The 57,671-nt window shown below is 56.6% G+C and carries 54 protein-coding genes and 2 pseudogenes (1 of these 56 cut by a window edge); 47 read left to right on the forward strand and 9 right to left on the reverse strand.

All coding sequences use genetic code 11. The features are described from left to right. Positions 1-479: 479 nt before the first annotated feature. From DQX05_RS06095 to DQX05_RS06135, 9 genes are all read left to right on the forward strand, one after another. Positions 480-1,241 carry an IclR family transcriptional regulator gene (locus tag DQX05_RS06095; protein ID WP_119791796.1) on the forward strand — a complete coding sequence of 254 codons (762 nt, stop codon included), beginning with the start codon at positions 480-482 and terminating at the stop codon, positions 1,239-1,241. Between the two features lie 74 nt (positions 1,242-1,315). After that, the gene (locus DQX05_RS06100; RefSeq protein ID WP_119791798.1) at positions 1,316-2,326 is read left to right on the forward strand and encodes an ABC transporter permease; all 1,011 of its coding nucleotides are present in this window, start codon (positions 1,316-1,318) and stop codon (positions 2,324-2,326) included. Positions 2,327-2,367: 41 nt separating this feature from the next. Continuing rightward, a complete protein-coding gene (locus DQX05_RS06105) occupies positions 2,368-3,288 on the forward strand; it encodes an ABC transporter permease (RefSeq protein ID WP_119791800.1) in 921 nt (306 codons plus the stop codon). Between the two features lie 40 nt (positions 3,289-3,328). Then, positions 3,329-4,924, forward strand: a complete 1,596-nt coding sequence (locus DQX05_RS06110) for an ABC transporter substrate-binding protein (RefSeq protein ID WP_119791912.1) — start codon at positions 3,329-3,331, stop codon at positions 4,922-4,924. A 48-nt stretch (positions 4,925-4,972) separates the two neighbouring features. Beyond that, positions 4,973-6,232: a M20 family metallopeptidase gene (locus DQX05_RS06115; RefSeq protein ID WP_119791802.1), complete on the forward strand. Its 1,260-nt coding sequence runs from the start codon at positions 4,973-4,975 to the stop codon at positions 6,230-6,232. Between the two features lies 1 nt (position 6,233). Continuing rightward, positions 6,234-7,214 (forward strand): ABC transporter ATP-binding protein, encoded by a 981-nt coding sequence (locus DQX05_RS06120; protein ID WP_119791804.1) that lies wholly within the window; start codon positions 6,234-6,236, stop codon positions 7,212-7,214. After that, positions 7,211-8,173, forward strand: a complete 963-nt coding sequence (locus DQX05_RS06125; RefSeq protein ID WP_119791806.1) for an ABC transporter ATP-binding protein — start codon at positions 7,211-7,213, stop codon at positions 8,171-8,173. Before DQX05_RS06120 ends, DQX05_RS06125 begins: the two co-directional genes overlap by 4 nt. A gap of 90 nt (positions 8,174-8,263) precedes the next feature. Further along, positions 8,264-9,202 (forward strand): DUF1177 domain-containing protein, encoded by a 939-nt coding sequence (locus DQX05_RS06130; RefSeq protein ID WP_119791808.1) that lies wholly within the window; start codon positions 8,264-8,266, stop codon positions 9,200-9,202. A 73-nt stretch (positions 9,203-9,275) separates the two neighbouring features. Beyond that, positions 9,276-9,977, forward strand: coding sequence for an AroM family protein (locus tag DQX05_RS06135; RefSeq protein ID WP_119791810.1), 702 nt, complete (start codon positions 9,276-9,278; stop codon positions 9,975-9,977). A gap of 922 nt (positions 9,978-10,899) precedes the next feature. Here the strand turns inward: DQX05_RS06135 and DQX05_RS06140 are convergent. Further along, positions 10,900-11,091: a hypothetical protein gene (locus DQX05_RS06140; RefSeq protein WP_182914636.1), complete on the reverse strand. Its 192-nt coding sequence runs from the start codon at positions 11,089-11,091 to the stop codon at positions 10,900-10,902. Between the two features lie 898 nt (positions 11,092-11,989). On the opposite strand from DQX05_RS06140, the gene DQX05_RS06145 reads away from it, so the two are divergent. The 4 genes from DQX05_RS06145 (at position 11,990) to DQX05_RS06160 (ending at position 16,330) form a co-directional block, all read left to right on the forward strand. Next, positions 11,990-12,994: a glycosyltransferase family 2 protein gene (locus DQX05_RS06145; RefSeq protein ID WP_119791812.1), complete on the forward strand. Its 1,005-nt coding sequence runs from the start codon at positions 11,990-11,992 to the stop codon at positions 12,992-12,994. Then, positions 12,991-13,467: a GtrA family protein gene (locus DQX05_RS06150; protein ID WP_119791814.1), complete on the forward strand. Its 477-nt coding sequence runs from the start codon at positions 12,991-12,993 to the stop codon at positions 13,465-13,467. The genes DQX05_RS06145 and DQX05_RS06150 overlap by 4 nt, the downstream gene beginning before the upstream one ends. A gap of 42 nt (positions 13,468-13,509) precedes the next feature. After that, positions 13,510-14,931 (forward strand): glycan biosynthesis hexose transferase WsfD, encoded by a 1,422-nt coding sequence (gene wsfD / locus DQX05_RS06155; RefSeq protein WP_119791816.1) that lies wholly within the window; start codon positions 13,510-13,512, stop codon positions 14,929-14,931. A 145-nt stretch (positions 14,932-15,076) separates the two neighbouring features. Further along, positions 15,077-16,330, forward strand: coding sequence for an anaerobic sulfatase maturase (locus tag DQX05_RS06160; RefSeq protein WP_119791818.1), 1,254 nt, complete (start codon positions 15,077-15,079; stop codon positions 16,328-16,330). Positions 16,331-16,387: 57 nt separating this feature from the next. Here DQX05_RS06160 and DQX05_RS06165 read toward each other — a convergent pair whose 3' ends face one another. After that, on the reverse strand, positions 16,388-17,047 hold the full coding sequence (locus DQX05_RS06165) for a hypothetical protein (RefSeq protein WP_259391814.1): 660 nt from the start codon (positions 17,045-17,047) through the stop codon (positions 16,388-16,390). A gap of 162 nt (positions 17,048-17,209) precedes the next feature. Between DQX05_RS06165 and DQX05_RS06170 the strand changes: the two genes are divergently transcribed. From DQX05_RS06170 to DQX05_RS06215, 10 genes and pseudogenes are all read left to right on the forward strand, one after another. Beyond that, on the forward strand, positions 17,210-17,788 hold the full coding sequence (locus DQX05_RS06170) for a hypothetical protein (RefSeq protein ID WP_119791822.1): 579 nt from the start codon (positions 17,210-17,212) through the stop codon (positions 17,786-17,788). A gap of 153 nt (positions 17,789-17,941) precedes the next feature. Beyond that, positions 17,942-19,336 (forward strand): L-cystine transporter, encoded by a 1,395-nt coding sequence (locus DQX05_RS06175; RefSeq protein WP_119791824.1) that lies wholly within the window; start codon positions 17,942-17,944, stop codon positions 19,334-19,336. Between the two features lie 261 nt (positions 19,337-19,597). After that, positions 19,598-20,206: a DUF948 domain-containing protein gene (locus tag DQX05_RS06180; RefSeq protein WP_119791826.1), complete on the forward strand. Its 609-nt coding sequence runs from the start codon at positions 19,598-19,600 to the stop codon at positions 20,204-20,206. Between the two features lie 177 nt (positions 20,207-20,383). Further along, positions 20,384-21,523, forward strand: a complete 1,140-nt coding sequence (locus tag DQX05_RS06185; protein ID WP_119791914.1) for a SpoIIE family protein phosphatase — start codon at positions 20,384-20,386, stop codon at positions 21,521-21,523. An 18-nt stretch (positions 21,524-21,541) separates the two neighbouring features. Continuing rightward, positions 21,542-24,967 carry a response regulator gene (locus DQX05_RS06190; protein ID WP_119791828.1) on the forward strand — a complete coding sequence of 1,142 codons (3,426 nt, stop codon included), beginning with the start codon at positions 21,542-21,544 and terminating at the stop codon, positions 24,965-24,967. Between the two features lie 51 nt (positions 24,968-25,018). Continuing rightward, complete coding sequence (locus DQX05_RS06195) at positions 25,019-25,885, forward strand: CheR family methyltransferase (protein WP_119791916.1); 867 nt, start codon at positions 25,019-25,021, stop codon at positions 25,883-25,885. 12 nt (positions 25,886-25,897) lie between these two features. Further along, positions 25,898-27,106, forward strand: a pseudogene (locus DQX05_RS06200) (response regulator); the annotation flags it as partial. Positions 27,107-27,210: 104 nt separating this feature from the next. After that, entirely contained in the window at positions 27,211-27,531 is a 321-nt protein-coding gene (locus tag DQX05_RS06205; RefSeq protein ID WP_119791831.1) for an STAS domain-containing protein, read from the forward strand. A 29-nt stretch (positions 27,532-27,560) separates the two neighbouring features. After that, positions 27,561-28,019, forward strand: a complete 459-nt coding sequence (rsbW, locus tag DQX05_RS06210) for an anti-sigma B factor RsbW (RefSeq protein ID WP_119791833.1) — start codon at positions 27,561-27,563, stop codon at positions 28,017-28,019. After that, the gene (locus DQX05_RS06215; protein ID WP_119791835.1) at positions 28,016-28,786 is read left to right on the forward strand and encodes a sigma-70 family RNA polymerase sigma factor; all 771 of its coding nucleotides are present in this window, start codon (positions 28,016-28,018) and stop codon (positions 28,784-28,786) included. Before rsbW ends, DQX05_RS06215 begins: the two co-directional genes overlap by 4 nt. Before the next feature lie 107 nt (positions 28,787-28,893). On the opposite strand, the gene DQX05_RS06220 is transcribed toward DQX05_RS06215, so the two are convergent. The 3 genes from DQX05_RS06220 to DQX05_RS06230 form a co-directional block, all read right to left on the reverse strand. After that, positions 28,894-29,301, reverse strand: coding sequence for a hypothetical protein (locus DQX05_RS06220; RefSeq protein WP_119791837.1), 408 nt, complete (start codon positions 29,299-29,301; stop codon positions 28,894-28,896). Between the two features lie 14 nt (positions 29,302-29,315). Further along, on the reverse strand, positions 29,316-29,690 hold the full coding sequence (locus tag DQX05_RS06225; RefSeq protein WP_259391821.1) for a YtxH domain-containing protein: 375 nt from the start codon (positions 29,688-29,690) through the stop codon (positions 29,316-29,318). Positions 29,691-29,779: 89 nt separating this feature from the next. Next, positions 29,780-30,475: a phosphatase PAP2 family protein gene (locus tag DQX05_RS06230; RefSeq protein WP_119791841.1), complete on the reverse strand. Its 696-nt coding sequence runs from the start codon at positions 30,473-30,475 to the stop codon at positions 29,780-29,782. Between the two features lie 205 nt (positions 30,476-30,680). Here DQX05_RS06230 and DQX05_RS06235 point away from each other — a divergent pair, with 205 nt between their 5' ends. Together DQX05_RS06235 and DQX05_RS06240 are read left to right on the forward strand one after the other, a co-directional pair. Continuing rightward, a complete protein-coding gene (locus DQX05_RS06235; RefSeq protein ID WP_119791843.1) occupies positions 30,681-31,691 on the forward strand; it encodes an asparaginase in 1,011 nt (336 codons plus the stop codon). An 83-nt stretch (positions 31,692-31,774) separates the two neighbouring features. Continuing rightward, positions 31,775-32,497 (forward strand): copper homeostasis protein CutC, encoded by a 723-nt coding sequence (locus DQX05_RS06240; RefSeq protein ID WP_259391815.1) that lies wholly within the window; start codon positions 31,775-31,777, stop codon positions 32,495-32,497. A gap of 59 nt (positions 32,498-32,556) precedes the next feature. Here DQX05_RS06240 and DQX05_RS06245 read toward each other — a convergent pair whose 3' ends face one another. Further along, positions 32,557-32,781 (reverse strand): DUF1128 domain-containing protein, encoded by a 225-nt coding sequence (locus tag DQX05_RS06245; RefSeq protein WP_087440702.1) that lies wholly within the window; start codon positions 32,779-32,781, stop codon positions 32,557-32,559. 177 nt (positions 32,782-32,958) lie between these two features. On the opposite strand from DQX05_RS06245, the gene yyaC reads away from it, so the two are divergent. The 6 genes and pseudogenes from yyaC (at position 32,959) to DQX05_RS06275 (ending at position 40,265) form a co-directional block, all read left to right on the forward strand. After that, positions 32,959-33,510: a spore protease YyaC gene (gene yyaC / locus DQX05_RS06250; protein WP_119791847.1), complete on the forward strand. Its 552-nt coding sequence runs from the start codon at positions 32,959-32,961 to the stop codon at positions 33,508-33,510. A 488-nt stretch (positions 33,511-33,998) separates the two neighbouring features. Continuing rightward, positions 33,999-34,772, forward strand: a pseudogene (locus DQX05_RS06255) (alpha/beta fold hydrolase); the annotation flags it as partial. A 219-nt stretch (positions 34,773-34,991) separates the two neighbouring features. Then, the gene (locus DQX05_RS06260) at positions 34,992-35,723 is read left to right on the forward strand and encodes a DUF6483 family protein (RefSeq protein ID WP_119791849.1); all 732 of its coding nucleotides are present in this window, start codon (positions 34,992-34,994) and stop codon (positions 35,721-35,723) included. 368 nt (positions 35,724-36,091) lie between these two features. Next, positions 36,092-36,757, forward strand: coding sequence for a PilZ domain-containing protein (locus DQX05_RS06265; protein ID WP_119791851.1), 666 nt, complete (start codon positions 36,092-36,094; stop codon positions 36,755-36,757). Between the two features lie 46 nt (positions 36,758-36,803). Further along, a complete protein-coding gene (locus DQX05_RS06270) occupies positions 36,804-38,195 on the forward strand; it encodes a glycerol-3-phosphate responsive antiterminator (protein WP_259391816.1) in 1,392 nt (463 codons plus the stop codon). Between the two features lie 105 nt (positions 38,196-38,300). Beyond that, positions 38,301-40,265, forward strand: a complete 1,965-nt coding sequence (locus DQX05_RS06275) for an O-antigen ligase family protein (RefSeq protein WP_119791853.1) — start codon at positions 38,301-38,303, stop codon at positions 40,263-40,265. Between the two features lie 433 nt (positions 40,266-40,698). Here DQX05_RS06275 and DQX05_RS06280 read toward each other — a convergent pair whose 3' ends face one another. After that, positions 40,699-41,643 carry a D-2-hydroxyacid dehydrogenase gene (locus tag DQX05_RS06280; protein ID WP_119791854.1) on the reverse strand — a complete coding sequence of 315 codons (945 nt, stop codon included), beginning with the start codon at positions 41,641-41,643 and terminating at the stop codon, positions 40,699-40,701. Between the two features lie 171 nt (positions 41,644-41,814). On the opposite strand from DQX05_RS06280, the gene DQX05_RS06285 reads away from it, so the two are divergent. Beyond that, the gene (locus DQX05_RS06285; RefSeq protein WP_119791855.1) at positions 41,815-42,831 is read left to right on the forward strand and encodes an LLM class flavin-dependent oxidoreductase; all 1,017 of its coding nucleotides are present in this window, start codon (positions 41,815-41,817) and stop codon (positions 42,829-42,831) included. A 36-nt stretch (positions 42,832-42,867) separates the two neighbouring features. Here the strand turns inward: DQX05_RS06285 and DQX05_RS06290 are convergent, their stop codons facing one another. Both DQX05_RS06290 and DQX05_RS06295 read right to left on the reverse strand, forming a co-directional pair. Continuing rightward, positions 42,868-43,179 carry a dehydrogenase gene (locus DQX05_RS06290; RefSeq protein WP_119791920.1) on the reverse strand — a complete coding sequence of 104 codons (312 nt, stop codon included), beginning with the start codon at positions 43,177-43,179 and terminating at the stop codon, positions 42,868-42,870. Between the two features lie 78 nt (positions 43,180-43,257). After that, positions 43,258-43,710 (reverse strand): cupredoxin domain-containing protein, encoded by a 453-nt coding sequence (locus DQX05_RS06295; protein ID WP_119791856.1) that lies wholly within the window; start codon positions 43,708-43,710, stop codon positions 43,258-43,260. A 200-nt stretch (positions 43,711-43,910) separates the two neighbouring features. On the opposite strand from DQX05_RS06295, the gene uptA reads away from it, so the two are divergent. The 15 genes from uptA to DQX05_RS06370 all read left to right on the forward strand — a co-directional run. Then, positions 43,911-44,522 carry an undecaprenyl phosphate transporter UptA gene (uptA, locus tag DQX05_RS06300; protein WP_119791857.1) on the forward strand — a complete coding sequence of 204 codons (612 nt, stop codon included), beginning with the start codon at positions 43,911-43,913 and terminating at the stop codon, positions 44,520-44,522. Positions 44,523-44,524: 2 nt separating this feature from the next. Beyond that, positions 44,525-45,091, forward strand: coding sequence for a thioredoxin family protein (locus DQX05_RS06305; RefSeq protein WP_119791922.1), 567 nt, complete (start codon positions 44,525-44,527; stop codon positions 45,089-45,091). A gap of 96 nt (positions 45,092-45,187) precedes the next feature. Then, complete coding sequence (locus tag DQX05_RS06310) at positions 45,188-45,811, forward strand: MBL fold metallo-hydrolase (protein ID WP_119791858.1); 624 nt, start codon at positions 45,188-45,190, stop codon at positions 45,809-45,811. 357 nt (positions 45,812-46,168) lie between these two features. Next, complete coding sequence (locus DQX05_RS06315; protein WP_119791859.1) at positions 46,169-47,374, forward strand: M24 family metallopeptidase; 1,206 nt, start codon at positions 46,169-46,171, stop codon at positions 47,372-47,374. A gap of 207 nt (positions 47,375-47,581) precedes the next feature. Continuing rightward, on the forward strand, positions 47,582-47,965 hold the full coding sequence (locus DQX05_RS06320; protein ID WP_006677119.1) for a hypothetical protein: 384 nt from the start codon (positions 47,582-47,584) through the stop codon (positions 47,963-47,965). 225 nt (positions 47,966-48,190) lie between these two features. Continuing rightward, complete coding sequence (gene gatC / locus DQX05_RS06325) at positions 48,191-48,478, forward strand: Asp-tRNA(Asn)/Glu-tRNA(Gln) amidotransferase subunit GatC (RefSeq protein WP_006677117.1); 288 nt, start codon at positions 48,191-48,193, stop codon at positions 48,476-48,478. Positions 48,479-48,513: 35 nt separating this feature from the next. Continuing rightward, positions 48,514-49,959, forward strand: coding sequence for an Asp-tRNA(Asn)/Glu-tRNA(Gln) amidotransferase subunit GatA (gatA, locus tag DQX05_RS06330; RefSeq protein ID WP_397334999.1), 1,446 nt, complete (start codon positions 48,514-48,516; stop codon positions 49,957-49,959). Between the two features lie 14 nt (positions 49,960-49,973). After that, positions 49,974-51,416 carry an Asp-tRNA(Asn)/Glu-tRNA(Gln) amidotransferase subunit GatB gene (gene gatB, locus DQX05_RS06335; protein WP_119791861.1) on the forward strand — a complete coding sequence of 481 codons (1,443 nt, stop codon included), beginning with the start codon at positions 49,974-49,976 and terminating at the stop codon, positions 51,414-51,416. A 141-nt stretch (positions 51,417-51,557) separates the two neighbouring features. Beyond that, the gene (locus DQX05_RS06340; RefSeq protein WP_119791862.1) at positions 51,558-52,043 is read left to right on the forward strand and encodes a GNAT family N-acetyltransferase; all 486 of its coding nucleotides are present in this window, start codon (positions 51,558-51,560) and stop codon (positions 52,041-52,043) included. Then, entirely contained in the window at positions 52,031-52,756 is a 726-nt protein-coding gene (locus tag DQX05_RS06345; RefSeq protein ID WP_119791864.1) for an MgtC/SapB family protein, read from the forward strand. Before DQX05_RS06340 ends, DQX05_RS06345 begins: the two co-directional genes overlap by 13 nt. Positions 52,757-52,925: 169 nt before the next feature. After that, the gene (locus tag DQX05_RS06350) at positions 52,926-53,504 is read left to right on the forward strand and encodes an RNA polymerase sigma factor (protein ID WP_006677112.1); all 579 of its coding nucleotides are present in this window, start codon (positions 52,926-52,928) and stop codon (positions 53,502-53,504) included. Positions 53,505-53,526: 22 nt separating this feature from the next. Then, a complete protein-coding gene (locus tag DQX05_RS06355; RefSeq protein WP_119791865.1) occupies positions 53,527-54,216 on the forward strand; it encodes a hypothetical protein in 690 nt (229 codons plus the stop codon). A gap of 25 nt (positions 54,217-54,241) precedes the next feature. Beyond that, on the forward strand, positions 54,242-55,435 hold the full coding sequence (locus DQX05_RS06360; RefSeq protein WP_119791867.1) for a DUF4097 family beta strand repeat-containing protein: 1,194 nt from the start codon (positions 54,242-54,244) through the stop codon (positions 55,433-55,435). Between the two features lie 154 nt (positions 55,436-55,589). Further along, positions 55,590-56,027, forward strand: a complete 438-nt coding sequence (gene perR / locus DQX05_RS06365) for a peroxide-responsive transcriptional repressor PerR (protein ID WP_119791869.1) — start codon at positions 55,590-55,592, stop codon at positions 56,025-56,027. A gap of 311 nt (positions 56,028-56,338) precedes the next feature. Next, positions 56,339-57,671 carry the 5' portion of a glycosyl hydrolase family 18 protein gene (locus DQX05_RS06370; protein WP_259391817.1) on the forward strand. It continues 242 nt past the right edge of the window, so 1,333 of the gene's 1,575 nt are visible here — the first part of the coding sequence; its start codon is at positions 56,339-56,341; its stop codon lies beyond the right edge, outside the window.

Here is a 57,671-nt window from a genome sequence, read left to right on the forward strand (position 1 = left end):
TTACTGATTCGACGGGATAGCGCCCTGAGAGGAAAGGGGCACCCATTCCGTCGCGCTCCTGAGCCGATGGGAGACTGGCTATAAGGAACAGCAGGCTGACAAGCCCGGGCCGGCTTCTGAATCTACGGGATAGTGACGTTAAGGAAGAAAACACCACATGTATCGGGCAAGTTACTGATTCGACGGGATAGCGCCCCTGAGCGAAAAGAGGCAACCTCCCCCTCGACTGGCTCCTGAGCCAAGGGCTTGGGCACCCTCGCAGGCATTACATCAAGTGTAAGGTATGTGCTTCCATAATATACATATGTCCACTACAAGGGGACATGAAAACCGCGATGTCCTCATGTTAAAAACAAGAAAAAATAGTTGTTGATCTTTCGTTCGCATCGTTTATAATGATGAAAAATTATTTATAGAAACAGTGGTTCGATTATCGGTACAGAGGCCTTGCTGGATTAAAAAGGGGAAGAGGTGAGGAAGTGTCGCTCAAGACGCTGGCCAAATCGCTTGAGTTGCTCGATTGCTTTACATCGGATCATCCGATATGGGGGGTACGTGATTTAGCGAAGAAGCTGGGAATGCACCACTCGGTCGTGCATCGCATCGTAAGTACGTTTGAACAGCACGGGTTTCTCATTCAGAACAGAGACACGCAGAAATATCATCTCGGCTTAAAGCTGCTGGAGTACGGCAAGGTTGTCACCGATCAGCTTAACATTCAGCAATATTTCCAGCCGATATTGAAGGAGATTGCGAATTCGACCGGGGAATCGGTGTACCTGAATATGCTGGAAGGGAAGGAAGGCGTCTGCGTATCTATCGTCCTCAGTTCGAAGGATATTCAATATTTAATTCCGGTCGGCGACCGTTCGCCGCTGTATGCCGGAGCTTCGCAGAAGGTCATGATGGCTTATGTATCCGAGGAGCTTCAGGAGGAGATTATTCAGGAAGGCTTGACAGCCGTCACTTCCCGAACGATAACGGACTCGCTCCGCTTGCGGGCCCAATTGGCGCAAATCAAGGAGGAGGGCTGGTGCATTTCTGTCGGTGAGTATACGGAAGATGTCGTCGGTATTTCCGTTCCGATGCTGGACAGTCATCGCCGCATTCTTGGCTCCATTTCGATTGCCGGACCAAGATACCGGATTGACGATGAGAGATGCGAGTCATACTTGCGCATTTTGCTGGACCAAGTCCCTTTAATACGTCAAAGCTGCAATATTATATCGCATATGTGGTAACCAATGCTCACATTTTTACACAGCCGCACTTTATTTAGATAATGAGATACCGCTTTAAAGGGGGAGGGGTTGCCTTGCTACAATTCATTACTCGACGTCTGTTATACCTCATTCCAAGCTTGCTCGGCATCGTGCTCATCACGTTCATTCTGTCCAGAGTGCTGCCGGGCGACCCTGCTCTGATGATTGCCGGAGAGCAAGCGCCGCAGCATGTGGTAGAGAACATTCGCGCTCAGCTCGGGCTGAACGAGCCACTGTACGTTCAGTTCGGCGCTTATATCAAGCAGCTGGCGCAAGGGGATCTGGGGATCGCGTGGCACACGGGACATACGGTGATAGAGGATTTCGCCGTTCGCCTACCGGCCACGATTGAGCTTGGATTCGCCAGTCTGTTGATTGCGTTATTGGTGGCTATTCCGGTAGGCATCGTGGCCGCTACGAAAAAAGAATCGATTGTGGATCACATCTCCCGCGTTTTTTCGCTTATCGGCGCCTGCATGCCGGTCTTCTGGCTGGGACTGCTGCTCATCCTGTTTTTCTATTCCAAGCTTGGCATTGCGCCTGCTCCTATGGGCCGAATCGGCGGAGATATCCTCCCGCCCACCAATATTACCGGACTATATCTGGTAGACAGCTTGCTTACGGCTGATTGGGTGGCCTTCAAGCAATCCTTATCGCATCTCATTCTTCCGGCCATTTGCCTGAGCGCTGGCACGATGGCCATCATCGCCCGCATGATGCGTTCCAGCATGCTGGAGGTCATCGGCCAGGATTATATCCGGACGGCCCGCGCCAAAGGGCTCAACGAACGTTCCGTCGTGTACAAGCATGCTCTGGCCAATGCTTCGATCCCGACGATTACGATGGTCGGTCTCCAGATCGGGTACCTGCTCGGGGGCGCGGTCATCACGGAGACAATCTTCGCCTGGCCTGGCGTCGGAAGCTATGTCACGGAGTCGATTCTCGCGACGGACTACGCTCCGATTCAGGCATTCACGCTGCTTAGCGCCGTCGTATACAGCTGCATCAATTTGCTGGTCGATCTGATATATGGCTTCATCGATCCGCGCATCCGCTATGAATAATCAATCTCTCATGTCATGACATCTTAGGAGGTGCAACCGTGATGAAAGCATCAACCTCATCGTCCGCTGCAATCGCGGCGGCGAGCGATACGTCCATGCTGCAGGAGTTCTGGCATGGGCTGCGGCAGTGGAGCAAGCTATTCCTTCGCAACAAGCTTGCCACGCTCGGTCTCTTCCTGATCGTGCTGTGGACGCTCCTGGCCATCGCCGCGCCTCTGGTCTCGCCCTATGCGCCGGATGCCACGCAACTGGATGCGAAGCTGCAAGGCCCGAGCGGGGAGCATTGGTTCGGGACCGACCAGTTCGGCCGGGATATTTTCAGCCGTGTCGTCTACGCTGCGCGCATTTCGATCTGGACCGGGCTTATCGCCGTCGGAATTTCCTTCTTCATCGGCGTTCCTCTCGGCGGCATCGCCGCTTATTACGGCGGCTGGATCGGGAATGTGATCATGCGCGTCATGGATATTTTTCTGGCGTTCCCTTCGCTCATTCTGGCGATGGCGATCGCGGCAGCCATGGGCCCTGGCCTCGTCAGCGCGATGATGGCCGTCGGCATCGTCGGTATTCCGGAGTTCGCCCGTCTCATGTACAGTCAGACCATCTATTTGAAGGAACGCGAATTCGTGGAGGCGAGTCGTTCCATTGGTGTCAAGGATGGCACCATTCTTGTCCGCCATATCTTCCCGAATGCGCTGGCGCCACTGCTCGTCCGCATCACACTCGGGATGGGCTTCGCTATCTTGACGGCGGCGAGCTTGAGCTTCCTCGGTCTCGGCGTGCGTCCGCCGCTGGCGGAATGGGGGGCCATGATATCCGAAGGCCGCGAGTACATTATTACCGGCGAATGGTGGCTGGTCACGTTCCCGGGACTTGCCATCGCAACAACCATTCTTGGCTTCAATCTGCTTGGCGACGGACTGCGCGACGTACTTGATCCGCGGCTGCGCACAAGCCGGAAATAAGCGATATTTTCAGACGAATATTTAGGGGGAGGAAACAATGATGAAACGAAGCAACTTGACGATGGCCCTTGTATTGACACTCATTTTGGCTCTGGTTGCGGGCTGCGCGCCGAAGGCGAACCAGTCCGGAGGAGACAGTGCCGCCGGTACAGGCGAGCAAACGAACGCGACCGGAAGCAAAACGCTGACCGTCGCCTATTCTGAAGGCGGGCAGACGCTCGATCCGGCGGAAGCGAACGATCTGACGTCGGATACGCTGGTGCTGTCCACATATGATCAGCTCGTCACGTACGGCGTCAAAAACGTAGATGGCGCGGATATCGCCGCCACGGAAGAAATCAAGCCGATGCTGGCCGAGTCTTGGGACGTGTCCGATGACCAGAAGACGTATACGTTCAAGCTGCGCCAGGACGTGAAATTCCATAGCGGCAATCCGCTCAATGCGGATGCGGTCGTGTTCTCGCTCGATCATATCAAAAACTCGAACTCGGGCGGATTCCTGTATCAGCAAGCCTCCATCGAGTCCTACCGCAAGGTGGACGACCATACGGTGGAAGTGAAGCTGGAGCGCCCGAACCATATGTTCCTGCAAATCTTGGCGATGTACTCCTTCTCCGTCATCGACCCGGAAGCGATCGAAGGGGATGCGAGTGAATTTTTGAAGACGAAGACGGCAGGATCCGGGCCATTCAAGCTGGAGAAATGGGATCCTTCCTCCGAGGCGGTATTCGTGGCGAACGACGATTACTGGCAGGAGCGCGCCAAGCTGGACAAAGTCGTCATGAAGTTCATGAAGGAAGCTTCCTCCCGTACGATGATGCTGGACAAAGGCGATATCGACCTGGCCATGGAGATTCCGCCGAAGGATGTCGATACGCTGAAGCAGAACACCGCACTCACCGTGCGCTCTGATGCGAGCAACCGCATTTTGTACATGGGTCTGAACAATAACATGAAGCCGTTCGACAATCCGAAGGTGCGCCAGGCGATCGCCTACGCGATTCCGTATGATGCGCTTCTGAAGGATGTCATGTACGGACAAGCCAAGCAAATGAAGAGTATCGTGGCAAGCAATACGCCGGGCTTTTCCGATAATGGCTACGAGTATGAATATAACCTGGACAAAGCGAAGGAACTGCTGAAGGAAGCGGGCTACGAGAATGGCTTCTCCTTCGACTTCACGCTCGGATCCGGCTTCAAAGACTGGGAAGACGCCGCTACGGTCATTCAAGCGGAGCTGAAAAAGATCGGCGTCACGATGAACATCAACAAGTTGGCGCGCGCGCAGTTCCTGGAACAGCTTCGCACCGGCAACGTGCAGTCCTTCATGTCGAAATGGACCTCGTTCGTCAACGATCCGGAATATCATCTCGGATTCCTGGTAGATAGCGAGAGCTCGTCCAACTACGTTCATTACGATAATGCGAAGGTCAATGAACTGCTGAAGCAAGCGGCAGTTGAGACGGACATGACGAAGCGCAATGCCATGTATGAAGAAATTCAGGGCTTGATCAATGCGGACATGCCTTATGTGTACATGTACGAGTACAACCGTCTCGTAGCGTTCAACAACGACGTGAAGGGGTATATTTTCTTCCCGGATGAATGCTTGCGTTTCTACCCGCTTTCTAAATAAGAGAAGAGATAACGATCGCAACGGATATGGATACAGGAGGGGATTACGGTGAACGAATGGAAGCAACGCTGGATAGATGAAGTGGAACAGCGCCAGGACGAATTGCTGGGCTTATGCTCGAAGCTGATTCAATTCCCAACGGAGAATCCGCCTGGAGACTCGCGGGAAATCAGCCAATTCATTATCGACTACTTGGCCGAGGTCGGCATCGAGACGAAGGTGTATGACGCCGGCGACAACATGCTCAATCTGATTGCGACGATCGGCGATGAATCGGCATCGGAACGCCATTTGATCTATTGCGGCCATACCGATGTCGTGCCGGCAGGCGACCGCTCCCGCTGGGATTTCGATCCATTCTCCGGCGAAGTGCGGGACGGCTATGTGCTCGGACGCGGGGCCAGCGACATGAAGTGCGGCTTGGCCGGGCTTATCTTCAGCGTGAAGCTGCTGAAGGAGCTGCAGGTTCCGCTCAAAGGCAGAGTGTCGCTGCTCATCGTGCCGGATGAGGAGACCGGCGGGCATCTCGGCGTGCCGTGGGTGTTCGAGCGGAAGCTGATCCATGGCACGGCGGCGGTTATCGCCGAGCCGTCGCATCCGCTGCATCCGACGATCGGGCAGAAGGGAAGCTGCTGGTTCAACTTCACGGTGACAGGCACGCCGGGCCACGGCAGCCTGTCTCCCCTCCTCGGCGACAATGCGATTATGAAGGCGGCCGCAGCCGTTCAGGCGCTGCAGCAACTGCATCATTATCCGGTCGAGCTGCCAGAGGAAGTGAAGGATATTATCGAAGTGACGAAGCGTTATATCGCGGAAAAAGAAAATGCCGATTTCTCCGCCATCATCGATCGTGTGTCGGTCAATGTCGGCCTGATCGAAGGCGGAACGAAGACGAACGTCGTGCCTGACCGCTGCACGGTCAGCGTCGATACCCGCCTGCCGTTCGGCGTCGAGCCGGCTCAGGTGCTGGACGAGGCGAAGCGGCTGCTGTCCGACATCGGGATCGAGACGGAGCTTCATCCGGAAGGCTTCCAGGGGCTAGCGAACTGGACGCCGCCGACGGATCCGATCGTGGAGGAGCTCGTGCAGCATATTTGCGACGTGAAGCAGGAAGAAGGCTACGGCGTCCTGCAATGGGCTTCCAGCGATGCGCGGCATTTCCGCAGCGCCGGCATTCCGGTGCTGCAATACGGTCCGGCCGAGCTGTCGACCATTCATGGCTTCAATGAGAAGGCGCCGGTGCAGGACGTGGTGGACGCAGCCAAGGTGTACACGCTGACGGCGCTCAGCTACCTGGGTGGTGAGTAATATGGAACCGGTGCTGGCAGTCGAAAAGCTGGAAACGGAATTTGTAACGAACGGGGGCGTCTTCAAGGCGGTGGATGGCGTAAGCTTCCACGTGCACCAAGGCGAGACGCTCGGCGTTGTCGGCGAATCGGGCTGCGGCAAAAGCGTCACCTCCTTGTCCATCATGGGACTTCTCCCGAAGAAAATCGGCCGGGTGAAGGGCGGACGCATTCAGTTCCACGGGAACGACCTGTTGCAAGTCCCGGAGAAGCATATGAGGTCCATTCGCGGCAACCGGATCGCGATGATCTTCCAGGAGCCGATGACATCGCTCAATCCGGTGTTCCGAATCGGCGATCAATTGGCCGAGGCCATTCAGCTTCATAAGAAGGTGAAGCGCAAGGAAGCGATGCGGCATGCCGTCGACATGCTGCACAAGGTCGGCATCCCGCATCCCGAGTCGGTGGCGCAGGAATATCCGCACCAACTCTCGGGCGGGATGCGCCAGCGGGTCATGATCGCGATGGCGATGTCCTGCAATCCGGAGGTGCTGATCGCGGATGAGCCGACGACGGCGCTTGACGTGACCATACAAGCGCAAATTTTGGATTTGATGCGGCAGCTGCAGGAGGAAGAGAAGACGTCCATCCTGCTCATTACCCACGACCTCGGCGTCGTCGCTGAGATGTGCCATCGCGTCGTCGTCATGTACGCGGGACAGGTTGTGGAGGAGGCGGATGTGGATACGCTCTTCGAATCGCCGCAGCATCCGTATACGCAGGGGCTGCTGGCCTCGCTGCCGCAGCTCGCCGGGGAACAGGAGCGGCTGGAGTCGATACCCGGAGCGGTGCCGAGTCCGCTGCAGATGCCGCCGGGCTGCCGCTTCGCCCCGCGCTGCAAATACCGGACGGAAGCGTGCGATCAGGCGCAGCCCGCGCTGACAGACTTGGGCGGCGGCCATCGCTGCCGCTGTCTGCTCGTCGAGAAGGGGGTGGCGCGATGACGGCATTGCTGCAAGTGCGCAATCTGAAGAAGCATTATCCGATTCGCAAAGGGCTGCTGAATAAGCAGGTCGGATCCGTGAAATCGGTGGATGGCTTGAACTTCGATATTTATGAAGGAGAGACATTCGGCATCGTCGGCGAATCCGGCTGCGGCAAGTCGACGACAGGCCGCTCCGTCTTGCGCTTGATTGAACCGACGGAAGGTGAAGTCTTGTTCCAAGGCCGCAATCTTATGGCGCTCTCTCCGAAGGAACTGCGCCAGCTTCGCCCCGAGATGAGCATGATCTTCCAGGATCCGTACGCGTCGCTGGACCCGCGCTGGACCGTTCAGCGCATCCTGGAGGAGCCGCTGCAGACGCATCTGTCGATGCGGTCCCCGGAGCGGAAGCAGCGGGTGCAGGAACTGATGGAGCGGGTAGGACTGTCCGCATTTCAAGCGAACCGTTTTCCGCATGAATTTTCGGGCGGCCAGCGGCAGCGTGTCGGCATTGCCCGCGCCCTGGCGCTCAACCCGAAGTTCATCGTCTGCGACGAGCCGGTCTCGGCGCTGGACGTATCGATTCAGTCGCAGGTGCTCAACCTGATGCAGGATTTGCAGGAGCAAGAGAAGCTGACCTATATGTTCATTTCTCATGATTTATCGGTCGTGAAGTTCCTGTGCACACGGGTCGGCGTCATGTATCTTGGCAAAATGGTCGAGCTGGCGCCGAAGCGGAAGCTGTATGCGAATCCGCTCCATCCTTATACGAAGGCGCTCATGTCGGCGGTGCCTGTGCCGAACCCGAAGGCCAAGAAGGAGCGCATCGTCTTGTCCGGCGAAGTGCCGAGCGCCAAAAATCCACCGCAAGGCTGCGCCTTCCATCTTCGCTGCCCGATTGCGTCGGAGCGCTGCCGCACCATCCAGCCGGAATGGCAGGAGGCGGATGAAGGGCATTGGGTGGCTTGCCATCATATCTAAGGCAGGCCCGGCAGAGATGCTGCCCGATTTCGTTGCAATGTAACTATGATATCGACAACTATGAGATCGAGCGGAAAGGGAGAGAGAATCATGGCTTTACTGCAAACGTTGCGAATCTATGAAGCGGTAGACAATGCATTTACATCCGGCGAGGCGGTGAAGGAGCTGTTCCAGCCTTATCCGCTGGCTGACGTAAGCGTCCAACGGGTTCATGGCGAGAAGGGATTTACGGATTTCATCCGCATCCTTATCCCGGGGACGGAAGGCAAGCACGGGGGCGGACAAGCGCCGAGCTTCGGCATCGTCGGCCGGCTGGGCGGCCTGGGCGCCCGGCCGCAGCGCATCGGGCTCGTCTCCGATGGCGACGGCGCGATTGCGGCGCTGTCGGCCGCATTGAAGCTGGCCGACATGAGCGAGAAGGGCGACCGGTTAAAAGGGGATGTATACATTACGACCCACATCTGCCCGGACGCGCCTACCTTGCCGCATGAGCCGGTCGATTTCATGGATTCGCCCGTTGATATTGCGACGATGAACGAATACGAGGTGCTGGACGAGATGGAAGCGGTCTTGTCCATCGACACGACGAAGGGCAACCGTGTCATCAATCACAAAGGAATCGCCATTTCCCCGACGGTGAAGGAAGGCTACATCCTGCGCGTTAGCGACGATCTGCTTCGCGTCATGGAGATGACGACCGGACAGCTTCCGGTCACATTCCCTGTGACGACGCAGGACATTACGCCGTACGGCAACGGGCTGTATCATATTAACAGCATCCTGCAGCCTTGCGTGACGACCGCCGCGCCGGTCGTCGGCGTCGCGATTACCGCGCAATCGACAGTGCCCGGCTGCGGGACGGGAGCAAGCCATGAAGTCGATATCGCGCTCGCCGCACGCTTCGCGGTGGAAGTCGCCAAGGAATTCACGAATGAAGTCTGTTCCTTCTATAATAAGGAGGAGTTCGACCATATGCTCAACCTGTATGGGCCGATGAATGCCCTGCAGACGTTGGGGAAAACAGTATAATCTCAGACCCTGCGTGGAGTTCATCGTTTTGCTTTAGGCTCCGCCCGCCGCAAGAGAGAAAGGAGGCAGCCGCATGGAACGAAGCGATACCCGGCAACGCGTCAAAATAGGTCTCATTACGATAGGACAAGCGCCGCGAACGGATGTGCAGCCATTGATTGAGCGCTGGCTGGCGCCTTGTGCGGATGTCATTCAGCTTGGCGTGCTCGACGGCATGACGGTGGCGGAGATCGAGCGCGAGCTTGGCCCGCAGCAGGACGAATTCGTCCTGACGACACGGTTGGCTGATGGTCAATCCGTTGTCTTGTCCGCGGCCAAAACGGAAACAGCAATGCAGCGCTTGATTGACGAGTGCGAACGGTTGGGCTGCCAAGTTATCATTCTGCTCTGCACCGGCGCCTTCCGCCATCTTGCCGCTGAACGGGCGTTGTTGATTGAACCGGAGCGGATACTGACGCCCGCGATTGCGAAGCTGGCCGGCGGGACGCAGATTGGCCTAATCATTCCGCTGGCGGAGCAAGCGGAGGAGATGCGCCAGAAATGGGGCGCGTTCGGCGCCGCGATTACGACGGCAGCCGCTTCTCCCTACACGGCGACGCGCGAGCAGCTTGCGGCCGCCGCACAGGAGCTGAGAGCTGCGGGCGCCGGAATCATCGTGCTCGATTGTATGGGATACACGTTAGAGCATCAGCAGATCGCCAGAGAGGCGAGCGGATGCTTCGCGCTACTGTCGAGCAGCTTGCTGTTCAAGCTGATAACAGAGCTGTGTGAGTAAAGGTTAGAACGACAAGAATCAACGGATGATAACCGCCTGTTGCTTGCGGATGCAAGCAGCGGGCGGTTTTTAAGTTTGGGCCTGCTTCAACCTGCACAAAGGCTGCTTTATTTTGAAGAAAATGCACCTTCTCCTGCCCTTAGCTTCACTATCCCATCGGTTCAGCAAGAGGAGTTCGCCGCGGACTAACCATACTTCGAAGTAAGCTGCAAGGCGTCCTATCCGGCTGCCATGATGGGAGCGTTGCTGCACGCGCCGCTGGGAGATCGGAGGGCCATTTATATAGTAAGAAAAAGAATCAGGATTCGCCTCGGCCGCTTCTGAACGATTGGGAGAGTGGATATAAGGAAGAACACAGCGCCTGTACCCGGTGCTGAGTCGATGGGATAGTGTGCCTAAGGCCTAAGAAGAGAAGGACTGAAGCATGAAATTGAACCCTTGGCACTGCCCGAACATTTGACTTTGCCCCCGTAGAACAACAAGTGGTCCTATAATCATGTCGCAGGGTAAGACGGTCAACAGGAACGATTGGGACGTAAAAAATCGGCGGCGTCAAAGCGGCGGGAAAAGGATGGGGCAGCGAAATCCTGCGTTTATACAGGAATTTACACTAGTTCAGCCGCTATCTGATGAAAGTCCTGCAAAAGCGCATCCTTTTTGAAGATTTTTCCTTAAAATCGAATGGGATGGGTGAAATTCATGCAGTTTTGCAGGAATCGCTGTAATGGAGTAAACGTCACAAAGGAATAACTGTAATTTCGCAGTTTTTTCAGCACGTCGAGCTGTGAGAAGAAGGGGCTGTCTCCCTGTAGCTACAAACTACTTCTGCTATGCTCCCCTTACACAGGTTTTATGATTTCACCTGTCAACTGTAAGAGGAGCATATCACTTCATGGGACAGCCCCTAGACGATGCGTTCAAGTTACGGGGTCCACCAGTTGCCGGAGACGACGATAAGGCTGAGCAGGCGGATGCTGTTGCCGAAGTATGTGCCGCCGTTAGTCGACTTCGAGGTCGTGTTGCTCCATAAGGAATTGAGCCATGCCTGATTGCTGGAATCGATCATGGCGCTGACGGCGAATGGTGTGGAGAACGGAAGATCATAGTAGGACACGAGCGGTATGGGCCTTCCATTCGTTATACAGCCGCTTCACTTCATTGTCCAGCTGGCTCTGTTTCGTGATTTGGCTTAATGACACCTGACGTGTACGATTGATGCTGCGGGAACGGACGATTGACGGCCGCCGTAGACACCGTCTTCTCAGACATGACAAATAGGGTCTGAACTGAGCCGAAAAGCAGGGTAAGGCAGAGAAGCCATTTTACTGACTTTCAGAAGCGAGACGACTCCTTTCAATTTATAAAGTTGAAGCGATTCAATTTTTATACAAGAAAATTAAATCGGTTTAACTTCAAGCTATGCCGATGGCGGTGCGTTCATGATTGGAGGATTATGCAGGGGGAAAGTAAACCTGGCGAGATCAAATGGGCAGTTCAACTCTGGTAGCTCAGATAGCTCAGATAGCCCAGATAGCCCAGATAGTATCAGATAGCTCAGGTAATCAGGTAACTCAAGCAGCTCAGATAACTCACAAAATTCAGGCAACCTAGAAGATCTGACAATCAGACAAATCATACAAATCTGACAAATCAGGTAATCAAGCAAGTCTAGAAATCAGGCGGATCAGCATATCACGGGAAGAAGGGTAGGGAATATCGGTTATGGATAAAATGTAAGCGATTTAACTTTTGGGGCCGAGAAGAAGCTCATGCATACATCGGGAAGTATTTTTTTCATTATAATAGGTGTCCAACCAAAAGAAAAAAGAAATTTAAAGCGCTTTCAGATCCTTAGTATGACTCGCGTTGTTTCCCGAAATTGCTGTCGAAAAGGGCCAGAATTAACGACATAAATCCCTAAATTTTGAAAAAACGATTTCATGTTATAGAATATAATGGAAAATGTTTGTATACTAAGGAGGAAATGAATTCCTTCCCCGAAGGAAGCTGTTATGACTACAACACCAATTTTGTATATGGTTGTTCCTTGCTATAACGAAGAGGCGGTGCTTCCCCTCACGATGCAGACGTTGACCGGCGTCCTGTCCCGCTTGGTTCAGGACCGCGTCGTCTCCGCGGAGAGCCGGATATTGCTGGTCGATGACGGCAGCAGAGATGCGACCTGGCTGACCATCGTCCAGGAGCGGGAACGGAACCGTTGGATTGCCGGATTGAAGCTGTCCCGCAATGCCGGACATCAGAAGGCGCTGCTCGCCGGGCTGATGTATGCCAAAAATTTTGCCGATTGCGTCGTCTCCCTTGACGCCGATCTGCAGGACGATGTCGCCGTCGTGAGGCAATTCGTCGAGCAGTTCCGCGACGGCTGCGATATTGTGTACGGCGTAAGGGACAACCGGGATAACGATACGTATTTCAAGCGGTGGAGCGCCGAATTTTTCTATAAGCTGATGCGGAGGATGGGCATTCCGCTTGTCTACAATCATGCCGATTACCGGCTGATGAGCCGCCGTGCCCTCGACTACCTGAGCCAGTTCCCCGAGTCCAATCTGTTCCTGCGCGGCATCGTGCCGCTCATCGGCTTCCCGTCTTCCGTCGTGTCCTACCGGAGATTGGAGCGGGCCGCGGGCGTGACCAAGTATCCGCTTCGCAAAATGCTGTCGTTTGCCTGGGACGGCATTACGTCATTCAGCATGAAGCCGATGCGGCTCGTCACTGCGCTTGGCTTCGTCAGCCTGGGCGCAAGCGCGCTGGCGGGTCTCTACGCCCTCCTGTCCAAGCTGCTGGGACAGACCGTATCCGGATGGACCTCCTTGATGCTGTCCGTCTGGTTCGTCGGAAGCGTTCAATTGCTCGGCCTGGGGGTGGTCGGGGAATACATCGGCAAGATCTATTCCGAGGTCAAGCGGCGTCCGCCGTACATTATTGAGCAGGTGCTGGCGGACAAGCCGGTGATCGAGCAGCCGCTCCGGGCCTATGGAACGGGGTGGGCGGAGTGAGCGGCGCGAAGCTCGCCGTGCGGGGCGGCGCCCGCTTGTTCGGCCGCTATGCCGCCGTCGGAGCCGTGAACACGCTGGTCGGGCTCGGCACGGCGTATGTGCTGCTGTATGCCGGTTGGAGCCATTTTCATGCGACATTCGCGGGCAACTCGGTCGGCGTAGGAATGAGCTATATTCTGAACCGACGCTACACGTTCCGCTATCGGGGGCAATGGCTGCCAAGCTTGCTCCGGTTCATCGCCATCGCGCTGTTCTGTTACGGGTTGGCGTATCAGGCGCTGCATCCGGCGATGTCTGCCCTGGCGGCCCTCCTGCTGCCCGCTTGGGCTTCGCCTTGGGAGCCGTATGCGGCCATATTGGGGGAAGCGGCGATCTATACCGCCGCCTCGTTCCGGCTTCACCGGGGCATCACCTTCGCCCGGACAAGCGACGGGGAGGACGACACCCCGCCTATCGAAGCCGGCGTCAAATAGCAAGCAACAATAGCGATTTCCACACGGGAGAGTGATTCAGTCATGAAGCAGAAAGATTGGGTAACGTGGGGAGCCATGGGAATAGGCGCGCTTATTCTCATCGTAATTCTGTTCAGTCCCCCGTTTATCGGAGTCGCGAACAACGGCGACTTCGAACGGATTGTGGGCAGCGGCGGCATTGCCCCGCTGAGCGACAAGTTCACCTATGAACAAAAATATTTCGGATACAGCCACTCGCGCTATGACTACGGCCCCTTCTCCTTGAACTATTGGTCATCCCAAGCGCTGTTCGTCTTCCTGGCCGGGTTGCTCGGGCGGGTATGGAGTTCCGCTTCGTTTCCACTGGAAGCGATGGGAGCGATCTATGCCGCCCTGCTGCTGGCGGCGCTGTTCCTTATTCTCCGATACGCCTGTTCCGGACAGCGCTGGCTGCAATTGACCGTCGCGCTCTGCCTGCTGTTTATCTTCTTCGATATTGGCTATGTGGCGTATTTCCAATCATTTTTCGGCGAGCCGGTTTCCCTTATCTTCTTGCTTCTTGCATCCGGAACGTCCTTCGTGCTAGCATCGCGCCGCAAGCCTTCCATCGGCTGGGTCGTTCTGTTCTTCGTCTCCGTCCTGATTCTATCCGCATCCAAGCTGCAGAATGCGCCGATCGGCCTCGTCTTCATCCTCTTCGCCTTCCGGTTATACCGGACGCGTCCGGAGCGGAGCTGGAGGAGCACGGTCATTGCCGGCTCGGTGTCGATACTGGCCGTGTCCGTATTGATGTATGCCTATGCGCCGCAGGAGCTGAAGCAGATTAACCTGTATCAGACGATTTTTTACGGAATATTGAAAGACTCGCCTCATGTGGAGAAAGATCTGAAGGAGTTGGGCATTCCGGACAAATTCGCCCCGCTCGCCGGCACGAATTACTTCCAGAAGGATGTGCCGATCCCACAGGACGATCCGGAATTGACGGAGCATGTCTATTCTCGGCTCGGGCATGTCGATGTGGCTGCATACTATATGCGCCACCCCGGGCGGATGATCGATAAGCTGGAGGCCGCCTCTTCTCAGGCCGCGATGATTCGGCCGTACTACCTGGGCAATTACGAGCCAGAGGCCGGCAAGCCTCGGGGCGCACTGTCGTATACATACAGCGTCTGGAGCGAGACGAAGAAGGGCCTGCTCCCGCAGCGCTTCGCTTTTTATCTTGTTTTTTTCCTTCTATATATAGGTGTCGCGCTCAGGGAGTATACCCGCAGACGATATGCGAAGCATGTAGTCGACGCAGCGCTGGTCATCGGTTTCGTGGCCATTATCGCGGTGGCGGTGCCGCTTGTGGGGGACGGCGAGGCGGATTTGGGCAAGCATTTGTTCCTGTTCAACGTCAGCTTCGACATGATGATGGTTGTAACGGTCGTCTGGGTGATAGCCCAGATCCGCAGAATCTTCGACCGATCCCCCGAACTGCATTGATGAAGCGCAGACGACATGGCGATAAAGGGCGTATGCACCCGCCGGCATATGACCTTGTTCCTAGCGAATCGTTCAAAAATAAGGATATTGTAGATGGGACAGCTGGTGAAGCCGGCCACATCTACAGATTAAGGGGGCACAGCCTATGAACGTTGACGTGAGAGACATCGCCCGCCATCCATTCACTGGTGTCATGTGGAAGACCGTGTCCGAGGATTGCAATCTAGCCTGCGACTACTGTTACTACAGTTCCTGCCAGGGACGGCCTGGCCACACGCTTCAGCGGATTGATGACGATATGCTGGATACGTTCATCCGCCAATGGATGGAGCAATCGCAGGGGGTCGCCTCATTTGCCTGGCAAGGAGGAGAACCGCTGCTCGCCGGCAAGCCCTTCTTCGAGCAGGTCGTCAGGCTGCAGGCGGCCTATGCGCCGCCGCGCACGGTGATCAGCAATGCGCTGCAGACGAACGGCACGCTGCTCGATGCGGAGTGGGCGGCCTTTTTCAAGCAATACGCCTTCCTGATCGGCGTCAGTCTGGATGGTCCGCAGCCGATTCACGACAAGCACCGCGTCACCGGATCGGGAGCGGGCTCCTATCAGGCCGTCATGCGCGGAATCGATCATTTGCGCCAGGCAGGCGTGGACTATAATATATTGACCGTCATCCACGAGGACAATGTGGGCGAGGCGGCCGCACTGATGGATTTCTTCGCGGCGGAGCGGTTTACGCATGTCCAGTTCATACCGTGCATGGATTTCCGCTCCCAGAATGTTGACGCGCCCGGCATTTATACGATTACACCGGAGCAGTACGGACATTTTTTGTGCGAAGCCTTCGATAAATGGTACAACGGCGGGGAGCCGCTCTTCTCCGTCCGCATGTTCGACAACGTCCTCCAGGCCGAATTGGGCCTAGAGCCGGAAATGTGCACTCATCGCGAATCCTGCCCCTCGGCGCTCGTGCTGGAGCCGAACGGGGATGCCTATCCGTGCGACTTCTTCCTGCATAACCGCTACCGGCTCGGCAACGTCGGCACCGGCCGGCTGGCCTCCTTGTCCCGCCATCCGAGCTGGCAGCAATTCCATCAGATGAAGAAGGAGGTGCCGGACGCTTGCCGCGCATGCGAATATTGGAGCTACTGCCATGGCGGCTGCCCGCGCAACCGGATCGATCGCGATGGCGTGTGGGAAGGACATACCGACTATTTCTGCGAGAGCTACCGGATGCTGTATGCGCATGCGGGAGAGCGCATCGCCACGCTGGGCCGGAAGATCCGCCTGCAGGAGCTGCTGCGGCTCCGCGGGACCGGCCGTCCGCTCCCTGGGCGCAATGAACCTTGCGTGTGCGGCAGCGGACGCAAGTTCAAGCAATGCTGCGGGCCGCTGCTGCCGTAGCCTGCCAATATCCAATGACAAGAGGCGATGTCCAGACGGCATCGCCTTCTATGTATACTACCACTTGATCCACAAGTCGCCTTTCCAGGTGAACACCTTGCCCCAGCGCTGATTATTTCCGTCGTAGCGGACTTCTGACACGTTCACGGTCTGCGGGGAGAGCGCGCCTGCCTTGCGGCCATTGACTTGGTCATACAACGCAGTCTCCTTCGTCAGCTTGGCCTTCTGCTTCTCCTGGCTTGGGGATATGACCCAGGCCTTGCCCTTATAAGTATGAAGCTGATACCAGACGAACCCGGAGTCGTCGACCTGTTCATTGATCACGTTTACGGTCTGGCGGCCGAGAAGTCCGAGCCGCTCGCCGTTTACTTTATCGTAGAAGGCCGTCTTGTCAGGCAGCACGATCGTCTTGTAGGAAGCGCTCGGATCCTTGAAGTAGCCGTATCCGATCCAGGTCAATGCTCTATGCCAGGTCCGGTTGTCCTGATCCACGACCGATTCTTCAATCTTGACGACCTGGGGCCCCAGCGCCCCCATCCGCTTCCCGCCCGGAAACGTATAGAACGGGACGGACTCGTCGAGATCGATTTGCTTCGTCGTCTTGCCGACCGCGCCGGGAACCACTTGTTCCTCAGATTCCGCGGCCCACGCCGCCGTAGCCGAGAAGGCGCTTAAGGCTGCAGTCAGTGCCAACACTGCCGATATTTTCTTCATCATTGAAGTCTCCTCTCTCATGGTTATACAATGGTATGGTTTACAGGGGTGACATAGACGGGACGCCGTCTATTCATAGTTGCTTGTACACTATGTAACCGTGGGCAATTCGGATTGAAACAGGGCCTTCCCGCTGGTTAAATAGAAGGAGAGGGAGGAGATTGCATGAAAAAAGGTTGGAAATGGCTGGGGAGAACGATTGCCTTCCTGATCTTATTCGTGATTATCGCAAGCGTTGCTTTTATATTCTATATTCGGCCGGCGGATAAGATTGGGTGGCCGGGCCATGTCGAGGTATCGATCCTCGGCAAGCTGGAGCAGATGGTGAAGAACCGTTCCTTGTCCTTGCAGCTGAATGAGGACGAGATCAATGCGCTCGCGATTCAAGGGATGCAGAAGACGGAGCCGTACCGATCTTATATGAAATTGTGGAAGCTGGACGGCATGCGGATCCATCTGCAGCCGGGCGGCCTGGAGGCGCAGGTGCAGATGGAGCCGTTCCCGGGCATCCGGGCTGAAGCGAACATTCTCTATGATATGGAATGGAACTCGGAGCAGCAGAGCGTGCGCGCGGTTCCGCAGTCGGTGCGCATGAAGGGCTGGGAGATTCCAGAGTCTTGGCTGAATCTGAAGCCGATGGAATTCCCGATCGCGGCGGAGCTGCCGGATTGGGTGAAGGTCAAGGAGTTCGACTTCAATGCTGACGGCTGGGTGATGAAGCTGGGGCTGTCTTTGACCCGGTAAAAATGCACGGGCGCCATCCAATAACAGGCCTTACATTGCATGCATCACTTGCCTGCGCTGGATAACTGTTCCCGAATTGGGCAGTAATAAAAACGCAGGGGACCGGCAAACGGCTGCTCCAGCGATTTGAACCAGGACAGGGGAGTGATGTGGATGACAGTCGGATGGTGGGTAGCGCTTCACGCCATCATTATGCTGGGCCTGGTGGTGCTGTTGTACCGCATGCAGCGCAAGCATGTCTCTTTTACGAAGCGGGTCTTCACGGGTCTTGGTCTTGGAATTGTATACGGGGCGGTGCTGCAATGGCTCCATGGCCCGGACAGCGCCATTGTGGAGCAGGCGGCCGACTGGTTCGAGATCATCGGCGTCGGCTATGTGCGGCTGCTGCAAATGGTCGTCATGCCGCTCATTATCGTATCCATCATATCCGCCATCATTCATGTGAAGGCCAAGGCGGGGGTAGGCAAGATGAGCGCCTCCATCATCGGCATCTTGATCGGGACGACCGCCGTAGCCGCCGTGGTCGGTATCGTCACGGCTCTCGTTTTTCAGCTGTCCTCGTTCGAGATTGAAGCGGGCACGCAGGAGATTGAGCGCGGCAACTATTTGGACAGCAAGCTGGGGGAAGTCAGTGAGATAACGCTGCCGCAGCAAATTATTGAATTCATTCCGGCCAATCCGTTCCTCGACATGACAGGGGAGCGGCGGACCTCGACGATCGCCGTCGTCATCTTCGCGGCCTTCGTCGGCGTCGCCGCGCTTGGCGTGATGCGCAAGAAGCCGGACACAGGGGCGGCCTTCATGTCCATCATCGACGCGCTGCATGCCGTCGTCATGCGGATGGTGACGCTGGTGCTGAGGCTGACCCCTTATGGCGTGATGTCGCTGATGGCCGTCGTGGTGGCCACGACGGCGCCGTCAGAAATATGGAAGCTCGGGAAATTCGTCATCGCTTCGTATGTGGCGCTCGTCATCATGTTCTGCCTGCACCTGCTGTTCTTGGCGCTGTCCGGCATTTCGCCGCTCCGGTATGTGACCGGGGCGCTGCCGGCGCTCGTCTTCGCGTTCACCTCCCGCACCAGCGCAGGCTCGATTCCGATCAACATCGAGATGCAGGTCAATCGGCTCGGCGTGCCGGAGAGCTTCGCCAACTTCAGCGCCTCGTTCGGCGCCTCGATGGGGCAGAACGGCTGCGCCGGTATCTACCCGGCGATGTTGGCCGTCATGATCGCCCCGAGCGCGGGCATCGATCCGTACAACCTTGGATTTTTGCTGCAGCTGGTCGCGGTTGTTGCCATTAGCTCGTTCGGCGTCGCCGGGGTTGGTGGTGGAGCGACCTTCGCCGCGCTGATTGTGCTGTCCTCGATGAACTTGCCGGTCGCGCTGGCGGGGCTGCTGATTAGCGTCGAGCCGCTGATTGACATGGGACGGACGGCCTTGAATGTGAACGGCTCGATGACTGCGGGCGTCCTATCCTCCCGCTGGCTCGGCCAATGGAACCGGAAGCGGTTCTATGAGGAGCGCCAGGCGCATCGCGAGGATATATAGCGAGTGATCCCCATGAAAAATATGAACAAGCTTTCACACTTTTTTGCCCGTAAATGCGGTACAATACAAAGGACGCCTTCTTCGTCGGAAGGCGTCCTTTGCTGCATTGCGGGGCAGACACGGCTGCACAAATAAAGAAAACTGTTTCACAAGCGGCCCATACGGGTACTAAATGGATGATTTCATGGACAACATGCACATCCGTTTTGCAAATAGATGATGAGGTTCACATGTTTACAGAGAGAGAAAGGCGGAGATGTTATGCTAGTTGAAATCAGCGCGCTGATTGCGGCGCTGGCCTTTGCCGTGTTGGTCGTCTTCCTGATCCAGACGCTGCGGTCGGCCAAGCAGTCGCTCGACGAGGTGTCTAGGACGATGGAGGATGTGCAGCAGACCGTGCAGATGCTGAGCGGGGATCTGCAGGCGATCGCGCGGAATGCCAACCATATGACCGAGGAATTACAGGGACAATTGAAGAAGATCGAGCCTGTGGCGGATTCGGTGCAGAATGCCGGAGAAGCCTTGAATGAATTGACGCTGGCCGCGAAGCAAATCTCGGTCGGCTTCGTCAGCGGCGTTCGCAAAGCGGCGAGGCGCTTCGAGAAGAAACGCGGGGACGGGCCGGCACCGGGCAGCCAGCCGGCGGACCCGGGAGGCTCTTATGCGGGCAGCCCGGCACCTGGCGGACAGGCCGCTTCTCCGGTGCAGGACGGAGTGCCCGGAGCAAGCGCGGCTTCCGCACTGCCGCTCACGGCCGCAGCCGCAGAGCACCCGCAACCGGGAGCGACGGCGAAGCAGGGCGGGGACGATTGGAAGGCCTGGGTCGATCTTGGGATTCGCGCATGGCAGCTGTGGAGACAACGAAGCTAGTTATCCAGCCGGCCTAACGGTTACGTTAGCCGGCTTTTCCGATCTGAACGGGAATACGACTGGATCCTATGGCATAAAAAGGGGTGCGAAAGCGGCCGCGTTTCCGTTATATTGGAAGGTAGAGATTGTAAGTGTTCGGGCAGTGGAATGCTGTCGATTGAGGGGAGGAGTAGTATGTTGAACGTACTTGTTGTCGACGATAATCCGACCAATGTGATGCTGATTCGGGAGATCCTTCGGAAGGCAGGCTATACGAGGGTGCAATCCGCCTCTTCAGCGCGGGAAATGTACGAGGTGTTAGGGCTGGAAGGGCCGGTAGGTCCGCTTTATGTGCCGGATGTTGATCTCATTTTGCTGGATATGATGATGCCTGAGATTGACGGGCTGGAGGCATGCCGGACCATTCAGCAGTATTCCGAGCTGCGGGATATTCCGATCATTATCGTGACGGCGATCGGCGATTCGCATATGCTGGCCGAAGCGCTGGACGCAGGAGCGGCCGACTACGTGACGAAGCCGATCAACCGCATCGAGCTGCTCGCCCGCATCCGGCTTGCCCTTCGCTTGAAGCAGGAGAAGGACTGGCATAAGGAACGCGATCGCCATATCCGGGAGGAGCTGCGCCTCGCCGCCCGGGTCCAGAGCTCGGTGCTGACGGAGCCGCTCTCCGATGAGCGGATTACGATAGACGCCCTCTATCAGCCGTCCGAGGAGCTGGCTGGAGATCTGTATGCCTGGTTCAAGCTGGGGGAAGGCCGGTACGGCATCATGATTATCGATATGATGGGGCATGGCGTCTCCTCCGCGCTGCTGTGCATGTTCATCGCCTCGGTCCTGAGAGACGCGGTGGTGCAGACCGAGCAGCCGGACATGGTGTTGAAGCGGTTGAACACGAAGTTCCACCAGCTTCATATGAACGGGAATCTGATGCTGTACTACATGACGGCGCTCTATGTCGTCGTCGATACGAACGATCGCACGATCCAATATGCCAATGCGGGCCACCCGCCGGGAATCGTCATGATGGAGGACGGCCGGATGGTGACGCTCGAGTCGACAGGCTATCCTGTCGGCATGTTCGCCGAGCTGGAAGTGGATACCCATGTGCTGAAATTCGATTCGCGGGCGAGAATCGCACTGTATACCGACGGGCTGCTGGAATCGGCCGGCGCAACCGTGGAGAGTGTGATGGAGCGGATAGGAGCGCTGTTGAAGCAAGAACCATCCTTGAAAAGCCAAGCCTGGGACGAACTGCTCCACCCGCCCGGAGAAGAGAGCGAGGACGACAAATGCCTCGTATGGGTCGACATTCATTAAGCAGAGGGGGAGCAAGCGTTGAAGCTGCGTACGAAGCTCATCATCGGCTATGTCATGTTCATGATCATCATTCTCGCATTGGGCGGGTATTCGTTTGCCCAGATGGGCGGCCTGAAGCAAGACCTCGATCATTTCTACCGGGACAGCTTCCGGAAGGTTGAGCTGGCGCTGGCGGCGCGGGACGATGCCAATGCGATTGCCCGTGACCTGGTGACCGAGCTGCTCAATCCGGACAAGGCGGATCAGACCGGCAGAGAAGTGCTGGATAAGGTCGACGGCTACAAGGAGCGGATCAATCGCTGGCTGGAAGAGCTGACCCGGCAAGCGGCCAAGGCCGAGGAGAAGCAGATGGTGGAGGCGGCGCTTCACGAATGGGGCCGGTACGACCAATTCGTGATCGATGCAATTCGGCTGAGCATGGATAACGAGTATGAGCAAGCGAACCAGCTCCGCAATGAGTACGGGCTTGATTATCAGAACTATTTGTTGAACAGCCTGGGCGATCTGGCCCGCTACCATGAAGCGATAATGGAAGATCAGGTGACGGCCGCGACCGATACGTATGAAGCCGCCCTGACTTGGACGGCAGCAATTATGCTGTTCGGAATTGTCGTGACCGCCGTAGTGACGCTGTGGGTCATTCCGAGCGTCACGCGCAATCTGAACACGATGTCGGTCATGATGCGGAGCCTGGCCCGCGGACGGATGCGCGTCATTCAGAAGCTGGAGCCGCATACGAATGACGAGATCGGGGAAGTCATCCATGTCTTCAAGCAGATGGCCGCGGACATCGAGAGACGGAAGCGGAGCGAGGAGCAGTTCCGGTTGGTCCAGGAGGAACAAGCCTGGATGGATGCCAATATCGCCCGCGTGACGGAGCTGTTGCACGGTGCGACGACCTTGGACCAGGTCGGGGAGACGTTCGTAAGCGAGTTCGTGCCGACGCTCGGCGCGCAATACGGGGCGCTGTATATCCGGGATGACCTGAAGAACCCGGACTGGCTTCATCTGTACGGCGCCTATGCGGCCAACGGCCGCCTCCAGGCTGAGACGGGCTTCCGCGTCGGCGAAGGCTTGGTCGGACAGTGCGCGCATGACGAGAAGCCGATCTATATTCATGATTTGAAAAACAGTTCGCTGCGCATCCAGAGCGGGATTTGCGATACAGTCCCGGTCGAGCTCGTGGTCTACCCGATCATCTTCGAAGCTACGGTCATCGCCGTGCTGGAGCTGGCGTCCGTATCGCCACTGTCGAACAAGGAGCAGCAGCTGCTTGAGCAGCTGGCGGACAAGCTGGGCGTCATTATCCACTCCATATCCGGACGGCTGCGCGTCGAGGAATTGCTGCGCGAGTCGCAGACGCTGACGGAGGAACTGCAGTGCCAGTCCGAGGAACTGCTGACGCAGCAAGAAGAAATGCGGCGCTCGAATGAGCATCTGGAATCCCAGACCGAGGCGTTGAAGCGGTCGGAGGAGGTGCTGCAGCGCCAGCAGGAGGAACTGGAGCACTACAATACGGAACTCATCGCCAAGACGCGCGCGCTGGAAGAGCAGATGCTGGCCACGCAGGAGAAGAACGAGGAGCTGGAGGGCGCCCGCAAGGAGATGGAGCGCCAGGCGCTCCGGCTTGCGCTCGCCTCCAAGTACAAATCGGAATTCCTGGCGAACATGTCGCATGAATTGCGGACGCCGCTGAACAGTCTGCTCGTCCTGTCCCAGCTGCTCTCCGAGAACAAGGAGGGCAATCTGCAGCCGAAGCAGATCGAGTATGCGCGTACGATTCATATGTCCGGATCGGATCTGTTGAAAATGATTGACGAGATTTTGGACTTGTCCAAAATTGACGCGGGCAAAATGCAGCTGAACTATGAAAAGGTGCATTTGTCGGAGCTGATAGCCTATATCCGTGACAGCTTCTCCGAGATCGCTTCGCAAAAAGGCCTCCGGCTTGAAGTCCATATGGATGAGAACGTGCCGGACAGCCTGGTGACAGATGGGCACCGGGTCATGCAGATTATCCGCAACCTGATGTCCAATGCGGTCAAATTCACGAACTACGGAAGCGTCGCATTCCATATCGGAATGGCGGCGGAGGAAGAGATTCCGTCCCATATCCGCAAGGAGGGAATGCCATTCTTCGCGCTGCGGGTGACGGATACCGGAATCGGAATTCCGGAGGAGAAGCAGGATCTGATCTTCGAAGCGTTCCAGCAGTTGGACGGCACGACCAGCCGGAAGTACGGCGGAGCCGGGCTAGGGTTGTCCATCAGCCGGGAACTGGCTCGTCTGCTGGGCGGAACGCTTACGGTGGAGAGCAAGGAGGAGGAGGGCAGCACCTTCACCTTCTATTTGCCGGTTCAAGCGACCAAGCAGCGTGAACCATTGGGGGGCAGCGTTCGCCTCATTGAGCAATGGAATGAGAAGGCGATGGCGTCTGCGGCGGCCGAACCAACCGCAGCGGCAGAATCATCTCCAGCGGAAGGACCATCCTTAGCGTGTCCGGGAGAGGAACAACGGGACGATAAGCCGGCGGCTTCGCCTGATCGCACGTGGAAGAAGTCGCATCGGGAGTGGGACAACGTGGTGATGCATGAGGCCGCTGCAGCCGAGGAGCAGAAGCGGGAGCGGGTCTGGCCGCTGGAACGGAAGAAGCTGCTCATTGTGGAAGACGACGGTCCGCAGCGGCAGTCGCTGATCGCGCTCATCGAGGGCGCCGATGTGGAAGTGCATGCCGTCTCGAACGGAACGGAGGCGCTGAAATCACTGGCAGACACGAAGTACGACGGTCTGGTGCTGGATCTGCTGCTGCCTGACATGAGCGGATTCGAGCTGCTGGACAGTATGGGGGCTCATGCGGAGCTGAGCAAGGTTCCGGTCATTGTATACACGGGCAAGCTCCTGGACAAGAAGGAAGAGCTGGAGCTGAAGAAGCGCGCGCGGAGCATTATTATCAAGGATGTGAAGTCGCCGGAGCGGCTGCTTCAAGAGACAATGCTGCTCCTGAACCGGTCCGGAGAAGAGGAAGCGGGGACGCGCGCCAGCGGGCACGCATCGAATGATCAGCTGCTGGCAGGCAAGCGCATCCTGCTCGTCGATGACGATGTGCGCAACGTATTCGCTCTGTCCAGCGTGCTGGAGCAGTACGATATGGACATCGTCTATGCGGAGAACGGCCAAGAAGCCATCGAGGCCCTGACCGGGGATCCGGAGCATTTCGATCTGGTTCTGATGGATATGATGATGCCGGAAATGGACGGCTATGAGGCGATGCGCCTCATTCGGGAGATGCCTTCGTTCGAGAAGCTCCCGATCATTGCCCTGACCGCCAAGGCGATGAAGGAAGACCGCAACAAATGCATTGAAGCCGGGGCTTCCGACTACGTAAGCAAGCCGTTCCAGACGGATCAGCTGCTGTCGCTGATGCGGGTCTGGCTGTACAGGTAGACGGGAATCCCTTGTCAAGAAGACACAGACATGAAGGAGTATGGGATGGAGATGACAGGCAGAGAAACCGGAAGGAACCGCGAGGAGCATCGTCCGCATGATTCGGATCGGGAGAGAGTAGAAATCGAACTGCTCCTGGAAGGAATTTATCGGGTCTATGGTTACGATTTTCGTGACTATGCCTTTCCTTCTCTCCAACGGCGAATCTGGCATCAAGTTTACACCGAGCAGGTGGAGACGATCTCCGAATTGCAAAGCTGCGTGCTTCATAACCGGGACTGCCTGCAGCGGCTCGTGCACAGCCTGTCCATTCCGGTGACGGAGATGTTCCGCGATCCCCAGATGTTCGGCGCATTTCGCCGTACCGTCGTCCCTTTACTCCGAACCTACCCGTATATCCGCATCTGGCACGCCGGCTGCTCGACCGGGGAGGAGGTCTACTCGATGGCCATCCTTCTTCACGAGGAAGGGCTGTACGAGAAGACGAGACTGTATGCGACCGACATGAATTCGCGTTCGCTGCGCATCGCCAAGGAAGGAATCTGCCCCCTGGACAAAATGAAATTGTACACTAAAAACTATATGGAAGCGGGTGGCACCCGGTCCTTCTCCGAATATTACACGGCCTCCGGAGAAGGGGTCGTCATCCATCCCTATTTGCGCAAAAACATTATTTTTGCCGAGCATAATCTGGCGACGGACCGTTCCTTCAACGAGTTCAATGTCATTCTCTGCCGCAATGTCATGATCTATTTCAACGATCCGCTGCGCAACCGGGTGCATGAGCTGTTCTACGAGAGTCTCGCCCCGCTGGGCGTGCTCATTGTCGGCGCCAAGGAATCGCTGCATTTCACGGTGCATGAAGCGCGCTATGAGGAGATGGACCGGAACGAGAAGATTTATCGCAAAATACGGTAGGAGGTACTACGGATGACTACCTTAGAACCGATAAATATACTGCTGGTCGATGACAGACCTGAAAATCTGCTGGCGCTGGAGGCAGTCCTGTCCGAAGAAAGCTACCGCCTGGTCAAGGCGACGTCGGGCGAGGAGGCGCTGCGCCATCTGATGAAGAGCGAATTCGCGGTCATCGTCCTCGACGTTCAAATGCCCGGCATGGACGGCATCGAGACCGCCAAGTGGATTAAAGCGCGGGAAAAGACGAAAAACATCCCGATCATCTTCGTATCCGCCAACTACAAAGAGACCGAGCATCTCTTCGCCGGATATTCGGCCGGCGGGGTCGATTACATGATCAAGCCGTTCGTTCCCCATATTCTCAAATCCAAAATTCACAGCTTCGTCGGCATGTTCCTGGCGCAGAAGCGGCTCCAAGCGCAGAAGATGCTCCTTCACCAGAAGACGCAGGAGTTGGAGCGGATGAACCACGAGCTGGCTGCGGCGAAGGAAGCCGCCGAACGCGCCGCTCTCGCCCGCACGCAGTTCCTGGCCATGATGAGCCATGAGATCCGCACCCCGATGAACGGAGTGCTCGGCATGGTCGATCTGCTGATGGATACCGAGCTCACTCCCGAGCAGGGGAATTATGCCGAGATGATCCGGAAGAGCGCGGATGCGCTCATTCGGACGATCAACAACATTCTCGATTTCACGAAGATGGAATCGGGCAAGCTGGAGCTGGACGAATTCCCGTTCGACTGCACAGCGCTCGTCTCGGAAGTATATGAGCTGTTCACGCCCGAATCGAGCAAGCGCGATCTGAATTTGACGTACACGATTGCGCCCGACGTGCCGAATTGTCTCTACGGCGACATGTTCCGGCTGCGGCAGATTCTCGTCAACCTGGTCGGTAACGCCGTCAAATTTACGGACAGCGGCGAGGTTGAGATCCGTATCTCCCTTCTGCCGGAGCGGCAGCGAGAGGAGGAACCGGGACGGGTGAAGGTCCAATTTGAAGTGAAGGATTCGGGCGTCGGCATTCCCGAGAATAAAATGGACGGGCTGTTCCAGCCGTTCTCCCAGCTGGATTCATCGATGAACCGCAAGTATGGCGGAAGCGGGCTCGGACTCGCGATTTGCAAATCGCTCGTCCATATGATGCAGGGGGATATCCGCACCGTACCGGTAGAGGAAGGCGCGCTGTTCGTCTTCCATGTATGTCTGGGGATATGCGAGGAGCAGTAGAATTCGGTTCGATGTTTCGGGCCCTCGTATTTCGGTTATTTACGTTACAGTGAGGGGATTAGATTAAACCTAGAAGTCGTGAGTTAGGAGAGGAAGCTATGAACGGCAATAAATTCAACGTAACGATGCAGCAAGACGAACATCAAGTAACAGTGCATTTGCAAGGGGACCTGGACTTGGCGGCCGCAGGGGAGTTCCGCAGCCTGCTGGAGCCGATTGTCAATGACCCGGCACTGGATTTGACGCTGGATCTGCAGAAGCTTACCTATATCGACAGCACCGGGATCGGGATTCTCATCTCCGTGCTGAAGCTTCGGAAGGAGCAGCAAGCGCAGTTCCGCATCGTTCATGTGCCGCAGCAGATTCAGAAGCTGTTCGATATGACGGGGATTTCGAAGTTTTTGACACCGAACGCATAAATTTAAGGGATTATGAAAGGGAATGACTTATGGAAAATGACAGAGAGCGGAAGCAAATCAAATTAATTCTGCCTGCGCAGGCGGCATATGTCGATCTGGCCCGTCTGACGCTGTACGGCATTGCAAGCCGCATCGGGTTCTCTTACGAGGATATCGAAGATATGAAGGTCGCTATCTCCGAGGCCTGCAATAACGCGGTATTATATGCTTATCGAACGACGCAGGGGATGGTAGAGATTATTTTCGAGGAGGGGCCGGATGAGATTGGCATCATGGTCAAGGACGAGGGCGGCAGCTTCGATGCGGACAGCAAGACGAGCGGCTTGTGCGGATGGCATGAGAAGAGCCTGGACGAGGTGGAGGCCGGGGGGCTCGGGTTCTACCTGATGCAGGCGCTGATGGATGATGTGGAAGTGATGAGCACGGAGGGGCGAGGTACTGTTGTCAAAATGCGCAAGCGACTTTTGAAAAGTGGAGAACTGCTATGAGCGAGCCCTCCCGGCATGGAACAGCGGAAGAGGCGAATCAACTCATCAGTGCTTATCAAGAGACGCAGGACAACGATATCGCCACGCTCCTCATCCACAAGTATGAGCCCATGGTCAAGATGGCCGCCGGCAAAATTTCGCGCAACCGTCCCGATTTATACGAAGACCTGATGCAGGTCGGCAATATGGCATTGATTCGTCTGCTGCAGCAATTCGACAGCTCCTTGGGCGTGCCCTTCGAAGCTTATGCGATGAAGAGCATGATCGGTCATATGAAAAATTTCCTCCGGGACAAGTCGTGGTATATTCAAGTGCCGCGCCGAATCAAGGAGAAGGGGGCCCTCATTCAGCAGACGATCGACGAATTGACCGTTCAGTTGGAACGGTCGCCGAACGTGGAGGAGATTGCGGAGCGGCTGGAATTATCCGTTGAGGAGACCGTCGAAGTACTAGCCGGCCGGGAATGCTATCACTATGTGTCGCTGGACACGCCCTTGTCGCAGGAAGAGAGCGCGGCGACGCTAGGGGAACTGATCAGCTCGGACAGCGACGATTATGAAGCCGTCGAGCGCCGGATGGATCTGAGCGATGCCATGGCAGCGCTCAAAGCGGAAGAGCGGCAGGTGCTTGCCCTAGTATTCGAGGAAGGGCTGTCTCAACGTGCGGCCGCCGAACGGCTCGGGGTGTCCCAGATGAGCGTCTCGCGGATTCAACGCAGAGCCACCGACAAGCTCCGGCATATCCTATCCTCCCGCTATGACGGATAGCTGTCCTGCGCTTCATGCGCGGACAGAACGAAGCACGCCCTGAAGGCGTGCTTCGATCGTGCTTCTTTGGTTGCTCTTCTCGATGATTCGGATCGTCCCCTGAACACTCAATCTGTCATGGCTTGAACCTGTCTCATCCCCGCTGCGCGCGGTGCGAGGGCATGGAGCAGATCCGCATCGGGAGCGGGAGGCTCCACGCAGGGAACGCTGAGCTTGCGCTCGATCTGGGCGCACAGCTTCGCCAGGATCGTCCACGCTCTTGCTTGTATCGCTTCCGGTACAGGCGCGTTGCTCGAGAAGCCCGCCAAGCCGGTTTCGACCTGCAATGCTCCGTTCGCCAGCTTGACGGCCGGAACGGTGAACATATGGCTTGCCCTTTCGGTGTCAAGCGCCTCGTTCATCAGCCCCAGTACGAAGACTTCCTGCTTGCTGGACTGAATGCCGGTGAAGCCGTGCCGCAAAAATAATTTGCGCACGGCTTCGGCCTGAGCAGAGACCGGAGGTATCGGCGTCATTCCCATTCCTCCCGTCAGTTCGAGTTCAGTTGACTCGCCACTTCATCCGCCACATCGGCGGAAGCTTCCTTCAACTGCGTTGTCGCCTCGGATGCGGCGTCTTTCACGGTAACCGCCACCTCATGGGACGCATCCTTCATGCTGTTAACGACCGCTTCGGCCTTGCTGCCGACCGACTTGACGGCATCAGCGGTCTTCGTGCCGAGATCGCAGGCGATATCCTTCGTCTTCTCGCCCACCTTCTGCGCCGTGTCGCACAGATCGGAACGCAATTCGCGGCCCGGCTTCGGTGCCAACAGCAGGGCAGCTGCCGCGCCGATAATGCCGCCAACAATGGCGCCTTTCAAAAATACGCTGGAATTGTTATTATTTTCACTCACTATCGTCATCTCCTTGTACGTCATTCGTTGCTATCTACCATACGATTACACTGATTGACCGCTTTTGAAACAGGCTGTGCCGAAATTTGATCCCCCAATTACGCCCGGCGCTTGCGGCGGATCCATTGTAGCGCGTAAATACAGGCGATGAGCCAGACGCCTCCGGCGCAAAAGCCGGCAATCACATCCGTAGCATAATGCACGCCCAGATAGATTCGGCTCAAGCCGATGGCAAGGACGAGCAGTCCGGTCAGGACGAGAATATAGGCGGCGGGCCGCCCCCGTTCCTTCCGATGCAGCCAGATCAGATAGCCAAGCATGCCGTAGAACGCGATCGAAGCCATGGAATGACCGCTCGGGAAGCTGTAACCGGATTCGACCACCCAATGCTCCCATGACGGTCTGGCGCGCTGAATTAAGTTTTTGATAATCAGGTTCAGCGTGTAGCTGCCGCCAAGCGCGACCAGCAAGCCGAACGCGTCCCAGCGCCGCTTGAATCCCCAGGCGCAAATGCCTGCGCACAGCAGCGAGATGGGGATGATGACGTGGCTGGAAGCGAGATCGGTGAGCAAGGATACGGCCTTGGTCAGCCCCGGCGAAGCGGCGAGCCGCACCGTGTCCGTGACGACGGCATCAAATTGCTGAAAGTTGTCCGCAAGGACTCCCCGAATCAGCACAAAAAACAGCACGATCAGAATCAGAACGGCGAGGCCGCCCCATAATAGGCTTAATGTGAACATCGCCGTTTCTTTCGGGGAGGGTGCGGCCGGTTTGTTGTTGGATTGTTGATTCATCGCAGTCAAATTTCTCCTTAAGCGGCACACAGGCGGGTGAGCACATGCTCTCGCCTGAAGCTCTGTGAATATAAATAGACCGAATACAGGAAAGAGCCCCATTATATGAATATCACAAAGCTTCTATCGAATGCAAATAGACCGATAGGCAGCAGCTTCGGAAAGGGATATAATTTAGGAAGTGGCTACAAGGAAAGGAAGACCGATGATGAATGAACGACTGATAGAAGAAACGCGCAACGGCTGGCTGGAATGCGAGCATCGGGGCGCGATATGCGGCGTGGACGAACATGGCCGCATTCGCTATGCTGTAGGGGACACGGCCCGGCCGATGTTTCTCCGTTCGGCAGCCAAGCCGCTGCAGGCGATTCCCGTCGTGCGAAGCGGTATGCTGGAGCACTTTCAGCTTGAGGATCGGGACTTGGCCCTAATGACCTCCTCGCACCGGGGAGAAGCGGCGCATGTCGATACGTTGGAGCATGTGATGGAGCATTGCGGGCTTCAAGACGAGGCGCTAATCTGCAGCCCTTCCCTGCCGCTTCATGAGGAATCGAGGGAAGAGCTGCTTCGACAGGGCGGAGACCGGCGGCGAATGTACCACAATTGCGCCGGCAAGCATTTCGGCGTGTTGGCCTGGAGCAAGATGGCCGGCATGGACATGGGATCGTATGCCGATCCCGGGCATCCGGCGCAGCGCCAGATGAGAGACACGATCAGCTACCTGTCGCAAGTGCCGCAGGAGGCGATGATTCAAGGGACGGACGGATGCGGATTCCCAGTGTACGGCATTCCGCTGACCGGTCTGGCGACCGCCTACCTGAAGCTGGCCTGTCCTGCTCTGATCGAAGACGCGCCTACGAGGGAAGCCGCGGCGCGCGTTCGCCGCGCGATGCAGCGATATCCGTTCCTGGTCGGCGGCACGGACCGGGTCGACTCGCTGCTGATGGAGGATGACAACATCATCGCCAAGGGCGGGTTCAAAGGAATCTTCGCCTTCGCGCTGACCAAGGAACGGCTCGGCTTCGCCTTCAAGATCGCCGACGGATCGGATGAAGAGTGGGCGTTGGTGACTGCCTCCATTCTGGAGCAGATCGGATATGAGCGCCGGGAGACGGTAGAGCGGCTTCGCAGCCGGATACCGGCGGTGATTCTCAATGACAACGGCCGGCAGGTCGGGGAACAACGAACTGTCTTCGTGCTGAAGCCGGGAACGTAAGCGGCCCAAGCAAAGATGGGAACACAAGCGGCCCAAGCGAAGATGGGAACACAAGCGGCCCCAAGCGAAGGCGGGAACACAACATGGAGAGAGGCAGGGGGATGAAGATGAAGCAAGTGCTGCTGGAAGTGATAGGGACGACACGGGAAGAGGTGGTGACGGCGGCCCGGAACGGGGCGGATCGAATTGAACTGATTACCGCCATTACCGAAGGCGGGCTGACGCCGAGCCTCGGACTCGTGCAAGAGGCCGTGGAGGCAGTGGACATTCCGGTCAACGTCATGATCCGGCCGCACAGCCGCTCTTTTCAATATGATGCGGATGATATGCGAACGATTGTGGCTGATGTGCGGCTCATCCGTTCCACTGGAGCGAACGCGATCGTATTCGGCGCCCTGACGCCGGAAGGAACGATAGACAAGGCAGCCCTGGAGCAGGTCTTGGAGGCTGCCGACGGTCTGCCGATGACCTTCCATCGGGCCGTAGACGAGACGAGGGACATCTATGAAGCGCTCGATGTGCTGCTCAGGTATCCTCAGATTACGAGCGTGCTGACCTCGGGAGGACAGCCAAGTGCCTTGCAGGCGACTGATGTGATCGCCGAGATGGTCCGGCGCGCGGAAGGATCCTCGCTGGCGATTCTGGCCGGCAGCGGGCTTACGGTGGAGTCGGTGGGCGGATTCATTCAGGAGACGGGCGTCCGCCATGTCCATTTCGGATCGAATGTAAGGCAGGGGACGCGGGCACTGTCGCCGATCGATCCCGAGCGGCTGTCGGGTCTGGCCGCGCTGCTTCGCACGGTATAGATGTCCAATCCCGCCCTTGACCGGCTGCCGGCCCAGCCGGCCCGGTCAAGAGCAGGAACTCACCCCCGGCGCAGGCGGCCGAGCTCGGAGACGAGCGCTTCCATTTCGCTGATGCTGTACGACGACTTGCTCATGACGATATCGTATACGTCCTTAATATCGTCATACTGCTCCACAGAGAAGGCGGAGGGCTGCATCGCGGCTGCTGTCGCCATCTTCAGTCGCCCCTTTATCGCCTCAATCATCAATTCCACGTTCTGTTGCGTTTTTTCATTGGTAATCATGCTATTCCTCCTCGAACGGTTGTGAACAACCTGCTCGTATTGTATCACGAATGCGGCGGAAACAGAACGAACTCCGGGGATGCGCTCTGCGCCAGCCGGCCTGCGGGATAGGCTTGGCATGGCAGGAAATGTGAAGTACAATAAGGCATCATGAAGATGAAAAGGAGTACGCAACCGATGCAGCTCAATTTATTTCCGCCCCTGGATTCCCGGTCCGCGGAGCGGCGGCAGAAGATGGCTGGAGCACAGCTATCCGGTTTTCTGCAATCGGTGGCTGCGGCGCATCCGTCCGAGCCGATCATGTTCATCTGTATCGGAACCGACCGTTCAACGGGAGACGCGCTTGGCCCGCTGGTTGGAACAAGGCTGCGGGAGAGCGGATGGACGAATGTGATCGGCTGTCTGGACGAGCCTTGCGATTCGTCCAATCTGGAGGCGAGGCTCGCCGAATTGCCGGAGAATCTCCTCACCATTGCGATTGACGCCTGCCTGGGCCATCCTTCGACGGTAGGCTATTATCTGGCCGGCAATCAGCCGCTGCTTCCCGCAGAGTCGGTTGGTATGGCGCTCCCTGCCGTAGGCAGATACAGCATCGCCGCCGTCGTCAATACGAACGGACCGAAGCCGTATTGGACCCTTCAGACAACCTCTCTCCGCTTCGTGATGAAGATGGCGCATGAACTGGCGGATGCGATTTTGCAATCTTTTCCAGGTAATCGTCAGGAATAAAAACGGTATTTTCCCCATATGAATGATGTCGTGGGCCTGGGGAGGGATCTCGTACGACAGGTTCGGATACAGAATAAAGAGCCGGACCCGACATCCGACTCTTTGGCACTGATCGCGGTAACCCCTATGTGTGATCCGTTCCTGGCATGAACGGATCATTTTTTATCCTGCCGGTCCGTCAGCTTAATGATGAGCTGAACCAGGCCGAGCACAAACGCACTCGTGGCGAAGAACATTTCGAACCCTTCCATTTTGGTCACCTCCCTTCGCGGCTGGACAACAAATACTGGTGCAGACACTGCGCCATAGAAGGTGCTGATTCAGCAATATACAATTTGTGTAATCTTATTCTATATCTATGTAGAAAAAGCGTTTCATAGAATCCATCTGTAGGAAATTTTGAATTTTTTTGCACTTTGTGACAAGCATTCATAATATACAACGACGTGCATACGATGCGCGGCGCATACGGAAAAGAGGAGATAGCTATGCCAACGATCGCGGTTCATCCACAATTCAGCATGCATATGGAGGAGCAGGGCCAGGGGCCGGCCGTCGTACTGCTGCACGGGTTCTGCGGCAGCTCGCGGTACTGGGCGGATCTAGCGCCGCTGCTGGCAGGAAGCTGCCGCGTCATTACGCCGGACCTGAGAGGCCATGGGACATCGGATGCGCCTGTCGGTCCCTACACAATCGAGCAAATGGCGGACGATGTGCTCCACTTGGCCGATACGCTCGGCCTGGATCAATTCGTGCTGCTGGGCCATTCGTTGGGAGGGTATATTACGCTGTCATTCGCGCAGCGGCATGCGCACCGCTTGAAGGGATTCGGGCTGATCCACTCGACCGGGAAGCCGGACACGGAGGAGGGCAAGCAGAAGCGGCTTGCGACCGTAGAAGCGCTCCAGCGGCATGGCATCGTTCCGGTCGTGGACGATCTCGTGCCGAAGCTGTTTGCCGAGGATAGCGGCCTGGGAGAGGCTATCGACAAGGCGAAGGAGATTGGCTATTCCACGCCGCCTCAAGGCGCGATCGGCGCGGTGCTCGCGATGCGCGAACGGCCCGACCGCACGGCGGTCCTGCAGGCGACCACGCTTCCGGTGCTGCTCGTGGCTGGGGAGAAGGATCGGATTGTCGCGCCGGAGAACGTATTCACCGCGGCGGGAGACCATATCGAGCGCGTCATCCTCGAAGGGGTCGGCCATATGGGCATGATGGAGGCACCGGAGAAGCTGGCGGCCGCGATTCGTTCCTTCATGGACAATGCATACGACAGGCGGCCGAATGATAGACAGGCCCTTGTGAGAACGGGAGTGCTGCACCCTTGTGGACAGTACTCTTTGTGCGTTATACTGGATGTAATTTTTGTGCAAATTAGACAATTATCAAAACGAATTCTTCTGCTACCCGATCATGATTATCACCGTTAGTTTTAGAGGGTAGAGGCTACACCTTATCGTCTTCGGCAGGGAGGTGGATTCATGTATAGAAAAGATTATTTGCTGCGGTTGGTGCAGGAGATGACCGACCTGATCGGCAAAGCGATGAATCTGCGGCAGCAGAAAAAACGAACGGAGCTGCTGTTCGAGTGGGACGAGCTGCTGCGGGAACGGTTCCGCATCAATGGCGATCTGTCCGACCGGCTGACCGGAGAGGACTTGATTCACCTGTTCCGGACCAACGGGCGTCTCCATGCCGACGAACTTCAGGCCTTCGCGATCCTGCTCAATGAACGGGCGAAGCTTGAACGGGAGAAGGAAATGGCGGAACGCCATGAGATGCCTATCAGTGACGCTTCCCGTTCTGGACCGGATGATGTCGCCATCGAGGACCTGTATGTCCGGCGTTCCATCAAAAGCCTGCATCTGCTGCTCGAGGCGATGTTGCATGGCAGCGATCGGCGGCTGCTTCCCATCATGGAGACGACGGATCGCCTGCTGTTGGAGCTGAAGGGCTACAGGCTGCCGGACGAGCTGCTTGAGCGACTGTGGCCTTGGCTCGAGCGGGAAGGCCGCTATGCTGAGGCTGAGGATGCGCTGTTCCGTTGGGTTCGGCAGGCCGCCGGCCAGCCGGAGGAAGCGGAGCGGCGCAAGCGCCAGGGAGCACGATTCTATGAACACCTCGCGGAATGTCCGGATGAAGCGCTAGAGCGGGGCGGCCTGCCTCGCGAAGAACTGGCCGACGGCCGCGCCGATCTGGAGGCGATTCAATGAACCCGGCCTTGGCCGGCCTGGGCGTGTGCCGACAGGCGACTCATGCAAGCCCGTTTTTCGCAACCGAATATGCGACGTGACGATGAAGATAACGAGAACCTTGCCGAACCGCAGGGTTCTTTTTCGATCCGCGCGATCGGTTCTCTTGCGCAGAATCATAGTTCCTAAGTCCTCCGTGATAAGAAGCTCTTCACATTTACGACCGATCCGTCGATATAGAATAGTAGGTAATTCGGACTATGCATATTTTTGAATCTCTAGATACAGGAATTGCCGGATGACGAGGAGGCTTGCCTGCAGGGCCGCCTGCATAGCTCACCCGGACCGATATAACACCCTGGCGCGAGAGACATGAGGAGGTTTATTACATGGGGAATCAGGCATACACGATGGACAGCCCGGGTTTATTTTCGGGAGCTTTGTTGAACTGCAGAACTGTGATCGAAGGCAGTGGCTGCGTGGCAACGGGTATGTTATCTTATATGGAAGGCGACCTGATTGAGATTGAATTGCCTCAATTCGAACACTTCGAATTGGGGGAGCAAGTCAAAGTTACGATCTATTCCGGAATGGGCATCGTCAATTTTTTCACCAAAATCATCGCCCGGAACGAGGGCTCCCTGCTGCTCATCCATCCGCCTCAGCAGCAGCAGCGGTTTACGGACAAGCGCGAGTCGCCGCGGGTCATTATCCGCAAGCATGGCTTCATCCATTCCGAAGCCGCGTCACAGAAGAACCGGAGCGCCGCTTCTAGCGGAACCCCGATACACCTGATCGATATTAGCCTGACCGGCGTAGGCTTCACGATGAACGAAGGCGAGCCGCTGCGCGAAGGCATGCGGGTCGAGGCGGAGCTTCATTTGGGCTTCACCTTGCCCTGCCGCCTCAAGATTACGCACCGTTCCCGTCATTCCGAGGGGATGCTGTACGGAGCCAACCTGGAAGGCCTCGACGAAGGCTCGCTCCGCTCTCTGCGCGCATTCATCCTGCGCGAACAGATCACGGCTTATGTGAATAAGAAGCAGAATATATAGATAACATGTCGGCACGATATCCCTTTTTGAAGAAAGGAGAAGCAATTTGAAAATATCATCCTTACGGTATTTCCTAACTTGCTGCGGACTAGCTGTATTCGGCCTCATGTTATTTCTTCTTCCAGCAACTGCAGAAGCCGGAACGGTATTCCCGTCGAAGCAGATCGATTCCTATAATGTAGAATTGGAGGCGGGCCCGAAATATGTTCCGACTCCGCTAAGCGTCACGGAAGCAACTTACACCCAGACCGTCAACCTCGACCCGGCAGTGGCGGAAGTCTCGGTCGATCCGGTTCTGGGCCAATATGCGATTACAGCCAAAACCTACGGCACGACCACCATCGAATATAAATGGACCACCGCAGAAAATGCAGAACTCGTACATAAGTTCACGGTCACGGTTGATTTTGGCGGGATCGCGCCGCGTGTTCGAACAGGTATTGAAGAAGATAGTTATTTCGATATGAAAGAAAAGTTAATTCCGAAAACAATCAATTTAAATAACTTGTTTAACGGTAATATCGATTTTATACAAACTTCATTCACTCTAACTCAAACCCATGATTTATTTAACGTAGTACCGGGCTTCCAAAATTCAAGCAGTACTTATTTTTATTTATACAACCTAAACGAAGGAACAACTAGAATAACGATCAAAGCTACGGACAGAAACGGCTACAACGCATCCTACTTCTTTGACGTCTCGACCAACTGGGATCCCGTCTTTCAGCCGAAGCCGGACATGACCTTGGTTCAGGGGAAGGAGTACACCTTCAATTTGAACGACATGCAGGTCTTCACGGATGCAGATAATGACACACTGCATTACACTATCGATCCGGCAACTGGAGTAACCGCGTCCGTTAATGGGGATATGTTGACCATTACGTCCAGTATCGAGCAGGAGTTCACGTTGACGATCCGGGCCGATGACGGCCGGAACGGGAAGGCTGCCGGCGCGCTTAATTTCAAGGCTTGGCGCTCGGAGGAGGTGGGCATTGCGGGGACCTATCCGGAGACGCAGAACATGATCCGATTTACCCAGGTCGCTCAAGGGAGATACGTGCTCGCTCCCCTCAGAACCACGATGCCCAGCGAGACGGAGCTGCTGGGGTGGATAAATGATGGACAAGCGCGGGCTGCGGATTCAGACGGGGATCTTGAATTTGCAATCGATGAAATCAATGAGCTGAATCAAAAGCTTCCGGCCTTGCAGGCAGACACTTACGGGCTTTATCTCTATGACTCTTCTAATAATATTACTCTCGACAGAGTCGTGCATCTTATCGGCATCGATGTCGTGCGAAGCCAGTTAGAGCAAATCGACCGTGACCATGAAAATAACGGGCTGGATATTATGGATGCCCATAGATGGTTACTGATCTACAATAATACGTATTTCAACGCGAAAGTCATTCTGTCGCTGCTTCCATCTTAACATCGGAATTGTGCGTCAGGACCTACAGGCTAACCTTAGGGTTGGCCTTTTGCTATTATGAGCAAAATAATAGAGATAGATCAAGCGATAGGTGGAGAAGAACGCATGAACGATGTAAGGGAACGCAACGAAGGATGGAGCGCGGCGGCTGCCGGGGCGACAGCAGGCATACTGCTGTTAACGCTGTGGCTGAACGGCTTGTTCTATAACCAGGATACTGTCATGATATCCGCTCTAATGTGCGCTGCAGCTGTTGCGCTACTTCTTATGAGGCGCTCAGTTCTATCCGCTGCCATTCTGCTGCCGTTCGTTCTCCTGATCGCCTATGGCATCGTCCGTTTCCTCGATCCGGCGAGCGTGAATGGCACTCATATGCAGATGATTCGCTATGCGATGTATACCGGGTGGGCAGTAGTGATATCCGCGTTATTTTGCCGGCGAACCTCTGACACATCATGGACAAAAGGACTGCAGGCTCTCATCGTCGTTGGCATCATTAACAGCCTGAGTTCGCTCCTAATGCTGGGTGGATGGCTGCCTTATGCAGCCGGCGTCATGACAAGCGAGAATGTTGAAATTTCCGCCTGGGGATTCCGCCTGGGCGGATACCTGCAATATCCGAATACCCTCGGAGCGGTAACGGGAGCTTTTCTGCTCCTTCAGCTTTATCTTGTTCAGACCGCTTCCAGCTTCCGGGCGCGTACGGCAGCGCTGCTGCCCGTCCTTCCTCACATGGCCGTCCTGTTACTGACGGAGTCCCGGGGCTCGTGGCTGGTCGTCGCTTTTGTATGGACTGTCGGGCTGTTATTTTTGCATAAAAGACGGCGCGCTTCTATCGCGTTTGCCGCTCGTTCGGCAGCCTGGGGGTTCGCCGGGGCTGCGAGTGCCGCTTCCTTGTGGCCGGATCTTCGCGATATGATTCCGTTAGCCGTGGCGGCGGCCTGGGCGGGATCAATAGGGGGAGAGGCGCTGCTTCACCGTCTGCGGCATTCCCGCAGGCTCGGAATCGTATGCTCATACTTGATTGCGGCGGCACCTGCTGTGATTGGCCTGGTGTTAATGCCACAGGGATCATCCGAGCGCCTCACGGATCATTATGCGACAGCAGGCGCGCGGACGCAGTTCTACCGCGATGCGGTGACATTGTGGTGGGAGCATCCATGGTTCGGCGCGGGCGGGGAGGCCTGGCGGCAGCAGTTCGCGCGCATTCAGAGCGAGCCCTATGTCGGCAAAGAGGTGCACAGCAGCCTTTTCGACCTGCTGCTCGACGTCGGCGTCCTTGGAACGGTGCCTGCCCTCATACTGGCCGCGGCGGCGCTCTATATTGCTTGGCGCCGTCACCGGGGGCTGGCCATGGCCGCGGCCGTGCTCCTGCTGCATAGCGCAGTCGACTTCGACATGGCCTTCGGCTTCTTCGCGCTGCTGCTCCTTGCCTTGCTGGCGCTCGCGGCAGGCGCGGACGAGCCGGGCCATGACAGGCCGCCCTTGCGCCTGAGCCGTACGGCGCCGCTTATACTGGCGCTGCCGCTTGGCGCCGCATGCTTACTGGCGGCTGTGCACGCCGTGGCCCAGCCGCTCGCGGACGCCGACGGCACGCTGGCGTTGAAGCTGACGCCAGCTGACACCGAGCTTCGCATCGCGGTGTCACGGACCCTGCCGCCGGAAGAGGCCGTCGCCATGCTGGCAGAAGGCCGCCGCTATGAACGGAGCGGCTTCGCTCTCTATCGCGAGCTTGCCTTGGCGAGCAGCAGCCTCGGCCGGGCAGGGGATGAAGCCGGCTATTGGCGGGAGGCCATCGCTTGCGCCCCGTTCGACCGCGACCTGCGGACAGAAGCGATTGAGCGGCTGGGCGAACAGGCACGTCACGCCGCGCTGACCGGTGACCGCGAGAAGGCCAAAATATTGGCGGCTGCTGCCGAAGACTTGTACCGTAGCTATGAAGCCGAGGTCCAGCGCGTCGAAGCGATGCCGAATGCCGCCAATGACAAGAATTTTGCGATGACCGAGGAGGCCAAACGTGCGCATATGGCCATCGTGCCGCTTCTTGGCTTTACTAATGACCGGCGATAATCCGCCTGCAATCGTGGGAGGGGATTATCTGTCGGTTGTTTTTTTGGTTGGCTTCTCATGTGTTGTGTCGAATCCGAAACATGTCCTGTAGAGCTCTTTGATCCACTCTCCCATTTACTCAGAAAAAGAAAATGACTAAATGCCTGATAGGTTATTCTCACGCTAATCTTCCTTATATATTGCTGACTTAGCCAAATGCCCCTCCCTGCACTAGCGAGCCTGAGTTAATGGGAGACTGAGCAAAAGGCCCGCGAACCCGCTTTGCATACCGAGCCTGAGTCAATGGGAGACCGAGCAAAAGGCCCGCAAACCCCCTTGCATACTGAGCCTGAGTCAATGGGAGACTGGCCAAAAGAGAGACAGAGCCTCCTAACCCAATCCCAGATGAATATCGATAAAAACCGGGGGGGCGGCGCCCTCCGGTTTTTTCGTGTCAGTATTGGCGGTCGTAATCGACGTGATTTCGGGCGGGGGAGCCCGTCTCGAGGTAAACCGCCAGATTTTCGAGGAATAATGCCGTGACTTTTTCCTTAAGACGGTCGGTATTCCCTCCGGTATGCGGCGTAATGATCACGTTGTCCAGCGACCAGAGGGGATGATCTTCCGGCAGCGGCTCGGTCTCGAACACGTCCAGGCCCGCGCCAGCCAGATGGCCATTCGTCAAGGCCTCGACGAGCGCATCGGTGCGGACCGATGCGCCGCGGCCGACGTTCACGAAGAAGGCGCCTTGCTTCATGGCGGCGAAGCGGGCTTCGTCGAACAAGCCGTCTGTCTCCGTAGTCTTCGGGAGCACGTTAACAATGACGTCGCTGGCGGCAAGCGCCTCGTCCAGCTTGTCCAGTGTAAGGACGGCATCGACATGCTCTGCCGGGCGAGCGGTTCGGCGCACGCCGATGACGCGCATGCCGAAGGCTTGGGCCAGGCGGGCAACCTCGGTGCCGATGCTGCCAAGTCCGATAACGGCCATCGTACGGCCGTTCAGCTCGGTGAAGTGGCCTGCCTTATCCCAGTGGCGACGCCCCTGATTGCGAATCGCGCGCGGCAGCTCGCGCGTGTAGGCGAGCAGCATGGCGAACACCGTCTCGGCCATCGGGACGGTATGGACCCCGCTCGCGGTGGTCAGCATAACCTCCCGCTGCTTCAGCTTCTCGAACGGCATATAATCGGCCCCGGATGACCATAATTGGATCCAGCGCAGCTTGCTTCCGGCCGCCAATCCTGTCTCCGCAGCCGCATCGCACCAGCCGAATATCACTTCGGCATCGCGGAATTCGGCTGGATCCAGATCCTTCGGCCGCCCGAAGATGATATGCCAATCCGGTGCCGCAGCCCGGATGCCGGCTTCCTGCTCAGGCGCTAGTCCGTGCAAACATATCATTTTACGCACAGCTTGTCCTCCTTTATCATCACATATCTCTTCTTCAACATTCCCCGTTTCGAGGGGGATTTCCTCTTTTACCCGAAATAAGCTACTATATAACGTATAACGGCTATGGAAACCATAGCAATTGCATAGGTTCTACTCCATACGAGCAAGGAGGCCCGCGACATGAACATCGGAATTCTTGATCAATCCCCTATACTGCCAGGGGAGAATGCGACAGATGCATTCCGGCACACGCTGCGGCTGGCCGCGCATGCCGACCGGCTTGGCTTCAGCCGATATTGGGTGTCGGAGCATCACGATGCAACTGGGCTGGCCGGTTCCTCTCCGGAAGTGCTGATTGCCTCGATTGCGGCCCATACGAAGCGGATTCGGGTCGGCTCCGGCGGCGTGCTGCTTCCGCATTACAGTCCGTACAAGGTGGCGGAGAATTTTCACGTGCTGGCGTCGCTCTATCCCGGGCGGATTGATCTCGGCATCGGGCGCGCTCCGGGGGGAATGCCGCTCGCGACGCGGGCCCTCCGCTATGGCCGGCCTGCCGCTGCCGATTATGAGACCACCTTCGACAGGGCGCTCTCGGATCTTGGCGGCTTCCTGAAGCATGACCTTCCTGCGGAGCATCCGCTGCACGGTCTGAAGGCGACGCCGATCCCCGAGCAGGCGCCGGAAGTATGGCTGCTTGGATCGAGCGGCTATAGCGGAAGAAAAGCTGCGGAAATGGGGGCTTCGTTCTCGTTCGCCCACTTCATTAACGGGGAAGGCGGAGAGGAGGTCGTCCGCGCTTATTATGATGCGTTCCGCCCCGGGCCGCTCGGCGACAAGCCGCGAGCGAACGCTTGCATCATAGTTATCTGCGCCGATTCGGATGAGGAAGCGGAGAGGCTGGCAACTTCCGTCGATTTGCGGCTGCTGCTGCTCGATCGGGGGGATTCGAGGGCGACGTTCGTCTCTCCGGAGGAAGCGGCGGCCTTTCCCTATACGGAGTGGGATCGGGAGCGGATCCGGTACAATCGCGGCCGGATGATTGTCGGCGGACCGGATAAGGTGAAGCGGGACTTGGAGGCATTTGTGGAGCGGTACGGTATTGACGAGGTGATCGCCATGACGGTGACGTATGACTTCGAGGCGAGAGTCCGATCGTATGAACTGCTCGGGGGGATGTTCCGCCTGCATAGGGAATAAGCCGGTTCGCATCGGGCGGCCGGCTGTTCGAGCTGCCTATCCGCCGAAGGCTTGGCGGAAGCTGGCGGAGAGCTTATTCGTATCGACCTCCCATAGGGCGGCAAGCTCCTCGCATACGGCTTCGTCCCACCAGTCTGACAGCTTCTTGCGGTTGGCGTGATTTTCGTGAATCCATATCAGATTGCCAATTACTTTGCGGTAATAGAGCTCTTCGCCTTCCTTCCGTTTGTCTTCCGGAATCCAGACATTCATGCGCTTGATCGTGCGGTACAGCTCGTTGCTGCAAGCCCGGCGGATGCCCCGGGCGGTAGGCAGGGCAGCGTTGTGGCGCTGTCTCGGTGTCTTCATGGTCATTGGCCCCTTTCCATCAGGTTGTGTTATACCATATGCAGGATGGGGGCCCGCTGCCAGAAAGATCTCCTGCCGCTAATCGACCACGATGTACCCGATCATCGGACCGTTGCTGGCCGCATCGGCATGCGTCGTGCAGACGATGCGGTAAATCCCTTCCTTCGCGGTGAACCGAATGATCGTCTCCTTGTTTTTTTCGATCGTGCCGGAGATACCCAGCCCTTCAATCACGAAATCATGGCGGTGTCCGTTCACGCCCCGGATACGAAGCTCGACGCGATCGCCTTCGTTCGCGTTCACCGTGCCGGGAGCAAATTGATACGCTTCGATCTCGGTTCCGTCCTCAAGGGTGGACTTGAATTCGCCCGTCACCATATGCAGGATGCGGGTCTCTTGGGGGGCGGCTTGCGCAGCCTGCTCCATCCGTATCGATTCGTACCGCCAGAAGGCGGCGCCGACCATGATGGCGGCGATGGCGAGCAAGCCGATGCGCCATTGCTTAGGGGTGATGACCCAGAAATTAGCCATAAATGTGAACCTCCTCGACATGTATTCGGAAAGCTTGGAGTACGGAAAATCTGTGTAAGAGAGCGAATATGGCCATGCTGTCCAGCTAGTCCATATGTATGCCGGAGAGGGTGGCAACATGAGCCCTGCCGATTGATTGCTTTAGGGTCATGTCTCATCGTATGATAGAATATACTGGTAGCAAAAAGAGGAGATGGGACATGGAATTCTTGCACCAAATTGTGACCTCACTATTGCATTGGGTGCAGCAATTGGGAGAATGGGGAATCATGCTTGGCCTGATGATAGAGGTTATTCCAAGTGAGATTGTACTTGCCTATGGAGGTTATCTCGTCTCGATTCAACAGATTACCTTTGTGGAAGCGGTCATCTTCGGCGTCATCGGCGGGGTTATTGCTCAACTTTTCGTCTATTGGATTGGCAGGTACGGGGGAAGACCTGTGCTCGAACGGTATGGCAAATACATCCTCATCCAGCCGCATCATATTGCGAAATCGGAAGAATGGTTCCAAAAATATGGGACAGGCGTTATCTTCACGGCCCGCTTCGTTCCGGTCGTACGGCATGCCATCTCCATTCCGGCGGGCATCTCCAAAATGAATGTGTGGCGATTCACGATCCTGACGACGCTGGCGGTCATCCCGTGGACGATACTGTTCGTTTATTTAGGCTTCGTGCTGGGCGATAAATGGGAGCAAATCAACGACGTGGCCGGCCAATGGGTCAAGCCGTTCATTCTCGTTGCCCTGGCCCTGTTTATCGTGTATGTTGTCATTAAATATACGTATGCCAAAAAGAAAGCGGGGAAATGAATATGGCCAAGAGCGTAGCCGATGTTATGGGAAAAGGAATTCGGCCCCAAGCCTTTGTGGACGGGATGCAAAAGAACAAGGAGGCCTTCGTCTCCTGGTATGACCAATTTGCATGGGCGGATGAAGAGGACAAATCTTTCTTCGAGTCGCTGCAATACCGCGACGACCTGCGCTGCCTTATCCTAGCGGCGGATTGGTGCGGCGATGTCGTCCGCAACGTGCCGGTCGTCTTCCGTGCGATGGAAGCGGCACAGATCGAGACGGAAGTGCTGATTATGGAGCAATTCCCGGAGACGATGGATCATTTCCTTACGATGGGCGGCCGTTCGGTGCCGGTTGTCATCTTCGCCGATACCGGCGGGCATGTTCTCGGCCAGTGGGGGCCGCGCCCGAGCGATGTGCAGGCGCATATGATCCGCTTCAAGCAGGAGAATCCGGACCGGGAAGCGCAGGACTATCAGGACAAACTGAAAGTGGTAAGACAGCAAATGATGGAAACGTACGGCGAAGGCACGGGATACCAGACACGCATCGTGCGCGAGCTCAAAGAGCTGCTGTCTTCCTTTTGACATCAAGCTACGTTCAACAAGTCAACCTTTCCACAAAGTGAAACCTATGTTTGCGGTCGACTTCGCGAATAACTCTAACAAAGGCGGTGTTCTTCTATGTTACGCATTCAAAGCTATACACTCGGCCCAGTTCAGACCAACGCCTACGTGCTGATTAACGAAGATACGAAGGAAGCGGTCGTGATTGACCCTGGCATGAATCCGGAGCCGCTGCTGCAGGGACTTCAAGGATTGAAGGTGTCGGCCGTCCTGCTGACGCATGCACATTTCGATCATATCGGCGGAGTTGATGCCGTGCGTGAAGCTCACGGCTGCCCGGTCTATATTCATGAGCGGGAAGCGGACTGGCTTACGACGCCCGAGCTGAACGGTTCGAAGATGTGGCCTCAAGTCTGCCCGCCGATGTCGATGAAGCCTGCCGAGCATTTGCTGCAGGACGGACAGACGCTGGAGCTGATCGGCCATACGTTCCAGGTCATGCATACGCCGGGCCATTCTCCCGGCAGCGTCAGCTTCCTCCACGAGAAGCACCTGTTCTCGGGTGATGTGCTCTTCCGCACGTCCGTGGGACGAACGGATCTCCGTGACGGGGATATGAACGTGCTGCTCCAATCGATTCACGGCAAGCTGTTCCCGCTGGGAGATGACGTTACCGTCTATCCGGGGCATGGTCCCGAGACCCAGATCGGGTATGAGAAGGAGCATAATCCGTTTGTATAATGATGCCATGCTTGGCGAGTGGCGAGGCGGCTTGCCGGACGGAATGTCCGGACAGGCCGTCTTTCTTATTCAACGCCATCGGTCCGTTGGCGCTGATTTTGGGTTCGTGGTATGATGAGCTTAATTGAGGAACGGATGCGCATTCTGCGGGGGAATGAGGCTGGCCCTTGGGCGAAGCATGGATGGAATTCATGTTTGCGGGGCTGCACGCACAGGAACGAGGATGGATAGAAGGACAAGCGGGCACGTGAACCAGGTGAGGTTTGCGCTTTTTGTGTCCCCCGCGGAAGCATTCTCGCAAGGCGGGAGCCTCTGTCTGAATGGGGGCTTCAGTAAGCAGGGAAGGGAGCAAGATCGATGGAAGGCGTATTGAAGCGAGAAATCGAAGGACGAATTGCCCGGCTGCAGGCAGCGATGCAGGAACGAACCATGGACGGCTGTCTGATTACGCAAAATGTGGGGCTCTATTATTTTACCGGATCGATGCAGACCGGATATCTGTTCGTGCCGAAGCAGGGCGAGCCCGTCTACTTCGTCAAGCGCAGCCTGGAGCGCGCGCGGAATGAAGCCGAGGTGGCGGTCGAGCCGCTCGGCTCCTTCCGTTCCTTCGGCACGCTGCTGCAGGAGCGCTTCCCGGCGGTGTTCGCGTCCGGGCGCCCGGTTGTTGCAACGGAATATGACGTGCTTCCGGTGCAGGTGTTCGAACGGCTCCGTTCCGTGATGCCGGAGACGGCATGGATCGACGGCTCCGCGATGCTGCGCGGGCTGCGGATGGTCAAATCGCCGTGGGAAATCGACCGCATCCGCACGGCCGCCCGTGCGGCGCATCATGCGCTTGAGCAAGCGGCCGCTTATGTCCGGCCCGGCATGATGGAGCTCCAGCTTATCGCCCACATCGAGCATGTGTTCCGCATGCAGGGCCATGTCGGGTTCATCCGGATGCGCGGATATAACCAAGAGATTATTACAGGGATGGTCGCTTCGGGAGAAGCGGGGGCGGAGCCGACATACTTCGACGGCCCCGCCGGCGGCCGCGGCTTGACCCCGGCCAGCCCGCAAGGCTCCAGCCGGAAGGTCATCGCACAGAATGAACCGATTCTCGTCGATATCGGATGCTGCATCGACGGCTATGTCATCGACCAGACCCGGACGCTGGTCATTGGCAAGCTGGATGAGGACCTCGAACGGGCCTATGAGTCGTCCGAGGCGATACTCCGAGCCGCCGAAGCGAGCCTGAAGCCGGGGATGGTGTGCGAGACGCTGTATGCCGACGCGCTGAAGCTGGCCGAACAATACGGCTTGTCGGACCATTTCATGGGCTTCGGGAGCGATCAGGTCAGCTTCCTCGGCCATGGCATCGGCCTGGAGATGGACGAATGGCCAGTGCTGGCGCGCGGCTTCACGATGCCGCTTGAACCCGGGATGGTCATCGCGATCGAGCCGAAATTCACATTCCCTGGCCGAGGCGTCGTTGGCATCGAGAACACGTACCTGATTACGGACGACGGGTTCGAGAAGCTGACTACTCCGCCGGAAAGCGTATGGCGCATCGCGACGCCATAATCGGAGGGATGTAATCTGAGGCAGGATGGAACCCGCGTTGCCGCGATTCCACCGATTTCCTGCGAATGCATGTTGACATTTGCACGGAGGTCACATATTTTTATCGTGAAAAGGCAGCGTCTTTTTTGCGGAAACAAGCATACATTTACACCAATCATAAATTTTAGTACGATAGAGGAAACAGCATATGGATGGGAGGCATGGACAATGCTGCATTTGGGAGAGAAAGTAGTCATTGTTGCCGACCGCTTCGAACAACATTTGCCTATCGGGGAATATGGCTATATCATTGCCTATGACCGCAATGCGGATAACGCATTCGATTACGTCATCCGGGTTCCGAGAGCAAACCGCAACTTCTTCGTGCCGGCGTCTGACGTCGAGCAGGAAGGCCTGCTACTACAGCAGGAAGCGGACCGCATCGAACGGGAAGCGCTTATCGACTATGCACTGGCTACTCACAATGAGTCTCTGTTCCGCCGGATCATGAATGGTGATGCGGCAGAAGACCAGGAGGAAGAGAACGAGCAGGAAGAAGCGATGTCTCAGGAAGAGTTCATCCGGCAAGTCAACCTGCGCGCATGGATATAAGAAAGAGTACCGGTTTGCGTTACGGGGTAACGTGTGACCGGTGCTTTTTTGTATAGAGAAAAAGATGGTGATGGAACCGGCCCGGAAGCTTATAATGCTCCTGGGCGGCTGGGAAGCGCTGCGCTGCGCCGCATTAATGGAAGCCAGCGTTGAGTTGCCCACGCTTCTAGGCTATAATAGAGGGATGAATTTGGTCCAATTGGGACAAGGAGGAACAGGTTGCCGATGAGCATTCAGGTACAAGACGTCGAGCATGTGGCCAAGCTGGCACGGCTCAATTTAACCGATGAAGAAAAAGCGCGCTATACCGAGCAGCTGAACGCGATTCTGAAGTACGCAGAGAAGTTGAACGAGCTGGATACGGATGACGTGCCGCCGACAACGCATGTTCTGCCGATCCGCAATGTGATGCGTGACGATACCGTTCGTCCATCGCTGCCGATAGAGAAAGTCATGCTTAACGCGCCGCAGGAAGAAGACGGTCAATTCCAGGTTCCGGCGGTTCTGGAGTAAAGAGAGAGGGGGTAACCGCATTGACATTGTTGGATATGACGATATCACAAGCTAGACAAGCTTTGGCAGACCGCAAAGTATCCGCCGCCGAGCTGACGGAGGCGTCTTTTGCGCGCATCGCGCAGACCGACGGGCGGGTGCAGGCGTTCCTGACGCTGAACGAAGAAGGGGCCAAGGCGCAGGCGAAGCTCATCGATGCGCGCCGGGCCGCAGGCGAGGCGCTCCATCCGCTGGCCGGCATTCCGGCCGGCCTGAAGGACAATATCGTGAGCGAAGGGATGCGCACGACATGCGCCAGCCGCTTCCTCGAGAACTATGAGCCGGTCTATGACGGAACCGTCGCCCGCAAGCTGAAGGAAGCGGACGTCGTTACGGTCGGCAAGCTCAATATGGATGAGTTCGCCATGGGCGGCTCCAATGAGAATTCGGCTTACCAAGTGACCCGCAATCCGTGGGATCTGGAGCGCGTCCCGGGCGGTTCGAGCGGCGGCTCGGCTGCGGCGGTGGCCGCCGGCCAAGTGAGCTTCGCCCTCGGATCGGATACGGGCGGATCGATCCGCCAGCCGGCGTCCTATTGCGGCCTCGTCGGCTTGAAGCCTACCTATGGCCTCGTATCGCGCTTCGGCCTCGTCGCGTTCGCATCTTCCCTCGATCAGATCGGGCCGCTGACGAACAATGTAGAGGATGCCGCGCATGTGCTGCAGGCTATTGCCGGCTACGATCCGATGGATTCCACCTCGGCTCAGGTGGACATTCCCGATTATGCGGCGGCCTTGAGCGGAGAGGTGCGCGGCCTGCGCATCGGCGTGCCATCCGAATATATCGGGCCGGGCGTCGATCCGAAGGTGAAGGAAGCGGTGCTCGCTGCCTTGAAGGTATACGAGCAAATGGGCGCGACCTGGGAAGAGGTGTCGTTGCCGCATACCGATTATGCCGTGGCGACCTATTACCTGCTCGCTTCGTCCGAAGCGTCGTCCAACCTGGCGCGCTTCGACGGGGTTCGTTATGGCGTTCGTGCGGAACAGCCGAGCAATCTGCTCGAGCTGTATCTTCAATCGCGCAGCCAGGGCTTCGGCCCGGAAGTGAAGCGGCGCATCATGCTGGGAACATACGCACTCAGCTCCGGCTATTATGACGCCTATTATCTGAAAGCGCAGAAGGTTCGGACCCTGATTCAGCGCGACTTCGAGCAGGCGTTCCAGAAGTATGATATTCTGCTCGGGCCGACGGCGCCGACGACGGCCTTCCGCCTGGGCGAACAGATTGACGATCCGCTTCAAATGTACTTGAATGATATTTTGACGATTCCAGTCAGCTTGGCGGGCGTGCCGGCGATCAGCATTCCATGCGGATTGGCGGACGGCATGCCGGTAGGGCTGCAGCTGATCGGACGGGCGTTCGATGAGGCGACCGTGCTGCGCGCAGCGCATGCGTTCGAGCAGCATACCGATCATCACAAGCTGCGTCCGCAGTTGTCATAGAGGAGGCTTACGACATGCCAAGTGCTAGATATGAGACGGTAATCGGACTGGAAGTTCACGTTGAGCTTCGCACCGAATCCAAAATATTTTGCGGCTGCTCCACTGCCTTTGGCGCGCCGCCGAATACACATACTTGCCCGATCTGTCTCGGGCATCCGGGCGTCTTGCCGGTGCTGAACCGCCAGGCGGTCGAATATGCGATGAAGGCCGCCATGGCGCTTAACTGCGAGATCGCGTCCGTGAGCAAATTCGATCGCAAAAACTATTTCTACCCTGATTCGCCGAAGGCCTATCAGATATCGCAGTATGATCAGCCGGTTGGGCAGAACGGCTGGATTGATATCGAAATCGGCGGCGAGACGAAGCGCATCCGCATCAATCGTCTGCATCTGGAAGAGGATGCGGGCAAGCTGACGCACGTCGATGGCGGCTATGCTTCGCTGGTCGACTTCAACCGGGTAGGGACGCCGCTGGTCGAGATCGTATCGGAGGCGGATTTGCGTTCGCCGGAAGAAGCCAAGGCTTATTTGGAGAAATTAAAGGCTATTATGCAATATTGCGAAGTATCCGATGTGAAGATGGAGGAAGGTTCGCTCCGCTGTGACGCGAATATCAGCCTTCGCCCGTACGGGCAGGAGGAGTTCGGTACGAAGGCCGAGCTGAAGAACATGAACTCCTTCCGCGGCGTGCAGCGCGGCCTCGAGTATGAAGAGGAGCGCCAGGCCGATATTCTGGACGAGGGCGGCCAGGTGGTGCAGGAGACGCGCCGCTGGGATGAAGCGCAAGGACGAACGCTATCAATGCGCAGCAAGGAAGAGGCGCATGACTACCGCTATTTCCCGGATCCGGACCTCGTAACCGTCGTCATCGACGACGAATGGAAGGAGCGGATCCGCGCTACGATTCCGGAGTTGCCGGATGCCCGTAAAGCTCGGTATGCCGCCGATTACGGCTTGTCCGGATACGATGCCGAGGTCATCACCTCCTCTAAAAAGCTGGCCGATCTGTTCGAAGACAGCCTTCAATATACGAAGGATGCCAAAGCAGTGGCGAACTGGATCATGGGAGATCTGCTCGCCTTCTTGAATGCGGGCGGTCTTGAGATCGAAGCCGTCAAGCTGGACGGACAAGGGCTCGGGGAAATGATCGGGCTGATCGAGAAGGGCACCATCAGCACGAAAATCGCCAAAACGGTATTTAAGGAAATGCTCGAATCCGGCAAGCCGCCGCAAACGATCGTCGAGGAGCAAGGACTGGTGCAAATTAGCGACGAAGGCGCCATCCTGGCTGTCGTGCAGCAAATCATCGCGTCCAATCCTCAATCGGTCGAGGACTATAAAGCTGGCAAGCAAAAAGCGATCGGCTTCCTTGTCGGCCAGGTGATGAAGGAGACGAAGGGCAAGGCGAATCCGGGACTCGTCAATCAATTGCTGGTCCAGTGCCTGAACAGCCAATGATACCGGCTACGATATAACAGTCCGCAAGACGGAGCATGCGCCGCAGTTTTTCATCGATTCACATGGAGGAGCTTGGCGCATACTTCGTCTTTTTTTGCTTACAGATAAAGAGAGCAATAAAAATTTCGGGTCTGTGGGGGAATGATTGTGCTTCGTCAACTGGATATGAATGATAATGAGACCCTCGAACAATTATGGTACTTGCAGCAGAGCGCCTACCGCATCGAAGCGGATCTTCTCGGCTTCGACCGGATTCCTCCGTTAATGGATACGATCGACGATCTGAGGCATTGCAAGGAAACCTTTTACGGCTGGTGGGATGAAGCCGAACTGATGGGATCCATCTCGTATGAGGTGCCGGAGCCGGATGTTATCGATATTTGCCGGCTGATGGTTCATCCGCGCGCATTCCGCCAAGGCATCGGCTCCCGTTTGCTGGAGCATGTCCTCCAGATTCCGGGATTCCCCATTCACCGCATTGCGACGGGGGCCCGCAACACTCCCGCCTTGCGGTTGTATGAGCGTGCAGGCTTCCAATTTCGGCATGAAGAAGAAATCGCACCCGGGGTACATCTTCACCATCTGGAACGGGTGTCGAAGGAGGATGGTTCAGGATGGGAGAAATAATCGACGCCTCGAATCCGTGGGTCATTGACAATGTCTCGCTGATGATGCGCTTATTCCTGGCGATGCTGCTGGGGGGCCTGGTCGGATTAGAGCGGGAGCAGGCAAATCATCCTGCTGGCTTGCGCACGCATATTCTCGTATGTCTCGGCTCAGCCTTAATTATGCTGTTGTCCATTTATGGCTTCGCGCAATTCGTCTATGAAGGCAATGTACGGGTCGACCCGGCCCGTCTCGCGACGGCGGTTATTACGGGCATCGGCTTCCTCGGAGCGGGAACGATCATCTTTACGGGCAAATCCATCGCCGGTCTGACGACGGCGGCCTCTTTATGGGTCGTTGCTTCGATCGGTCTCGCCGTCGGGGCCGGATTTTATTTCGCAGCCGTCGCGGCAACGGTGCTGGTCATCGTCAATCTGTTTGTCTTCAACAAGATTGAGCAGCGGTATTTCACAAGCAAGAAAACCTATGTCCTTACGTTGGAGACGGACGGAGCTTCCCACTTTCTTCATCAGCTCCACGAATTTTTGAACGAGCAGGAGATTCAGACGAAAAAAATAACGACGCAGCGCCTGATCAATCGCCCGTACGAGGGTCCGGACGTCAAGCACACCGAAATTCAAGTTGTCCTTATTGTTCCCCGGCAGTTCGAAATTTTTGCATTTACGACCCAAGTTGAGCAGATGACCGGCGTTCGTTCCGTTACCGTTGAATAGCCCTTTCCCCGGCAATCGGCGCAATACAGACTAGACTAAAGTCGGTGAAACCTTCCTGGACCAGGGAAGGTTTCTTTCGTTTCCCCGTCCGCCTTACAATAAAAGCAGAAGATTGGAGAGGCGGCCGACAGGCTGCCATCGTGGAGAAACGGAAAGGAAGTCGGCTATCGTGGAACGTGAATTGCGGAATCAATCAGATGAACAGCTCGTTCAGCTTATTTTGGGCGGCAATGAAGAAGGGATGCGCATTTTGGTGGAAAGACACCGCCCATTTGTGTTAACTTGTATTTGTCAAACGGTTCAGGACCGGCATCTGGCGGAGGACATCGCTCAAGAAGTCTTCGTCAAAGTATACCGCCGGCTCCATACATTCCGCGGGGATTCGAAATGGACGACATGGTTGTACCGTCTCACGCGGAACCAGCTCATCGATTCGCTGCGCAGACAGAGACGGGGAGCCGCCGATCGTCTGGAGCCTGCTACGATAGTGGCCCTTCCGCATCAAGATGAGGAAGCGATGCCGGAGGAATGGGTCATCAAGCGTGAGCGGTGCGAGCAGGTGCGCCGGACGTTGGGCAGCCTCCCGGACAAGTATCGGACAGTGATGGTGCTTTACCATATGCGCCAGCGAACCTACGCCGAGATTGCCGAACAACTGCAAATGCCTGTGCGGACGGTTGAGACTCGATTGTACCGGGCGAAAGCACTGTTCAAAAACGTATGGAATGAATCGGTGGGAGCCGTATGATTGCAAGGGAGGAATGAATACGATGAACGATGGAGGCCGCAGAGACAAGGAACCACCGGTGGATCAACCGGAACGCCAGCGGATGGACCAGGTCCGCACGCCGGATTGGGACAGAGAAGAAGAGCAATTTCTCCGGCGAAGAATGGCGAATCTGGAGCATCAGCAGCACGAGCACCAGCATCATGGCAATTATCCGCCGTTCGACGGAATGCCTCCTGTACCTCCTGTATTTGGAAGACCGCCCCAGCGCAAGAGCAAATTTTTATCGCTCCTATTGTCTTTTATTTTCCCCGGAAGCGGTCATTTTTACTTGGGATTGATGCAGAGGGGCCTGCTTATTATGATGCTTCTCGCTCTGGATATTGTAGCGATTGTCTATTTTAGCGCTACCGATGCCCGGATCAACGTGCCGCTCATCGTCCTGCTTGCCCTTATGCTGCCTGTTATTTATTTCTTCAATTTATTCGATGCTTTGCAGAGTACGGAGCGCGTCAACCAGCAGGCGGTCTATGGATTGGGGGCCGGCAATGTGACGCAAGGCCCTTGGCTTGGCCTGCTGCTCCTGTTCGGCGGCGTCGTTCTGCTGCTGTTCACGGTCGATCCGGCCTGGCTGCGCTGGTTTTTCAGCAATGCAGGCTCTTATGCTGGAGCAGCCGTGCTTATCGGCGGAGGGATTTTTCTGCTAATCAAGGAATCGCGCAAAAGACGCTAGCCGATCTTAAGGAGTTGGGGCATACTTGATAAAGGTAGGCCGGATTACTGCAGCCTTGTTGATTATCGCCGTCGGCGTGATGGTGCTCGTCGATCAATTTTTTGGCCTGCGCAGCATCCGGCTTCTGCTCGTGTGGTGGCCCTGCATCATCGTGCTGTGGGGATTGGAGATGATGGTGAGCGCCAAGCGCGGGCGAAGCCCGGACGGGAAGAGAAGCTGGAAGATCGATTGGCCAGGCATGTTCGCTGCTATCTTTTTAACCTTCTCGGTGTTCATGATTGTCCAGCCTTATCTGTTCAGGGACTGGGTACGGAGCATTCAGTTCGACTTTTCGATGATGAAGGAAATGAAGCTTGCCGAAGGGATGAAGTTCAAGCAATCTGCCCTGAATTATTCCATTGAAGGCCGTTCGATTCGGGAGCTTGCCGTTCGCAATCGCTATGGCAATGTGTCGATTCGGAGCGGAAATGTGACGGATGTGGAGGTGGAGCCGACGGTCATCGTCAGCAGCTTGCCCAAGGAGGAGGCTGAGCAGCTGGCAGACCAGTCTCGCGTAGACATCGCGGAGTCTGCCACAGAACACCAGCTTCGCATCGAAGGCGCCCCAGCACGCTATGCGGCGAATGAACAGCTCGTCCGTATCGACCTCAGCATTACGGTTCCGAATGAGGTGGCGTGGAATCTCCATGTTCAACTGGACGACGGGCTAATTGACATCCGTGAGCTCCGCGGGGCCATCGCCGCCGAGACGAAGAGCGGATCGATCCAGATTGCCAATATCGATAACTCCGTTCAAGCGCGCACTTGGGACGGAGATATTGTAGTGAAGGGAATTGGACAGGATCTGAATGCGGACACGGCCCGGGGAGATATCATCATTCATGACGTCAAGGGGGATGTGACGGCTGAGACGAAGAGCGGCGATATCGATATTAGCCGCGCGGTACGAGATGTTCAGGCGGAGACGCTGAGCGGGGACGTGCTGGTCGAATCGGAGGTTGTCGGAGGATACTGGAAGCTTCTGAGTCTGGCGGGGGACATGACGGTTCATCTACCGGATGACGCAGATGCCAGCGTGTCCGGCAGGAATACATTCGGCGATATTACTTCGGATTATCCGTTGTACCTTGCTGACAATCGTATCGAAGGGACGCTGGGAAGCGGGATGCATGCTATCGTCTTGCAGACGAATGGAGACCTTCATGTTCTGAGGAGATAATCGAGGAGTTGCGGACGTCCGAGATAGAATAACATTGACAAATCGAAAAAGGTAACCGTACAATGGACATATAGATATTATTTCTTGAGAATCGTTACAATGTACAAATTAGACAACCCGAATGAATCATGAGGCGTAGAAGGCGGTGGACAGGATGAAGACACGGGTTCAACATGCATTGGAACAATTGAAAATGTCCGGAGTACGCATTACGCCACAACGCCATGCGATCTTAACCCATTTGATGGATGCGATGAACCATCCGACGGCGGATGAAATATATCGGGCGCTTGAGCCCAAGTTTCCGAGCATGAGCGTAGCCACGGTCTACAACAACTTGAAGTTGTTTATTGAAGCCGGCCTGGTGCGTGAATTGACCTACGGAGACAGCTCAAGCCGATTTGATGCGAACGTCTCCGATCACTATCATGCGATTTGCGAGCAATGCGGCAAGATTGTCGATTTTACGCTGCCGGCTCTGCAATCGGTAGAGGAGACCGCCGCCGAACGGACGGGCTTCTTCATACGGGGACACCGCATGGAAGTATATGGCGTGTGCCAATCGTGTGCAGCTGCGGCTGCCAAGAAGTAACCGGGACATTCCGGAGGACAACCGTTGAATCATACATGCGCGCAGCAGATTTTGCTTGCGCGTTTTCTTTTGGACAGGGAGATGCAAGTCTTGGGAGTGGGAGGAACGACAACATGAGTTACCGGGGAGAGCGTCGGGGCGGAAGGACAGTAAATGGAAGGCCTGCGAACAGGCCGGGAAGCCGTCCCCAACGCAAAAAGGGTGGCTGTGGCGGATGTCTCGTCATCTTGATAGGAGTTATTGTATTGTCCGTGTGCATTTGGAAAGGATGGTCAGAGTGGTGGCCAGGCCATGAACGAGCAGAGTCTGATATGACGCAAGTTGAGCAGCCGCTCACCTATAACGGGACATGGAGCGGGTACGGCACGACAGGACAGGGAAAGGATCTGCTCATTCCAGTGCAGGCGCTGGATGGACTGCTGCCGGTTACATTTGAAGCGGAGAGCGGCACCGTTATTTTGACAAGCCCGGTCTCGGTCGCTTCGATGCCATTGGATCAGCGGGGCGGGCTGTTGAACGGAAGTCCGAAGGAGTGGCCTGCGGCTGCCGTCCGCATCGACAAGACGGTTCATGTTCCCGCATCTGTGCTGGAAGAGTTGTACGGGATTGAAGTGAAGCAGTATCCGGCGAATGGAGCGGTTCAGTTCGGAATGCCGGGCCAGACGCTCCAATCCGGCACGATCGTGAAGCTGCGGCAGCCGGAAGACACGGTCCCGATGAGGCAGGATTCAGACAAGAGGTCGCCGATTATCGCCGATTTGAAGAGCGAATCGCCAGTGACCATTTGGGAGGAGAGCGGAGATTGGCTCTGGGTAGAGGCGGATGAGGGCACATTGGGGTATGTGGCGGCCGAGGATGTCGTGCCGGGAGACGCCCATACCGTACCTGACACGGCTGAGGCACCGCTGCCACGATTCGTCGAGGAGAAGACACCTGTGAGCCTTGCCTGGGAGGCCGTCTACTCCCGCAATCCTGACCCATCCAAGCTGCCGGACATGCCGGGCACGAATGTGATCAGCCCGACCTGGTTCAGTCTGGAGGATGAAGAAGGAAATGTCCTTAGTAAGGGGGACATGAGTCTGACCGAATGGGCACACCGTAACGGCAAGCAGGTGTGGGCGCTGTACAGCAATAGCTTCGAACCGGAGCGGACAACGGAAGCCCTTTCGACCTTCGAACGGCGGAATCGTACAATCGGTCAATTGCTTGCCTTGGCGGATCGTTATCAGGTGGACGGAATCAATCTTGATTTTGAAAATGTGAATGTCGAGGATCGGAATAAGCTGACTCAGTTCGTAAGAGAGCTTGTCCCTCGGCTTCATGCCAAAGGTCTCGTCGTATCCATCGATGTGACGGCAAAGTCGGAGAGCGGCAGATGGTCGCAATTCCTGGACAGGGAAGCCCTTGGCCAGCTTGTCGACTATATGATGGTCATGGCGTATGACGAGCATTGGGCGGCAAGCCCTGTCGCCGGATCGGTCGCATCTCTGCCTTGGACTGAGCAAGCGGTGACGCGAATTATGAATGAAGACAGCGTGCCCGCACATAAGCTGGTCCTGGGCATGCCGCTCTATACGCGTATCTGGACGGAAGAAGTGCAGGATGGGGAGACGAAGGTGAGTTCCAAGGCTTTGGGAATGCAAT

The organism is Paenibacillus thiaminolyticus (assembly GCF_003591545.1).
Classification (GTDB): domain Bacteria; phylum Bacillota; class Bacilli; order Paenibacillales; family Paenibacillaceae; genus Paenibacillus_B; species Paenibacillus_B thiaminolyticus_A.

Bases quoted from the DNA above. Each gene is read 5' to 3' on its own strand.
- DQX05_RS06275 (WP_119791853.1), top strand. From the start codon at position 38,301: ATGAACGATGTAAGGGAACGCAACGAAGGATGGAGCGCGGCGGCTGCC.
- DQX05_RS06295 (WP_119791856.1), bottom strand. From the start codon at position 43,710: ATGGCTAATTTCTGGGTCATCACCCCTAAGCAATGGCGCATCGGCTTG.
- DQX05_RS06105 (WP_119791800.1), top strand. From the start codon at position 2,368: ATGAAAGCATCAACCTCATCGTCCGCTGCAATCGCGGCGGCGAGCGAT.
- DQX05_RS06130 (WP_119791808.1), top strand. From the start codon at position 8,264: ATGGCTTTACTGCAAACGTTGCGAATCTATGAAGCGGTAGACAATGCA.
- DQX05_RS06280 (WP_119791854.1), bottom strand. From the start codon at position 41,643: ATGATATGTTTGCACGGACTAGCGCCTGAGCAGGAAGCCGGCATCCGG.
- gatA (WP_397334999.1), top strand. From the start codon at position 48,514: ATGACGATATCACAAGCTAGACAAGCTTTGGCAGACCGCAAAGTATCC.
- DQX05_RS06220 (WP_119791837.1), bottom strand. From the start codon at position 29,301: ATGACGCCGATACCTCCGGTCTCTGCTCAGGCCGAAGCCGTGCGCAAA.
- DQX05_RS06305 (WP_119791922.1), top strand. From the start codon at position 44,525: ATGGCCAAGAGCGTAGCCGATGTTATGGGAAAAGGAATTCGGCCCCAA.
- DQX05_RS06180 (WP_119791826.1), top strand. From the start codon at position 19,598: ATGCTAGTTGAAATCAGCGCGCTGATTGCGGCGCTGGCCTTTGCCGTG.
- DQX05_RS06315 (WP_119791859.1), top strand. From the start codon at position 46,169: ATGGAAGGCGTATTGAAGCGAGAAATCGAAGGACGAATTGCCCGGCTG.
- DQX05_RS06110 (WP_119791912.1), top strand. From the start codon at position 3,329: ATGAAACGAAGCAACTTGACGATGGCCCTTGTATTGACACTCATTTTG.
- DQX05_RS06340 (WP_119791862.1), top strand. From the start codon at position 51,558: ATGATTGTGCTTCGTCAACTGGATATGAATGATAATGAGACCCTCGAA.
- gatB (WP_119791861.1), top strand. From the start codon at position 49,974: ATGCCAAGTGCTAGATATGAGACGGTAATCGGACTGGAAGTTCACGTT.
- DQX05_RS06265 (WP_119791851.1), top strand. From the start codon at position 36,092: ATGGGGAATCAGGCATACACGATGGACAGCCCGGGTTTATTTTCGGGA.
- yyaC (WP_119791847.1), top strand. From the start codon at position 32,959: ATGCAGCTCAATTTATTTCCGCCCCTGGATTCCCGGTCCGCGGAGCGG.
- DQX05_RS06170 (WP_119791822.1), top strand. From the start codon at position 17,210: ATGAAAAAAGGTTGGAAATGGCTGGGGAGAACGATTGCCTTCCTGATC.
- DQX05_RS06230 (WP_119791841.1), bottom strand. From the start codon at position 30,475: ATGAATCAACAATCCAACAACAAACCGGCCGCACCCTCCCCGAAAGAA.
- DQX05_RS06310 (WP_119791858.1), top strand. From the start codon at position 45,188: ATGTTACGCATTCAAAGCTATACACTCGGCCCAGTTCAGACCAACGCC.
- DQX05_RS06205 (WP_119791831.1), top strand. From the start codon at position 27,211: ATGAACGGCAATAAATTCAACGTAACGATGCAGCAAGACGAACATCAA.
- DQX05_RS06240 (WP_259391815.1), top strand. From the start codon at position 31,775: ATGGAGAGAGGCAGGGGGATGAAGATGAAGCAAGTGCTGCTGGAAGTG.
- DQX05_RS06245 (WP_087440702.1), bottom strand. From the start codon at position 32,781: ATGATTACCAATGAAAAAACGCAACAGAACGTGGAATTGATGATTGAG.
- DQX05_RS06355 (WP_119791865.1), top strand. From the start codon at position 53,527: ATGAACGATGGAGGCCGCAGAGACAAGGAACCACCGGTGGATCAACCG.
- DQX05_RS06290 (WP_119791920.1), bottom strand. From the start codon at position 43,179: ATGAAGACACCGAGACAGCGCCACAACGCTGCCCTGCCTACCGCCCGG.
- DQX05_RS06260 (WP_119791849.1), top strand. From the start codon at position 34,992: ATGTATAGAAAAGATTATTTGCTGCGGTTGGTGCAGGAGATGACCGAC.
- DQX05_RS06165 (WP_259391814.1), bottom strand. From the start codon at position 17,047: ATGATGAAGAAAATATCGGCAGTGTTGGCACTGACTGCAGCCTTAAGC.
- DQX05_RS06175 (WP_119791824.1), top strand. From the start codon at position 17,942: ATGACAGTCGGATGGTGGGTAGCGCTTCACGCCATCATTATGCTGGGC.
- DQX05_RS06145 (WP_119791812.1), top strand. From the start codon at position 11,990: ATGACTACAACACCAATTTTGTATATGGTTGTTCCTTGCTATAACGAA.
- DQX05_RS06225 (WP_259391821.1), bottom strand. From the start codon at position 29,690: ATGACGATAGTGAGTGAAAATAATAACAATTCCAGCGTATTTTTGAAA.
- DQX05_RS06345 (WP_119791864.1), top strand. From the start codon at position 52,031: ATGGGAGAAATAATCGACGCCTCGAATCCGTGGGTCATTGACAATGTC.
- DQX05_RS06235 (WP_119791843.1), top strand. From the start codon at position 30,681: ATGATGAATGAACGACTGATAGAAGAAACGCGCAACGGCTGGCTGGAA.
- wsfD (WP_119791816.1), top strand. From the start codon at position 13,510: ATGAAGCAGAAAGATTGGGTAACGTGGGGAGCCATGGGAATAGGCGCG.
- DQX05_RS06320 (WP_006677119.1), top strand. From the start codon at position 47,582: ATGCTGCATTTGGGAGAGAAAGTAGTCATTGTTGCCGACCGCTTCGAA.
- DQX05_RS06160 (WP_119791818.1), top strand. From the start codon at position 15,077: ATGAACGTTGACGTGAGAGACATCGCCCGCCATCCATTCACTGGTGTC.
- uptA (WP_119791857.1), top strand. From the start codon at position 43,911: ATGGAATTCTTGCACCAAATTGTGACCTCACTATTGCATTGGGTGCAG.
- gatC (WP_006677117.1), top strand. From the start codon at position 48,191: ATGAGCATTCAGGTACAAGACGTCGAGCATGTGGCCAAGCTGGCACGG.
- DQX05_RS06285 (WP_119791855.1), top strand. From the start codon at position 41,815: ATGAACATCGGAATTCTTGATCAATCCCCTATACTGCCAGGGGAGAAT.
- perR (WP_119791869.1), top strand. From the start codon at position 55,590: ATGAAGACACGGGTTCAACATGCATTGGAACAATTGAAAATGTCCGGA.
- DQX05_RS06215 (WP_119791835.1), top strand. From the start codon at position 28,016: ATGAGCGAGCCCTCCCGGCATGGAACAGCGGAAGAGGCGAATCAACTC.
- DQX05_RS06120 (WP_119791804.1), top strand. From the start codon at position 6,234: ATGGAACCGGTGCTGGCAGTCGAAAAGCTGGAAACGGAATTTGTAACG.
- DQX05_RS06125 (WP_119791806.1), top strand. From the start codon at position 7,211: ATGACGGCATTGCTGCAAGTGCGCAATCTGAAGAAGCATTATCCGATT.
- DQX05_RS06135 (WP_119791810.1), top strand. From the start codon at position 9,276: ATGGAACGAAGCGATACCCGGCAACGCGTCAAAATAGGTCTCATTACG.
- rsbW (WP_119791833.1), top strand. From the start codon at position 27,561: ATGGAAAATGACAGAGAGCGGAAGCAAATCAAATTAATTCTGCCTGCG.
- DQX05_RS06195 (WP_119791916.1), top strand. From the start codon at position 25,019: ATGACAGGCAGAGAAACCGGAAGGAACCGCGAGGAGCATCGTCCGCAT.